Origin of the sequence: Oleiagrimonas citrea, assembly GCF_012395255.1 — a bacterium.
Classification (GTDB): Bacteria; Pseudomonadota; Gammaproteobacteria; order Xanthomonadales; family Rhodanobacteraceae; genus Oleiagrimonas; species Oleiagrimonas citrea.
Map to the genome: position 1 here is coordinate 288,358 of NZ_JAAZQD010000001.1, position 57,671 is coordinate 346,028.

46 protein-coding genes (2 of these 46 only partly in view) are annotated in these 57,671 nt (G+C 60.5%); 22 read left to right on the forward strand and 24 right to left on the reverse strand.

Going from position 1 to position 57,671, the window contains the following annotated elements; genetic code table 11:
• From HF690_RS01265 to HF690_RS01280, 4 genes are all read right to left on the reverse strand, one after another.
• Window positions 1-1,715: the 5' portion of a M61 family metallopeptidase gene (locus HF690_RS01265; protein WP_168608171.1), read on the reverse strand. The gene continues 235 nt to the left of window position 1, outside the view; 1,715 of the gene's 1,950 nt are visible here — the first part of the coding sequence; the start codon lies at window positions 1,713-1,715; its stop codon lies beyond the left edge, outside the window.
• Window positions 1,716-1,930: 215 nt separating this feature from the next.
• Window positions 1,931-2,695, reverse strand: a complete 765-nt coding sequence (locus HF690_RS01270) for a hypothetical protein (RefSeq protein WP_146742365.1) — start codon at window positions 2,693-2,695, stop codon at window positions 1,931-1,933.
• Window positions 2,696-2,874: 179 nt separating this feature from the next.
• Entirely contained in the window at window positions 2,875-4,458 is a 1,584-nt protein-coding gene (locus tag HF690_RS01275) for a serine hydrolase (RefSeq protein WP_168608172.1), read from the reverse strand.
• A 314-nt stretch (window positions 4,459-4,772) separates the two neighbouring features.
• Window positions 4,773-5,525, reverse strand: a complete 753-nt coding sequence (locus HF690_RS01280) for a DUF2189 domain-containing protein (protein ID WP_168608173.1) — start codon at window positions 5,523-5,525, stop codon at window positions 4,773-4,775.
• Between the two features lie 338 nt (window positions 5,526-5,863).
• Between HF690_RS01280 and HF690_RS01285 the strand changes: the two genes are divergently transcribed.
• The 3 genes from HF690_RS01285 to trxC all read left to right on the forward strand — a co-directional run bounded on the left by HF690_RS01285 (window position 5,864) and on the right by trxC (window position 10,381).
• Window positions 5,864-7,402, forward strand: a complete 1,539-nt coding sequence (locus HF690_RS01285; RefSeq protein ID WP_168608174.1) for a peptide MFS transporter — start codon at window positions 5,864-5,866, stop codon at window positions 7,400-7,402.
• Window positions 7,403-7,517: 115 nt separating this feature from the next.
• Window positions 7,518-9,830, forward strand: coding sequence for a Tex family protein (locus HF690_RS01290; RefSeq protein WP_168608175.1), 2,313 nt, complete (start codon window positions 7,518-7,520; stop codon window positions 9,828-9,830).
• 113 nt (window positions 9,831-9,943) lie between these two features.
• Window positions 9,944-10,381: a thioredoxin TrxC gene (trxC, locus tag HF690_RS01295; protein WP_168608176.1), complete on the forward strand. Its 438-nt coding sequence runs from the start codon at window positions 9,944-9,946 to the stop codon at window positions 10,379-10,381.
• Between the two features lie 296 nt (window positions 10,382-10,677).
• On the opposite strand, the gene HF690_RS01300 is transcribed toward trxC, so the two are convergent.
• Window positions 10,678-10,992: a YrhK family protein gene (locus HF690_RS01300; RefSeq protein WP_168608177.1), complete on the reverse strand. Its 315-nt coding sequence runs from the start codon at window positions 10,990-10,992 to the stop codon at window positions 10,678-10,680.
• 254 nt (window positions 10,993-11,246) lie between these two features.
• On the opposite strand from HF690_RS01300, the gene HF690_RS01305 reads away from it, so the two are divergent.
• Window positions 11,247-11,975, forward strand: coding sequence for a hypothetical protein (locus HF690_RS01305; RefSeq protein ID WP_168608178.1), 729 nt, complete (start codon window positions 11,247-11,249; stop codon window positions 11,973-11,975).
• A 91-nt stretch (window positions 11,976-12,066) separates the two neighbouring features.
• Here the strand turns inward: HF690_RS01305 and HF690_RS01310 are convergent, their stop codons facing one another.
• Window positions 12,067-13,518 (reverse strand): multinuclear nonheme iron-dependent oxidase, encoded by a 1,452-nt coding sequence (locus tag HF690_RS01310; RefSeq protein WP_168608179.1) that lies wholly within the window; start codon window positions 13,516-13,518, stop codon window positions 12,067-12,069.
• On the reverse strand, window positions 13,515-13,868 hold the full coding sequence (locus HF690_RS01315; RefSeq protein WP_205300771.1) for a hypothetical protein: 354 nt from the start codon (window positions 13,866-13,868) through the stop codon (window positions 13,515-13,517). Before HF690_RS01315 ends, HF690_RS01310 begins: the two co-directional genes overlap by 4 nt.
• 264 nt (window positions 13,869-14,132) lie before the next feature.
• Here HF690_RS01315 and HF690_RS01320 point away from each other — a divergent pair, with 264 nt between their 5' ends.
• The 4 genes from HF690_RS01320 to HF690_RS01335 all read left to right on the forward strand — a co-directional run bounded on the left by HF690_RS01320 (window position 14,133) and on the right by HF690_RS01335 (window position 17,794).
• On the forward strand, window positions 14,133-16,079 hold the full coding sequence (locus HF690_RS01320) for a CocE/NonD family hydrolase (protein WP_168608181.1): 1,947 nt from the start codon (window positions 14,133-14,135) through the stop codon (window positions 16,077-16,079).
• Between the two features lie 185 nt (window positions 16,080-16,264).
• The gene (locus tag HF690_RS01325) at window positions 16,265-17,020 is read left to right on the forward strand and encodes a M90 family metallopeptidase (protein WP_113066161.1); all 756 of its coding nucleotides are present in this window, start codon (window positions 16,265-16,267) and stop codon (window positions 17,018-17,020) included.
• A 212-nt stretch (window positions 17,021-17,232) separates the two neighbouring features.
• Entirely contained in the window at window positions 17,233-17,559 is a 327-nt protein-coding gene (locus HF690_RS01330) for a PadR family transcriptional regulator (protein WP_205300772.1), read from the forward strand.
• Window positions 17,560-17,623: 64 nt separating this feature from the next.
• The gene (locus tag HF690_RS01335) at window positions 17,624-17,794 is read left to right on the forward strand and encodes a hypothetical protein (RefSeq protein WP_168184767.1); all 171 of its coding nucleotides are present in this window, start codon (window positions 17,624-17,626) and stop codon (window positions 17,792-17,794) included.
• 77 nt (window positions 17,795-17,871) lie between these two features.
• Here the strand turns inward: HF690_RS01335 and HF690_RS01340 are convergent, their stop codons facing one another.
• Window positions 17,872-18,069 carry a hypothetical protein gene (locus HF690_RS01340; RefSeq protein WP_168608183.1) on the reverse strand — a complete coding sequence of 66 codons (198 nt, stop codon included), beginning with the start codon at window positions 18,067-18,069 and terminating at the stop codon, window positions 17,872-17,874.
• Entirely contained in the window at window positions 18,066-18,371 is a 306-nt protein-coding gene (locus HF690_RS01345; protein ID WP_168608184.1) for a hypothetical protein, read from the reverse strand. The genes HF690_RS01340 and HF690_RS01345 overlap by 4 nt, the downstream gene beginning before the upstream one ends.
• Before the next feature lie 457 nt (window positions 18,372-18,828).
• Here HF690_RS01345 and HF690_RS01350 point away from each other — a divergent pair, with 457 nt between their 5' ends.
• Entirely contained in the window at window positions 18,829-20,880 is a 2,052-nt protein-coding gene (locus HF690_RS01350; protein ID WP_168608185.1) for an ATPase, T2SS/T4P/T4SS family, read from the forward strand.
• A 224-nt stretch (window positions 20,881-21,104) separates the two neighbouring features.
• Here HF690_RS01350 and HF690_RS01355 read toward each other — a convergent pair whose 3' ends face one another.
• The 3 genes from HF690_RS01355 to HF690_RS01365 all read right to left on the reverse strand — a co-directional run bounded on the left by HF690_RS01355 (window position 21,105) and on the right by HF690_RS01365 (window position 24,220).
• Entirely contained in the window at window positions 21,105-21,674 is a 570-nt protein-coding gene (locus HF690_RS01355; RefSeq protein ID WP_168608186.1) for a hypothetical protein, read from the reverse strand.
• A gap of 189 nt (window positions 21,675-21,863) precedes the next feature.
• Window positions 21,864-22,229, reverse strand: a complete 366-nt coding sequence (locus HF690_RS01360) for a lysozyme inhibitor LprI family protein (RefSeq protein WP_168608187.1) — start codon at window positions 22,227-22,229, stop codon at window positions 21,864-21,866.
• A gap of 359 nt (window positions 22,230-22,588) precedes the next feature.
• Window positions 22,589-24,220: a Na/Pi cotransporter family protein gene (locus HF690_RS01365; RefSeq protein WP_168608188.1), complete on the reverse strand. Its 1,632-nt coding sequence runs from the start codon at window positions 24,218-24,220 to the stop codon at window positions 22,589-22,591.
• Between the two features lie 219 nt (window positions 24,221-24,439).
• Between HF690_RS01365 and HF690_RS01370 the strand changes: the two genes are divergently transcribed.
• From HF690_RS01370 to HF690_RS01380, 3 genes are all read left to right on the forward strand, one after another.
• Window positions 24,440-25,600: an autotransporter domain-containing protein gene (locus HF690_RS01370; protein ID WP_168608189.1), complete on the forward strand. Its 1,161-nt coding sequence runs from the start codon at window positions 24,440-24,442 to the stop codon at window positions 25,598-25,600.
• A 939-nt stretch (window positions 25,601-26,539) separates the two neighbouring features.
• Window positions 26,540-27,442: a tyrosine-type recombinase/integrase gene (locus HF690_RS01375; RefSeq protein WP_168608190.1), complete on the forward strand. Its 903-nt coding sequence runs from the start codon at window positions 26,540-26,542 to the stop codon at window positions 27,440-27,442.
• A 25-nt stretch (window positions 27,443-27,467) separates the two neighbouring features.
• Entirely contained in the window at window positions 27,468-28,196 is a 729-nt protein-coding gene (locus tag HF690_RS01380; RefSeq protein ID WP_168608191.1) for a class I SAM-dependent methyltransferase, read from the forward strand.
• Here HF690_RS01380 and HF690_RS01385 read toward each other — a convergent pair.
• Window positions 28,168-29,178 carry a hypothetical protein gene (locus HF690_RS01385; RefSeq protein WP_168608192.1) on the reverse strand — a complete coding sequence of 337 codons (1,011 nt, stop codon included), beginning with the start codon at window positions 29,176-29,178 and terminating at the stop codon, window positions 28,168-28,170. The genes HF690_RS01380 and HF690_RS01385 overlap by 29 nt on opposite strands.
• 284 nt (window positions 29,179-29,462) lie before the next feature.
• Between HF690_RS01385 and HF690_RS01390 the strand changes: the two genes are divergently transcribed.
• The 3 genes from HF690_RS01390 (at window position 29,463) to HF690_RS01400 (ending at window position 34,623) form a co-directional block, all read left to right on the forward strand.
• Window positions 29,463-30,155 (forward strand): transposase, encoded by a 693-nt coding sequence (locus HF690_RS01390; protein ID WP_168608193.1) that lies wholly within the window; start codon window positions 29,463-29,465, stop codon window positions 30,153-30,155.
• 337 nt (window positions 30,156-30,492) lie between these two features.
• On the forward strand, window positions 30,493-34,164 hold the full coding sequence (locus HF690_RS01395; RefSeq protein WP_168608194.1) for an EAL domain-containing protein: 3,672 nt from the start codon (window positions 30,493-30,495) through the stop codon (window positions 34,162-34,164).
• A gap of 309 nt (window positions 34,165-34,473) precedes the next feature.
• Window positions 34,474-34,623, forward strand: coding sequence for a hypothetical protein (locus HF690_RS01400; RefSeq protein ID WP_168608195.1), 150 nt, complete (start codon window positions 34,474-34,476; stop codon window positions 34,621-34,623).
• A gap of 1,079 nt (window positions 34,624-35,702) precedes the next feature.
• Here the strand turns inward: HF690_RS01400 and HF690_RS01405 are convergent.
• The 9 genes from HF690_RS01405 to HF690_RS01445 form a co-directional block, all read right to left on the reverse strand.
• Window positions 35,703-36,101 (reverse strand): hypothetical protein, encoded by a 399-nt coding sequence (locus HF690_RS01405; protein WP_168608196.1) that lies wholly within the window; start codon window positions 36,099-36,101, stop codon window positions 35,703-35,705.
• Window positions 36,102-36,246: 145 nt separating this feature from the next.
• Entirely contained in the window at window positions 36,247-37,398 is a 1,152-nt protein-coding gene (locus HF690_RS01410) for an NAD-binding protein (protein ID WP_205300773.1), read from the reverse strand.
• Window positions 37,399-37,541: 143 nt separating this feature from the next.
• Window positions 37,542-38,240 (reverse strand): transposase, encoded by a 699-nt coding sequence (locus HF690_RS01415; protein WP_168608198.1) that lies wholly within the window; start codon window positions 38,238-38,240, stop codon window positions 37,542-37,544.
• 106 nt (window positions 38,241-38,346) lie between these two features.
• Window positions 38,347-38,736 carry a tetratricopeptide repeat protein gene (locus HF690_RS01420; RefSeq protein WP_168608199.1) on the reverse strand — a complete coding sequence of 130 codons (390 nt, stop codon included), beginning with the start codon at window positions 38,734-38,736 and terminating at the stop codon, window positions 38,347-38,349.
• A gap of 362 nt (window positions 38,737-39,098) precedes the next feature.
• Window positions 39,099-39,317, reverse strand: coding sequence for a hypothetical protein (locus HF690_RS01425; RefSeq protein ID WP_168608200.1), 219 nt, complete (start codon window positions 39,315-39,317; stop codon window positions 39,099-39,101).
• A 236-nt stretch (window positions 39,318-39,553) separates the two neighbouring features.
• Window positions 39,554-40,021 (reverse strand): hypothetical protein, encoded by a 468-nt coding sequence (locus tag HF690_RS01430; protein WP_168608201.1) that lies wholly within the window; start codon window positions 40,019-40,021, stop codon window positions 39,554-39,556.
• A gap of 230 nt (window positions 40,022-40,251) precedes the next feature.
• Window positions 40,252-42,606: a DGQHR domain-containing protein gene (locus tag HF690_RS01435; protein ID WP_168608202.1), complete on the reverse strand. Its 2,355-nt coding sequence runs from the start codon at window positions 42,604-42,606 to the stop codon at window positions 40,252-40,254.
• Between the two features lie 46 nt (window positions 42,607-42,652).
• Window positions 42,653-43,495, reverse strand: a complete 843-nt coding sequence (locus HF690_RS01440; protein WP_205300774.1) for a DNA adenine methylase — start codon at window positions 43,493-43,495, stop codon at window positions 42,653-42,655.
• A 51-nt stretch (window positions 43,496-43,546) separates the two neighbouring features.
• Complete coding sequence (locus HF690_RS01445; protein ID WP_168608203.1) at window positions 43,547-47,095, reverse strand: methylmalonyl-CoA mutase family protein; 3,549 nt, start codon at window positions 47,093-47,095, stop codon at window positions 43,547-43,549.
• 181 nt (window positions 47,096-47,276) lie between these two features.
• Here HF690_RS01445 and HF690_RS01450 point away from each other — a divergent pair, with 181 nt between their 5' ends.
• From HF690_RS01450 to HF690_RS01460, 3 genes are all read left to right on the forward strand, one after another.
• Window positions 47,277-48,074 (forward strand): M48 family metallopeptidase, encoded by a 798-nt coding sequence (locus HF690_RS01450; RefSeq protein ID WP_168608204.1) that lies wholly within the window; start codon window positions 47,277-47,279, stop codon window positions 48,072-48,074.
• A gap of 204 nt (window positions 48,075-48,278) precedes the next feature.
• Window positions 48,279-48,773 (forward strand): YXWGXW repeat-containing protein, encoded by a 495-nt coding sequence (locus HF690_RS01455; protein WP_168608205.1) that lies wholly within the window; start codon window positions 48,279-48,281, stop codon window positions 48,771-48,773.
• 300 nt (window positions 48,774-49,073) lie between these two features.
• Complete coding sequence (locus HF690_RS01460; RefSeq protein ID WP_113065954.1) at window positions 49,074-50,177, forward strand: Glu/Leu/Phe/Val dehydrogenase dimerization domain-containing protein; 1,104 nt, start codon at window positions 49,074-49,076, stop codon at window positions 50,175-50,177.
• Window positions 50,178-50,315: 138 nt separating this feature from the next.
• Here HF690_RS01460 and HF690_RS01465 read toward each other — a convergent pair whose 3' ends face one another.
• The gene (locus HF690_RS01465; RefSeq protein WP_168608206.1) at window positions 50,316-50,900 is read right to left on the reverse strand and encodes a hypothetical protein; all 585 of its coding nucleotides are present in this window, start codon (window positions 50,898-50,900) and stop codon (window positions 50,316-50,318) included.
• Window positions 50,901-50,922: 22 nt separating this feature from the next.
• Complete coding sequence (locus tag HF690_RS01470; RefSeq protein ID WP_168608207.1) at window positions 50,923-51,651, reverse strand: hypothetical protein; 729 nt, start codon at window positions 51,649-51,651, stop codon at window positions 50,923-50,925.
• Between the two features lie 272 nt (window positions 51,652-51,923).
• Between HF690_RS01470 and yccS the strand changes: the two genes are divergently transcribed.
• The 4 genes from yccS to HF690_RS01490 form a co-directional block, all read left to right on the forward strand.
• Window positions 51,924-54,059, forward strand: coding sequence for a YccS family putative transporter (yccS, locus tag HF690_RS01475; protein WP_168608208.1), 2,136 nt, complete (start codon window positions 51,924-51,926; stop codon window positions 54,057-54,059).
• A gap of 77 nt (window positions 54,060-54,136) precedes the next feature.
• Entirely contained in the window at window positions 54,137-55,294 is a 1,158-nt protein-coding gene (locus HF690_RS01480) for an isovaleryl-CoA dehydrogenase (RefSeq protein ID WP_113065952.1), read from the forward strand.
• Between the two features lie 73 nt (window positions 55,295-55,367).
• Window positions 55,368-57,071: a molecular chaperone HscC gene (locus HF690_RS01485; protein WP_168608209.1), complete on the forward strand. Its 1,704-nt coding sequence runs from the start codon at window positions 55,368-55,370 to the stop codon at window positions 57,069-57,071.
• Between the two features lie 230 nt (window positions 57,072-57,301).
• A protein-coding gene (locus tag HF690_RS01490) for a hypothetical protein (protein WP_146742347.1) crosses the window boundary here: on the forward strand, window positions 57,302-57,671 show its 5' portion. It continues 278 nt past the right edge of the window; the window shows 370 of its 648 coding nt (coding positions 1-370); its start codon is at window positions 57,302-57,304; its stop codon lies off the right edge, out of view.

Below are 57,671 nucleotides of genomic sequence, written 5' to 3' on the forward strand. Positions count from 1 at the left end.
ACGCCGGCCTTGAAGGCGGGACCGTCCCACAGCACATCGTTGACGGTGCCGTCCTTGTTCATCGTCATGCCGATGGACCAGGCATAGTTGTACAGATGCCGTGCGGACTGTGAACTGTCGTCGTAACGCTGTTCGTACGGACTCTTCTTGTCGGTGTAGACCAGCTTCCAGCCGGCGGCACGCAGGCCGTCCAGCAACGGCGGATTGCGCGTATAGGCATGCGTGCGCAGGAACTTCGCCCAGTCGTACTTCGCCACGCCGTTGAGTGCGGCCACCACGTCATCGAAGGTATAGGTGTGCGTCACGTAGCTGCCGTTGTCGATGCCGAAGAACGCCCTGGCGAAATCGTCCAGCGACTTGCGGTCGTGCGTCAGCGCGCGCAGCTTGGCGTCGATGGCCAGCCAAACCATCTGACCGGCGCTGTAGTACTCCTCGCTCATCTGCCAGCTTCGATACGGCAGCGGCGCGCGGCGCGCGGCAGTCGGATCGTTGGTGGTGTCCTCCAGCGTGCGCCACTGGAAACCGGGCCGGTCGTGATCGTACTTGGCCGCGACGATGGCCAGCGCGTCGCGGAACTGCCGCGGCGACCACATCCCGCTACGCGCGGTCAGCACGAAGCCCCAGTACTGGGTCTGCCCCTCGTAGACCCACAGCAGCGAATCGCCCATCGGCACATTGAAGTTCGGCGTCCACAAATCGGCGGGACGACGGAACTTGCCGTTCCAGGAGTGCGTGTACTCGTGCGCCAGCAGATCGCGATCCGGCGCGCTGGCCTCCCAGTGGGTGAAGTAGTCGGCACCCAGACCATTCTCGCTGGACTGATGATGTTCGAGTCCGTTGCCGGCCAGATGATCGGACAGCGACAGCAGGAAGTCGTAATGGTCGTAGTGATGCGAACCGAACAGACGGGTCGCCTGCGTGACCAGTGAACGGTGCATCTTCAGCTGTTCGGGCGTGAGCGCGAGATCCTTCGGCGCGTCGGCCACCATGTCCAGATGCACCGACACCTTGGCACCCGGCGCCAGATCCACGCGCTTGAAGTACTTGCCTGCATAGATCGGCGAATCGACCAGGTTGTTGAAGGTCACCGGCTTGAATGTGGTGGTGCCGTCCGACGCCGAGGCGGCGCGCAGCGCGCTGCCGAATTTCCAGCCCTGCGGCAACGTCACGCTCGGTTTGAACGTGATGCGGCGGGTGTAGTGCCCGGCCGGATACAGCGCCATCTTGTTCCACTCCAGCATCAGCATGCGGTCGGTCATCTCGAAACCGCCGTGACGACTGGACAGGTACTGGAAATCCGCATCGATCTGCGAGACACCCGCCGGCACGTCGACATGGAAGGCGTAAACGTCGTATTCGTCGCGTGTCCACGTCAGGAGCTTTCCGTTCGCCCGGAGTTCCAGACCGGCCAGCATCGCAACCGGCCCGGTCGGCGAGTGATCGCCGGGAATCCAGGCCGGATACAGCAGCGTCATGCGCCCGGGGCGGACCGGAATCGTCTCGTGCACGCGGAAGATGCCCTGCGCGGTGTCGCGGGCGTCGACATGCAGCGCAATCGTGCCCGGATACGGCGTATCCACGGGCGCGGGAACCTTGGCGCTGTGCGCCGGCTGCGCCTGCACCGAAGCGGCGGCAACTGCCATGCCGGAAATCAGAGCCAGACGAACCAGCACGCGGTGCAGACCGGGCCGACCGGAACGGAAGAAGATGGACATGGAACCCCCAAGGAAAACGCTGCAAAGTGCTCACGTTACCACTGCGCCCGCGACGAGGGACCACGCGCCGAACGCTCTGCTCCGCGTGCCAGAAGGTGCAGTGGCGCGTTCAGGTCCGCAGGCGCTGGGAGCGCCCATAGCGGTGCGGCACACACCTCGCGCATGACAACGAGCGCAGATCGACCGACCCGCCCCGCGAACGATCCGGCGCTCGCTCAGAGCTCGAAATCCGGATCCACGTCCATGTCGCCACCCTGCTGAAGGTGGTGCTGGAACACGTTCTGCACGTTGCCGTGCGCTTGATGGATCTCGGGAAACGCCATCTGCACGATCTGCGCGCCACGCTGCGCCTGCTCCTGATGCATGACGTCGTGATTGGGCCGCCCGTCCGGCAGCGCGACGAAACCGGGGAAATGCGCATCCGGCGCATCTCCGCGTCGATTCGCGTCGTGCTGCGCCTCGACGCCACCGTGAAACGCCTCGGCGTCCATCAGACCGCGCATGTTGCGCTCGGCCTGCGGCTGGTTGAAGACACCACCGTTGTGAAGTTGCTGCTCCTGCTGGCGCAGGCCGTTGAGGCGATGTCCCTCGCCATGCCCGACACCGCCGAAGCGCACGGCCCCGATCGGGTTCTGCTGCTCGAACCCCTCGGCGGCCTGGAAGAATCCCTGCACGGCGTCGCGCCGCTGGCGCAGATTGGGCACATTCGGCAATCGCTGGATCGCCTGATTCATCTGTGCATCGAAGGGATTCGGGCCGCCCCGATTGTGTCCGGGCATGCCACGGATCTGGTTGCCCACGTGCTGAGCGGCCTGCCTCGGCGCCACACCGTTGTCGACCTGCCGCTGGAATTCGCCGCGTATGCCCTGGCGGATCAGACCATGAGCCAGGACATGATCGCCCTGGTCACCGCCGCCGCCGCCACCCTGGAACAGGCCCGGCTGACGCCCTCCGCCTCGACGACCACCGCCTCCGTGCATCGCGCTTCCTCCATGGACGCTCAGGATTCTTGACCGGAAGGCGACCGGCGCCGGGCTTGTCCGGACCAGCCGCGATACCGCCTGCGCACTGTACGTACATTCTCGACGCGATCGCAACACGACCGTGTCGTGCGCGATGGAACCCGTCGCCACAGCCTGTCCGAGGTCCTGCGCGGCAGTCACCGCGTCGCGGACGGCTTCACGCGATCGAAGCGGTATCCGTGATACGTCAGCGAATTCGCAAAGCGGGCGTGGTCCGCGAAATGGAAATGCACGACCTCGCCGCCTCCGGTCAACTCGACGCGCAAGGCGTTCCTGGCTGCGTCGTAGATGCCGGCCTTGCTGCGGGCCTCACCGATCGACACATCAAGGTGATCCCCGGATTCGGTCCATCGCATCGTGCCCAGCAGCGGATTGACATACCGCCCGGCGTACGCGCGCAGAGGGTGCGGAAGCGGATGCGCATCGCGAGACCGCTGCACGCGCTGATGGGCGCGCAACGCCCGATCGAATTTCGCCTTGCGCTGCTGCAACAGGCGGAACTGCGCGTCATGCTCCGCACGGGCCTGCTTGCGCGGGGCACCCAGCCGGTCGTAGATGTAGTCGGCCATTTCGTCGGCTGCATGCGGCACGCCCACGCCATTGGTCAGCACCACCACGCCGACGCCCGTGTCGGGCATGAACGACACGTGCGAGCGATATCCCGCGAACGCGCCGAAGCGGTGCACGAGCGTGTGGCCCGCGTAGGTGCCGAGATCCCAGCCGTATCCCCAGCCGAAGCGATGATACGGGCCGAAGTCGCGATCCTGGCGGGCGTGCTCGACATGCATGGATGCAATCATGCCGACCGGAAAGATGCGGCGGCCACCCAGACGACCATCCGCCGCGTTCACGGCAACAAACTTCGCCAGATCGCGTGCCGTCGTGAAATAGCCGCCCGCCGCATGCAGATTTGCGTCCGCCTTGGCCAGCCGAATGCGTCGGAAGCCGTGACCGTCGGCTTCGTGCGGCATCGCGACCTGCTCCGTCGGCAGCGTCGAGACCCGTGCCGTGGTTTCGCGCATACCCAAAGGCTTCAGCACGTCCGCGCGCACGACCGCCTTCCAGCCATGATTCACACCGGGCGCCAGCGCCATACCGAGCAGGTTGTACGGAAAATTGCGATAGACGAAGGCATGCCCCGCCTTGGAACGGCCACAATCACGCATCAGGCGCATCAGCTGTGCCTGCGTGAACACACCACTGAACGCCGTGCGAAACACCACCGGCATGCAGGCACCGAAACCGTCGGTCATGCTGAGCAGTGATCGAATCGTCACCGTGTCGGCCCGCAACGGCGGCTTGAAACGCAGGCCATGCAGATAATCGGTGATCGGCGCATCCAGACGCATCGCACCGCGCGCAACTTCCCGCATCACCGCCGTTGCGGTCAGCGCCTTGGTGGTGGAGGCGATGTAGAACCGTGTCCGGTTGTCGACTTTTCGTCCGCTGCGCGAGTCCGCCATACCGAAACTGGCCGCATACACGACCTTGTCGCCACGGGTCACAGCGATCTGTGTGCCGGGAAAGAATCCGGCATCGACCAGGCGTTGCGCATACGCACCGACATCCGTGCGCCAGTCGGCTCGGGCGGGGATCGACACAGCAACCGTATCGGAGGAACGATCAAAGTGCGGCGATGCATGCGGCGTGGACGCAAAAAGCGCTGGCGACGTCAGCAGGCCGAGCCATGCGCCGAACCATAAAGCGGTGCGTTGAATCATGGATGAAATCTCCCTTGCGTCTGCCGAAGGCCGTGCACTTCGATAGCGCCCGCCGAGGCTCAAGCGGCGCAGCATCCCGAACGCTGCGCTTCGCCCACCACAGATACCGTCGCGAGTGCGATGGTTGCAGACGCACCGGGCATGAACCGACGCGCAGAAAAGAATGCAAGCCTCGGGATGGGTTCATCCACATGCGGCATTTCAGCCTTCGATGCATGTCCAACGGGGACTTGCGCAGCGTATCCATCGCAGGGGCATCCGCTTGTCGCCTGGAGTGCACGAACGCGCCCCCACGCCCTCGCGCAGGAAGCCCCTCACGCCGCGGGCCAGTCCGAGGCATCCAGCGTGTCGCGCGCGGCATGCCAGGTGGCGTAGGCCAGCCACGGCATGACCAGTCCCAGTCCGACCACAGTGACAAAGCCCACAAGCGTCAATACCACGATCAGCAGCCCCCACAGCAGCATCACACGCTTGTTGCGCAACACGGCATTCAGGCTGGACACGCAAGCCGTGACCATGTCGACGGAACGATCCGCGATCAGCGGCAGCGACACCACGGAGACCGCGAAGGTGAACGCGGCGAACACCGCGCCGATCAGTGATCCGATCGCCAGATATTCCATCCAGCCTGCGGCAACGCCCTTCTGCACCGGCACGAAAGCGGTCAGCATCATGCCCGCCCGCGACCACACCAGCATGATGACGAGCTGCACCAGCGCGAAGATGCCGGCCTGCCCCATCACGCGCCGCGCCACGGTGAAGGAATCACGCAGTCGTGGCCGATGCCCCGCATGCAGCGCGCGGCTGACCGAATACAGTCCGACGCCGATCAGCGGCGCCACGTACACGAAGCCGGAAAGCAGCAGCGCCAGCAGTGCGAAACGACCCAGCCGCCAGGCCAGCAGCGACACGACGGCGCTGACCAGCACGATCACCATGCCGAAGCATGCGGTCAGTCCCGGCGCCCGCCGCACATCCCGCCAGCCGGCGCGCAGCCAGCGCCAAGGCGCGGACCACGTCAGACGCCGGCAAGGCACCACGAAGGGACGTTCGGCTTCTTCGCGCATGACGCATCCTCGACGGAATCGGCGAACAAACTATAGCCAAAGCCGAAGGAACCCGGACAACGTCTCGCCCACCCACTCCACCCAAAGCGTGACGGAGAAATCACGCCCCAGTCTGTCCCCGTACGCTCGCGGCATGCACCGCGTTCGGAGCAGGAATCACGGTGGACCACTCTGAACGTTCCTCGGTGAATGCGACATCTTCGCGCCGCGCCACCACCGATGAGACGACCATCCGCAGCGGGCCGCTCCCTGGCCGGCGCCAGGTAATGCGCTCGCGCCCTGAACACCCGCGAATCGGCAGTGGTTTATGCTTGAACGGATATGTCGATGCCTCAGCCATGGGGCGCTGCACCCTGCAACACATCCAGGACACCATCTTGCTATCGCTCAACCGCGCCTTCTCGAACCAGCCCAAGGGCACCGCAGCTCTGTTCTTCATCCAGACGACCTCGACCCTGAGCTTCGCCGTGCTGTACTCGACGCTGGTTCTGTACACCACCAAGCATCTGCACTTTCCGATCAAGGAAGCCACGGAGATCATGGGTGTGTTCGGCGCGTTCAACTACGGCCTGCACCTGTTCGGCGGGTACCTGAGCGGCCGCTTCCTGAGCAACCGCAATCTGTTTACCGGCGGCATGGTGCTGCAGGTCTTCGGCTGCGGTCTGATCGCGCTGGGCACCTCGGCGATGCTCTACTGGGGACTGGCGCTGTTCCTGACCGGCAGCGGCCTCAATGTCACCTGCATCAACATGATGCTGACGCAGCGCTTCACGCCCGACGACACGCGACGCGAAGGTGCGTTCCTGTGGAACTACGCCGGCATGAACCTGGGCTTCTTCATCGGCTTCACCGTGGCCGGTCACTACCAGCTGACCAGCAGCTACGCGAGCCTGTTCCTGTTCGCGACCCTCGGCAATCTTCTCGCCATCGCGCTGGTGGCGCTGAACTGGAAGACCCTCGCCGACCGCAACACGCCGCTGCTGGACGCATCGCGTCGCGCCTACGCGGGCCGTTTCCTGGTCGGTGCCGCCATCCTGGTCGGGCTGGTGCCCGTGGTCTGGGTCCTGCTGCTGCACCCCGGTTCGACCGAGACCCTGATCAAGGGCATCTGTGTCGCCGTGGCCGCCGGTCTGGTCTATCTCACGATCCGGCATCGCGACCGGCTCGAACGCAACAACATGTGGGCCTATCTGATCCTGGCGCTGGGTTCGCTGGTGTTCTGGGCGCTGTACCAGATGGCGCCGAGCGGCCTGCAACTGTTCGCGGTCAACAACGTCGACCTCCACGTGTGGGGCGTCACCATCGCGCCGCAGTGGATCCAGAACATCAACACAGTCGTGATCGTGGTCGGCGGACCGCTGATGGCCGCCTGGTTCCAGCGTCTTCGCGCGCGTGGATGGAACGTCGACATCCCGGCGCAGTTCTCGGTGTCGCTGCTGCTGATGGGACTGGGTTTTCTCGCTCTGCCCGCGGGCATCTTCTTCGCCGACGGACAGGGGCTGGTCGGATTCGGCTGGCTGTTCGGCAGCTATGTCCTGCAGAGCATTGGCGAGCTGCTGATCTCGCCGATCGGCTACGCGATGATCGGCAAGCTGGCGCCGCGCAAGTACCAGGGCATCATGATGGGCAGCTGGATGCTGGTCACGGGACTGGCTTCGCTGTACGCGGGCGATTTCTCCGGCATGATCCCCGAACCCGACGGCGCCACGGCGCTGGCGACCGACCCGGCCTACGCCAGCCTGTTCGCCAAGCTGGGCGGCGGCAGCCTCGCCGTCGGCATTGCCCTGGTCGTGCTGATCCCGTTCCTGCGCAAGCTGATCCGCACACGCAAGCGCGATGCCGCGGACATGTCGGCCGAGGCCGTGCCCGCCCACTAGCGCGTCGGACGCACACGCCACGCTATTGACGCCAGCAGCGAAAGAATGATTCCTTTCGCTGCTTCCCTGCCCGGCTTCGGGTTTCCACGACACCGCAAGGACTCTGCACGCCCCCATGCTCAGCATCGAACAACGCATTGCCGAAGACATCGCCGCACAGGCCGCCCAGGTGCGCGCCGCGGTGAACCTGCTCGATGACGGCGCCACCGTCCCCTTCATCGCCCGCTACCGCAAGGAAGCCACCGGCGGCCTGGACGACACCCAGCTGCGCCTGCTGGAAGAACGTCTGCGCTACCTGCGCGAACTGGAGGACCGGCGCACGGCGATCCTGAGCAGCGTCGACGAACAGGGCAAGCTGACCGACGCCCTGCGCGAGCAGATCGAGAGCGCCGAAACCAAGGCGCGACTGGAGGATCTGTACCTGCCCTACAAGCCGAAGCGCCGCACCAAGGCGCAGATCGCGCGCGAGGCGGGCCTGGAGCCGCTGGCGCAGGCGCTGCGCGAAGATCCGTCCGTGGCGCCGGAAGCGCGCGCCGAGGCCTTCGTCGACGAAGAAAAAGGCGTGGCCGACACCAAGGCCGCCCTCGATGGCGCGCGAGCGATCCTGATGGAGACCATCGCCGAAGACGCCGCCCTGGTCGGCGAACTGCGCGACTGGCTGTGGGACGGCGGCACGATCCGCGCCCGCGTGTTCGAGGGCAAGGAAGACGAAGGCGCCAAGTTCCGCGACTACTTCGATCACAGCGAGGCCATCGCGAAGATTCCCTCGCATCGCCTGCTGGCGCTGATGCGCGCGCGCAACGAGGGCATCCTCGAACTGGAACTGGTGCCACCGGGCGCGGACGCCGAGCAGGGCCACGCCGCCGGCGAGGCGCGTGTCGCCCTTCACGCCGGCATCGAAAACCAGGGCCGACCCGCCGACGCCTGGCTGGCCGACACCGTACACTTGGCCTGGCACGCGAAGCTGCATCTGCATCTGAAACTGGACCTGTTCGGCCGCGCCCGCGAGGCCGCCGAAGACGCTGCCATTTCGGTGTTCGGCGACAACCTCAAGGACCTGCTGCTGGCCGCGCCAGCCGGTCCCAAGGCCGTGATGGGCCTGGACCCGGGTATCCGCACCGGCGTCAAGGTGGCCGTGGTCGACGCCACCGGCAAGGTGCTGGACACGGCAACCATCTACCCGCACGAACCGCGCCGCCAGTGGGACCAGTCCATCGCCGAACTGGCGCGTCTGTGCGGCAGGCATCAAGTCGCCCTGATCGCCATCGGCAACGGCACCGCCTCGCGCGAGACCGACAAGCTGGCCGGCGAACTCATCAAGAAACACGCGGCATTGAACCTGGCCAAGATCGTGGTCAGCGAGGCCGGCGCCTCGGTCTACTCGGCCTCGGAGACCGCCGCCCGCGAATTTCCCGATCTGGACGTGTCCCTGCGCGGCGCGGTCTCCATCGCGCGCCGCCTGCAGGACCCGCTGGCCGAACTGGTCAAGATCGAACCCAAGGCCATCGGCGTCGGCCAGTATCAGCACGATGTCAACCAGGCCAAGCTGGCGCGCTCGCTGGACGCCTGCGTCGAGGACTGCGTGAACGGCGTCGGCGTGGACGTGAACACCGCCTCCGCGCCGCTGCTCTCGCGGGTCGCAGGCCTGTCGCCGAGCGTCGCCGAGAACGTCGTGCATCACCGCGACGGCCACGGCGCCTTCCGCACCCGCAAGGCGCTGCTGGACGTGCCGCGTCTGGGCGAGAAGGCCTTCGAGCAATGCGCCGGCTTCCTGCGCATCGGCAACGGCGACAACCCGCTCGACGCCAGCTCCGTGCATCCGGAAGCCTATCCGGTCGTCGAACGCATCGTCGCCCGCTGCGGCCGCGAAGTGCGCAACCTGATCGGCGATGCGCCCTTCCTGCGCAACCTGAAGCCCGAGGACTACACCGACGAACGCTTCGGCGTACCCACCGTGCGCGACATCCTGAAAGAACTGGAAAAGCCCGGCCGCGACCCGCGCCCCGAATTCGTCACGCCCTCCTTCGCCGAAGGCGTGGAAGAGATGAAGGATCTGACCGTGGGCATGGTGCTGGAGGGCCGCATCAGCAACGTCGCCGCCTTCGGCGCCTTCGTCGACATCGGCGTGCACCAGGACGGACTGGTCCATGTTTCGGCGCTGTCGCACCAGTACGTCAAGGACCCGCGCGATGTGGTCAAGGCCGGCGACATCGTCAAGGTGAAGGTGATGGAGGTCGACCTGGCGCGCAAGCGCATTGGTTTGTCCATGCGTCTGGACGACGTGCCCGGCGAGTCGCGCGGCAACCGTCCGACCCGCGAGGACCGCCCACGCGGCAAGGGCGCGGCACGCAAGGGTTCACCGAAACCCGCCGCCGCACCGGCCAACAACGCACTCGCGGCCGCCTTCGCCCGCGCGAAGAAGGACTGATCCGGCGCGCATGACCCGAAGTCGGGGGCGAGCGTCCCCGGCTTCGGCGCCGCCCTCTTCCCTCGGCGCATTTCGCCCCTATATCCGGTGAAACCCCACAGGGAATGGTCGTCATGAGCACCCCGCTACATATCGTTTGCCCGCATTGCGAAGCCATCAACCGCGTACCCGCCGACCGGCTGGACGCCGCGCCCACCTGCGGGCGATGCCATGAGGCGCTGTTCCAGGGCGCGCCGCTGGCGGTCAACGAAGCGGCGTTCCAGAAGCATCTGACGCGCAACGACATCCCCGTGCTGGTGGACTTCTGGGCCACCTGGTGCGGTCCCTGCCGCATGATGGCGCCGGAATTCGCCAAGGCCGCGTCGCAGCTCGAACCCCGGGTCCGCCTGCTCAAGGTCGACACCGATGCCGAGCAGAACCTCGGTGCCCGTCACGGCATCCGCAGCATCCCCACGCTGGCCCTGTTCCGGGGCGGCCGCGAAATCGCGCGCCAAGCCGGTGCGATGCAGGCCGCCGGCATCATGCAGTGGGTACGCAGCCAGAGCTTGTAGTCACACGGAAGCCTTCAGGGATCCGTTCGCCGGTTCGAGCGGCATGCACTGCCAACGGCATGATCCCGCCACGGCATGAACACCAGCCTCGCCGCTCGCCGTCACGCCCACATCACAGTCATCGCGTTCCAGCACAAGGCAGATCGCTCACCCCGGATGCTGTGCACCCGACGACCACGCCACGCGCCCCCGGCCCAATCCAGACACGCGCCGCGATTCCGCCAACGCGCAGAAACCAGCCTCGCGCGCCGGAAACCACGGGAGAGTTCGCTGACGCCCGTACACGCCCTTGCTGTCTAGAAATCACCGTCATCGTCGCCGACCGCACTGCTTTGTCCCGCGTTAAACCGTTGCAGATGCAGATGCCGCAGCAAGCGGATCGTCGGGCGAATCAGCATCTCGATGCTTCCGATCAAGAACAACCAAGTGCCGTAGTACACCGTGGCATCATCGAAGAACAGAATCGTGCCCACCAGAAACCAGAGGCCGATCAATATGTCGTTCGCGATGCTGATGACCTCGTAGCGTCGTCGGATAACCAGTTCGTCACGACCGATGCGTACAACCAGATCACGAGGCTCTTCACGGTCACATGGGGATAGGGTCGACATGGCGTGCTCCGGCTGCGATCAGCGAAACATCATACTCGCTGATCGCGACGGCCAATCTGGATTGCGAAGACGCCTGATGCCGGCAATCCCGTGAGTCAGTGCGCATGCGTCCATGCGACCCAGACGAACGCTTCATGCGCGACCATGAAGCGCCTGGCGCATTTGCAGCCGAGCTCGATAGAGCGTAATAAAACAGGATCGTCGGCGATATCGGCGCACGGAAACTTCCCAATGAACAAGGAGTGTTCATCGACATGGGCAAAATGAAGAAGTCGAAGGGACCGATCGGTCGGGTCAAGATCTCACGAACAAGCAGAGGCTACTTCCACGACCTGAACCCCTATTCGCTGCATGCCACGAAGGCCCTGGCGCGCGTCGATCGCAGCCGGCTGTCCAAGATGGGGTTGGGCGTGAAGAGTCGCCATCCCCGAGTCAGCACCTTCTACACCATCTTGCAGGACCGCCGGAAGAACCATCCCGTCAAGTTCGGCAATGTGCCACAGGGACCGCACACGTTCCCGCATCACGGCATCCACCACGGCATCGTCGAGGCCAAGCGAACCGGCCAACTGGAGACATTCGCTCCACTCATCCCAAGCCCCGATGACTATGGCAAACGCGTGGACAAGGAAATCCCCAGCGGCCATGGAAAGTACGACCGTGCAAAAATTGCGAAGAGCATCTTCAAGAAACGCCATTCACGATTCGTGAAACTCAAAAACATGAGCCCCCGCAGCGAAGTGCATTCCATCCGCTTCGCCCACGTCATCAACAAGCTGATCCAGATGGACCCGCTGGGTTCCTATGCCTACAAGGGCCGTGGTGCGGGGAAAAAAGCGCTCAAGGGCAAGGGCGAAAGCGCAACCAAGCCGCTCGCGCAACAGATCGATTTGCCCAAGAACAGTGGTTTCAGCGACATCGGGGACGTGCAAAAACGCAACACGCGCATTCTGACCACGCTGGGAAAATTCAAAATCAAATAGACGCTGTTCGCACCGGGAAAATGGCAACGGTGCTGCAAACTTCCACTTCTGCCGCGGTGCCTGTGGACTGGATGCCGAGCGATCCCATCGATCACTCCATCTCGACATGCGGCGTCACCTCGACCTCGACCTCAAGCTCCGGCAGCGCCTCCGGCAATCGGCCTGCTTTCAGCGCCTGAATGAACCGATTCGGATCGCAGGTGAAGTGCACGCGCTGTACCTTCCCGCTCATTTCTGCACGATGCGCGGCAAGCTCGAATGCGAGCAGTTCATCCAGATGCGGAAGTAGATCCTTCTCGGCCAGAAACTCGGCGAATGCCCGCGCCTCTTCGGACATGAACGCCTCGGGTGCATGCAGGCTCCAGTACGTCTGCAGCAACGCCTTGAAGAAGTCCTCGCCGCGCGCCAGCAGCAGATATCGCGTGGAAAGCGGCAGCGCATCGGCAATCGTGCCCATGCGCACTGCATCGACCAGATCCCGGTAGATGCCGACGGCCGGATCATCGATGGGTGCGTCGACCGATGGCGCACTGCGATCCACCGCGTGACGGATCTGCGTGCCCCACATTTCCGGAGACGGAAGCGCCGCATCCCCCACGGACAGTACATCGCATTCTTCACGTGTGATGGTCTCGGTCGAAGAAGCGACGCAAGCGCTGCCACGAAGCGACCAGATCTCATGCAGAACGCCGCCGCATCGGACCAGATCGCCCACATCGAGGCCGGCATGAACCAGATAGTCCGGCACGATCTCGAAGACCAGCGCATGAAGCGCGGGCAACTGCGGCACGACACGCCGGGCCAGCGCCAGAAGCTCGTCCGGCGGCAGGTCGGAATGTGCATCCAGCCAATACCCCTTGTAGGGCTGTCCACCGGCCAGATGCATCTCCCACACCCGCTCGAGCGGCAAACCCTCCACAACGGATGCCACGGATTGCCGACCGTTGCGCTCGTTGGCCCAGATGTTGTGCAGATCGAGCAGGATGCCGCAGCCGGCGCGTTCGGCGATCGATCCCCAGAACTCGCTGTCGGGCAGTTCTCCCGGTCGCGGGCGCAGATAGTTGACGCCCGTCTCGAAGGCGAACGGCAACCCGAAGTCATCCTGCAGACGTCGTATGTTGTCGACGATCGTGTCCACGGAAGACCGCGACTGGATGGGCGGCATCAGGAAACCCAGGGCACGCCGATCTTCGCCGCAGCCGGTCGTCTGCAGACTCGCATGCTCGCTCCACCAGGCCGGTTTCAGACGATCGAAGGTCGCCCGCAGCGCGGGGAGATTCCGTGCGTCGGACGGCGTACTCCCGCCCACGGCGTAACCCACGCTGTGAACAAGCACGGGACGACGCTGGGCGCACAACTGCTCGAAAGCGCCCTCGTTCAATCGGAACGGCTCGTTGCCGCGCCCGTCGTCCCGCGCTCCGGCTTTCGTCCAGAACGCCTGGGGCTCGACCTCGATCAGGTCCCAGGCGTCCAGACTCGACGCAATCGTCGCCTCGAGTCCCGGCAACCAGACGATGCCGACACCGAGATCCGGCAGGTTCACCAGCCGCGGGGAGCCGACTCGTGGATCTGACCCTTGATGTCGACCACGAAGTTGCGTGTGATGTCCCAGCGGATGTCATGCCCGGATGTGCAGGCTGCGCAGCCGAGGCGGCCGAGGATGTCCTTCTGGATCCCGGCGAACTTCTTGAAGTCGAAAAGGATTTCGGCGGGCACGCTCACCCGCACGACATTGTCTTTCTGCGTCGCAAGCGCATGTTTCATTTCGATACCCATGTTCGTGTCTCCTTGTGCTCGTTGCCTGTCCTGAGAACCTTGGCGAACTGCGCTGCCGTGACCATGGTCGACGCCGCATCGGCTTGCGACCGCGATCATGCAGGCAAGCAAAGACACTACGCTGATGACTCGCCACAACAACCCGCAGTTGGTCGTAGGAGGACTCCTACACGGAAACGGCTTGGACCGGCTCGCCGCCAGGTCGAACGAGGTCGGCCCGACATGTGCGGACACGCAAAGAAATCACTGTTTCCTTCACACCGGAAGTGCCCGCCCGGCTCCGGAAGTCCACGCCCACTTGCAAAAAGGCAGTGTGCGTTCCCATAGTGCAGAAACGCCGCCGCGAACATCGATGGCGCGCTCCGACCACGAGGACTCCCCATGAGCAAAGCGACCTTGCGCTCGGCCCTGCTTGCGCTGGCCTGCATCTATTCGGCAACCCTCCTTGCCGCACCACCCTCCGACATCCGTCACGGGAACGTCACGCCCGACATGATCCAGACCGGATCGGACATTCCCGGTCACTGGAAACAGCCGGAGGGCAACTTCGACTACGTCAAGCGCGAAGTGATGATTCCGATGCGCGACGGCGTGAAGTTGCACACCGTGATCCTGATGCCGAAGCACGCGAAGAATCTGCCGATCATCCTCAACCGCACGCCGTACCAGGCCGACGGCTGCGCGCCCAACAACAGTCCGCACATGGTCGACGCCGTGTGGTCGGGCCTGAAAGACTTTGCCAACGGCACCTTCATCCTGGTCTGCCAGGACATCCGCGGAAAGTACGGCTCGCAAGGCAAGTACGTGATGACGCGCCCGCCGCGCGGCCCGCTCAATCCGACCAAGACCGACGACACCACCGACGCCTGGGACACCATCGACTGGCTGGTGAAGAACCTGAAGCAGTCCAACGGAAAGGTCGGCATGATGGGTTCGTCCTACGACGGCTGGACCGTGGTCATGGCCCTGCTCCACCCGCATCCGGCACTGAAGGTCGCGGTGCCGGAGAGTCCGATGATCGACGGCTGGATGGGCGACGACTGGTATCACTACGGTGCGTTGCGCCAAATCAACCTGGACTACTTCACCGACCAGATGACCGCGCGCGGCTCCGGAAAATCCGTTCCGCGCGAGAATTACGACGACTACACCAACTTCCTCGATGCCGGTTCGGCCGGCGCCTATGCCGACGCCCACGGTTTCAAACAACTGCCATGGTGGAACCGCTTCGCCGCACACCCGGCCTATGACGCCTTCTGGCAGCTGCAAGCGCTGGACAAGCAGGTTGCCAAGCATCCGTCCAGCGTGCCCACCATGTGGCTGCAGGGCATGTGGGACCAGGAGGACATCTACGGCGCCGTGCATGCCTGGGAAGCACTGAAAAAGGCCGGTCACGGCGCCAACAATCACTTGGTGATCGGCCCGTGGTGGCACAGCCAGATCAACCGCGACGGCTGGCACATGGGTCCGCTGAAGTGGCCGGGAAACACCACCGCGCAGTTCCGGCGGAATGTCATGATCCCGTGGTTCAACCACTATCTGCGCGACACGCCGCTCAAGCACTCGCTGCCCGAAGCGATGATCTACAACCCGGTCGAGAAACGCTGGGACCGCTTCCGCGAATGGAAGGTGGCCAGCAACCAGAAGCTCACCCCGCTCTACCTGCAGAATCGCTTCGGCCTGGGCTTCGACAAGCCGGCCGGCGGCAGTGACAGCTACGTCTCCGATCCGGCCAAACCGGTACCGTATCTGCCGCGCCCGATTCCGGCCCACGACACCGACCGCTGGCGCACCTGGCTGGTGCACGACCAGCGCTTCGTCGAGACCCGCCCCGATGTGCTGTCCTATGTCACTCCGGTGCTGACCAAGACCGTAACCATCCAGGGCGCGCCGATCGCCGACCTCTACGCCAAGACCACCGGCACCGACGGCGACTTCGTGGTCAAGTTGATCGACGTCTATCCTGGCACCTATCCGTCCGACCCGAAGATGGGTGGCTACGAGTTGCCAGTGTCGATGGACATCTTCCGCGGCCGCTATCGCAAGAGCTTCTCGCACCCCTCCCCGATTCCGGCCAACGAGGTGCAGCAATACAAGTTCCGGCTGCCCACGGTGAACTACGAGTTCAAGCCGGGCCACCGCATCATGGTGCAGATCCAGTCGACGCTGTTCCCTCTCTACGACCGCAACCCGCAGACATATGTGCCCAACATCCTGTTCGCCAAGCCCTCGGACTACCGCAAGGCCACGGTGACGATCGAGCACGGTGAAAGCGGACACAGCGCGGTGCTGCTTCCCGTCGTGGAAAGCGCGAACACGGGCCGCTGAGCTAGACGCCGGGCCGCAATATGCGGTCCGGCTCTTTGCGGATATCGAGACGCGCGGAGGTCGTCCATTCATGCGCGCCCTCCGCGCTTCGCGACAGACTCTGCGTCACGCCCCGCGTGCACGGCTTGAGAACATGCGCGGGAGCCCTGATTTCCAGGATTCCATGAGCCGCTATCGTGCGTGACATGTTCGACAAGATCCGAAATTGGCGCGTACGGCGCACCGTCGCCCGGCACCCGATCGCCGAACCGCTTTGGCGAGATGCACTCCGGCGCTGTGCCCCGGCGCGGCGGCTGGGCGCATCCGACCAGGCATCGCTGCGCGTGCTGGCCACGTTGTTTCTGGATCGCAAATCACTGGAACCCGTCCAGGGCGTGCAACTGGACGACGCCGACCGCGTCCTGCTCGCCGCCCACGCTTGCCTGCCCATCCTGAAACTGGGTCTCGACTGGTACGACGGCTGGCACAGCGTCATCGTGTATCCGGACGCATTCATTCCGCGCCGCACGCAAACCGACGCCGCCGGCGTGGTGCACCAGACCCGCAATGTGCTGGCCGGTGAAGCCTGGGGCCGCGGACCGGTGATCCTGTCCTGGGCCGATGTGCTCAATGTCAGGAAGAAACCCGGGCACAACGTGGTCATCCACGAAATGGCGCACAAGCTCGACATGCTCAACGGCGACGCCAACGGCTTCCCGCCCCTGCACCGACGCATGGATCGCCGCGTATGGACCGAGGTCTTCTCCAGCGCCTGGGATCGCCTGCATGAAGCGCGGCGCGACGGCGAGGACCTGCCAATCGATCCGTACGCCCTGGAAAATCCCGCCGAATTCTTCGCCGTGACCAGCGAGCACTTCTTCGAGGAACCGGCGCGACTGCGTGAGCACCTGCCGGACGTCTACCGGCAACTCGCGTTGTTCTATCGGCAGCACCCGTTCTAAACGTTCCGACTTCAGGAACGGATTCGTCGGCGAGAGATCCAGGCACCTCCCCCGGAACGCTTCCGGAGAAGTTCGGACGGACTTGTCCTCGCATCCAGCCACGTCTGTGCGAACAAATCGCAACCTGTTAATCAGCCGGACGGCAAGCAGCAGCCTGCATGTGCGACGTCTGATGCATTGACATACATAGAACCTCAATGCATCATGCTGTCATGTTCGAGAAAGATCTCGTCGCAGCCACGTCACGCACCTTCATCCTCTCCATCCTCACGGAGGGAGATTCCTACGGCTACGAGATCATCCAGCACGTGGCTGCACTGACCCACGACGAACTGATCTGGACGGACGGGATGCTCTACCCGGTCCTGCATCGCCTGGAAGACAGTGGGTGCGTGCGTTCGTACTGGCAGCCGTCATCGACCGGACGAAAGCGCAAGTACTACGCACTCACCGACACCGGTCGGGCTGAACTCGAAGAAAGAAAGCGCCAGTGGCACCTGACTAACGACGCCCTGAGCGTCTTGTGGCGTAACCCATGAGCACCGACTCCCGGCGAATGCGACCGGGACTCAGGCGGCTTGACCCACCTTTCGGAGCAAAAGCATGGATACCTTCAGCATCATTGCCTTCACTTTCGCGCTCTCGGCGCTGGCCTTCAGCGTCAAGAATCACGAACGCATCAACAAGCTCGAGAACAAGCTGAAGGATTTCGACGTCATTCCCAGGGAATTCAGCTCGGAACCCACACCCGGAAAGCAGAAGCCCGAAGATTGAGTGAACGTGCGAAAAATACTTCCCGCGAAAAGGCCGGGCACAAGGGCCCGGCCGCTGTTCTGAAGAACGGCTAGCGCCTAGTTCAGATCAAGGCACTTCCAGTACACACCTACATCAGGGTCGGGTGAAATCACCAATATGGCGTTCTGGCATCCCGGAGGCGGTGGCGGGATGTCGTAGCCTGGCAATGCCGAACCCGATGCCGCGACGGCCGTCGACGCGAAGCCACCTGCAGTCAGCGCGGCAAACGCCGCCATGATCCATATCCTTTTCATGCAAAACTCTCCATTTTGATAACCCAGTCGATGATCCCAATGGTCAAGAAGGCCATGGGGAAGATCATTTCCAGCATGTCCAGATAAATGAAACATGCATGATTCATGCAACGCGCATGATGGGCAACAGTCAAGGTTCCGCCCATGAGAGGCGACAGACCCACTTCACGGTGAAGCCACCTGTCGATGCCTTTCAAGTGCCGAAAAGTCAGCATTTCGCCGCGCCCTTCCTGCCGTGAAAGGTTGACCGTCAGAGACCCGGCCATCGTCGTGTAGCACTGCTTCCACGACTTGATGACCACGACTCGAATTTCCCGACGCTCCGTTGCATGCAAGCCAGCATGAAAGATGTCTTCGCGCGCCCCTCATCGATCATGAAGACATGCCCGAATCAGCCGCGACGACCACAAGACAAGCTCGAAGAAAACCCGCTACGTCCACCCACACCGTTGTCAGCACATGAGCCCATTCCGGTTACTCATGGCTACAACCGTGAAATCGGCATCGGCAACCATCATGGCTCTCCTCGACGCAATACCGTGGAGCATAGATACTGCGTTGTAGTCCCGATCCGCCACATGGCATGCCAATTGCAGGATTCCATGGGTGCACGGCTGGATACGGCTCGACGGAGTCAAAAACATGCCTAAATCGTCACAAACGGCCCCCAAAGGGCAGAAGTTGTCCGCCCAGCGGGATGCGGCGTCACCGGAACGGCGCAGCAGTGACCGTTTCTGGACACCCGGATCGGATTATGTCGTGTATACCCGCGAAGCGGCGTGGTTGCGCGGCACGCTCGACAGCCTTCCGGGTCCGCGGGGGGCAACACTGATGCTCGGGGACGGAAGCAAGCAGCATCTGCCGAGCGGCAGTTTCCGTTTCGTGTTTCGTCCCGACCAGCGCAAGCTTCCCGACAGTCCTCCCGATGCGGTCTTCGATGCCCGCCTGCACGATGGTTCCAACGTGCGCGGCGAACTCTGGGCGCTGTCCACAAGCGGCGAAGGCGTGGCCATGATCGGCCGCATCGGCGAGCTGGAAGGACGCTTCCTGCTATCGCGGGATATGCTGGACACACTGCAGGTGAACTTCCCGTCGCAGCCCGTGCCCGCACCGAAGCAACCGGCAAAGCCGGACATGGATGTCGGTGCCGACGTGCTTCTCGTCGACGATCCGCGACAGTTGCAGAGCTGGCTCGACGTGCAGGTCGAACCCGGGAGTGATCCATCCACCGAGCCGGCTCACATTGACCTGGAGGCCTGGCGGCAGCGGGCCGGCGACGACGACGAAGCGCGCCTGCGTTTCGCCCAGGCCCAGCGCTTCGGCTTGCCGCTGGTGGACCTGACGCAGGTCGAGGCAGGCGAAGCGGCGACCCGCCTGATTCCGCCGGCGCTGGCGCGGCGACTGCGGGTCTTGCCGCTGGCCCTGCGCGATAGCGCTGTGGCGGTGGCGGTGCTGGACCCGGCTAATGCGGAGCTGAACACCACGCTGGAATTCCTCACCGGGCGTCGGGTGGTGCCACTGCTTGCGCTGCGCGAGCCGCTGGATGCGTGCGTCAGCGAATGCTATGACCGCGCCGAGGATGACTCCATCCTGCATTCGCTGGGGATGCGCGGCGACGGCGAAACCACCACCGATCATGCGGACATCGAGAGTCTCGCCGAACAACAGCCGATCGTGAAGCTGGTGTCCGGCCTGATGGCCGAGGCCATTCGCCGCCGGGCCTCGGACATTCACCTGCGACCGCACGAAAACGACGTCTCGATCCTGCTGCGCATCGACGGCCTGCTTCAGCCGGTACGGCGTCTGGCCAAGCCGCTGCTACGCGTGGTGGTCAGCCGCATCAAGGTGCTGGCCGGCATGGACGTGGCCGAACATCGTCTGCCGCAGGACGGCCGCGCCACCGTAGTCGAGGGCGACAACGTCGTCGATCTGCGCATCTCGGTGCTGCCCACGGTAGATGGCGAAAGCGTGGTGATCCGCCTGCTCAACACCCGCGAAGGCCTGCGCAACCTGGACCAACTGGGCTTGGCCGAACACGACGAGCGCCTGATGCGCGACCTGCTTTCGCGCAGCCACGGCCTGGTGCTGGTAACCGGCCCGACCGGCTCGGGCAAGTCGACCACGTTGTACGCGTCGCTGCTGGATGTGCGCCGACGCAACGTCAACATCATCACCGTCGAGGACCCGGTCGAATATCACGTACAAGACATCGAGCAGGTGCAGGTCAATCACAGCATCGGCTACGACTTCAACCGCACCCTGCGCAACATCCTGCGCCACGATCCGGACGTGATCATGATCGGCGAGATCCGCGATCGCGAGACCGCGGAAATCGCGGTGGAAAGCGCACTGACCGGGCACATCGTGCTCAGCACCCTGCATACCAACAGCGCCGCGACCACGGTCACCCGCATGCTCGACCTCGGCGTGGAGTCGTTCCTGCTTCGATCCACGCTGATCGCCGTGCTGGCACAGCGTCTGGCGCGACGCAACTGCCGCCACTGCCTGGTCGAGGAAACGGTCGACCCAATGATTCGCGAGTCGCTGGGCGTGCGTCCGGACGAACGCTTCTATCGCGGCGCAGGCTGTTCGCGCTGCGACGGCACCGGCATCCATGGTCGTCAGGCGGTCTACGAACTCATGCCGATCGATGCCGGCGTGCGTCGCCTGATCGTGCCCAACGCCGACGCCGACGCGATTCACGAAAAAGCGCTCGAGGACGGCATGACGCCACTTACGGCACGCGCGCTCCAGTTGGCGCGCGAAGGTGTGCTGTCCCTGGCGGAGGTTTACCGCATCCGCGTCGAGTAGGCGAACGGCTACTTATGTCGTAGATCTTCTCGTGCCCCCTAGCTTCACGACTCAAGGCCGTGAAGGCCAAGGGCGCCAACCTCAAAAGGATCCATTTCAGCTCTTCCCGGCAGACCGGGTCAGCCGGATGCACTCCTCACATTGCATCACGCACCTCCGGCACCGCTTTCCAAAAAGAAAAAAGCCCGGCTTCAAGCCGGGCTTTTTTACCATGAGATCCGGGCTTATCCAGCGCTCTTGGGTGCCGCCCGCTGAGCCGCCATGGCCGCCATGATCTTCGTGCGCAACGCCTGGACGTCCTTGAGAAGCTGACCGGTATGGCTGTCCTGCTTCTTCATCGCCGCCATCATGTCCGCCTCGAAAGCCTTGCGGTCCTTCTGGACCTTCGGATCCTGCATGGCCGCATTGCGCGCCTTCATCATCTTCTGGCGCTCGGCCTGGAAGGACTTCATGGTCAACATGCGCTCGGCCTTGCTCAGTTTCTTACCGGACTTGAGCTTGGCAATCATGGATTCCGCACGCTTGCTGCCCTTCTCCATGTCATACCCGTGGGCACGCATCGACGTGTTCACATCCGCCTGGAGCTGCTTCATCTCGGCGGCCAGCTTCGGATTGCTCTTGATGGCCTTCTGCTGGATGTCCCGAAGCTCCTGAGTCTTCTGCCGATAGCTCTGCATCAACTGCGTGGTGGTGTTGTCCGAGCTGGCCTTGGTCGGCCCCTGGGCATAAGCCGTGCCTGCGAAGACGAAGGCGGCCAGCGCCAGAATCGACAGATGGCGGGAAAATTTCATCATGCTTTTTGAACCTTTGCTGCGAGGATGTTGTGCGTGCAATGACCTTTCACCCTAACAGCGACCGCAGCGCAGGCAAAACGAGGCGTTGAAAAGCATTCAGGAACAGGCAGCGATTCCGGCAAGGCAAAGCACCGTGACGAGTCCGTACATGCAACGCCCCGATCAAGAGAGTGCGCTCTTCTCGTAGCATCATTTTTCCAGCGGAACAGCCAGCGGAGCCAGCTGATAAAGACACTGGGCCTTCTCATCCCAGATGCCGGAGGCAGACACTCGCCGAACACATCGAACTGCATCACGCATCCGGTGAAGACGCTGGCTCGTCAGATTCATCTCACACTCCACGGCCTTTGTGGACGGCCAACTGCCACCACCACCTGAAAGCTCCCCGATCACATCGCATTCGGCCACTTTGTATTGGGACCAGGCTTTCTCCTGCACCCGCAATGCGTGAACAAGTCGCCTGTCGACGACGAGCTTGAACAGCTTCCGCTGGGTATCCTGCAGCTCCGCCACAAGCGTTCGCTCCTTTTGTGCATAGATCAGGCCGGTATTCATCGCACTCCCATCCGGCCAGCATTCCGGCTTATCCGTACACTGCTCCGCGGCAGCTCCACGCGCTGCAGTCAGAACGAACAGCATGGAAAACAAGCACACCCTAGCGACTGATTTCATCAAGAGATCCCACTGAAATCTGCAACCCATATGCACCCGATCGACTGGAGATCGGGGACGGCAAGCCAAGCCTGCGGTCCAGGCAGGTCTGGAACATCCAACAACCAAGGCCCCACTCGGCTTCGCTCCTTGATATCCATTACCTCTGCCTGCTCGGGCAATGATGTAGCAGATTGGAGCAAAATCATGACGCGTTCAGGGAAAAACCGAGGCCGTTCGCCCGAGGTCGGGGATCGAAGAGTCTAATTCTCCCCGTCTCCTTTCTCTGATTTTTCTTCTTCTTCGTCACCATGCTCTTCGAGTGAAGCCAGAAGGTGGGCCGCCTTGTCCGCCTGCGCGATGATCCGGCGCAGTGAACTGAAGCTGCGCAGCAGCGCGTCCATGCGGCCGATTTCGAGTTGGCCGGCAGCGCCGGCCGCCAGCAGACCTGCCTTGAGAGCCTGGTAGTCCGCCTCGAAGGCTTCCGCCTGGACGCGATCCAGCGGCGCGAATTCGTTCCGCGCCGGATCGAGGCATCGCAGCAACTGCTCGCCCTGCTGCAGCAGGGCACGGGTGGCGGTCTGCAACGGCTCGTGAAGTTGTGGGGGAGCAATCACCAGCTCGCCGCTCAACTCATGGCAGGTATCGTAGTAGCGCTGTACACGCAGCAGAGTCGCCATGGCCTGCGCACTGCGCTCGGACATCGAGCCACGATTGACGCCGGTGACGAAATCGTGGATTCGCTGACTCAGCGAGATATAGGCTGCCGCTTCCTGGGGCCGGTGGTCATCGCCATGCCAGTGACCCAAACGTGCCCAGGCGGCCGTCAAGGCGATATCGCCCAGGCGCTGCAATTCCCGCCGCATGGCATCGGCCGCCAGCGACGGCACCGAGGCGACGTTGCTGTCGAGATAGCGCGGCTGTCCGGCATCTTCATCGCGAGTGCGGAAGCGTCGCTTCAGAAAGATCGTCAGTCGACGCGCCAGTGGCCACATCAGCGCCACGCCCAGCACATTGAACACGCTGTGGAAAATCGCCAGGCTCACCGCCGGCGAAGCCTTGAAACCCAGTAGACTGCGCACGCCTTCGACGCCATGGATCAGCAACGGCAGAAGAAGCAGCGCGACCGTGGCGGCCACCAGATTGAACGCTACGTGCGCACTGGCGGCCCGACGCGCATTGGGCGTGGCGCCGACCGCCGCCAGCAGTGCCGTCACTGTGGTGCCGATGTTGGAGCCGATCACCATCGCCGCAGCGGCGGTCAGCGACACCACCCCGCCCTGGGCCAGCGTCAGGGTGATGGCCAGCACGGCGCTCGACGACTGCATCAGCACGGTCAGCGCAAGGCCAACCAGCACAAAAGCAAGCAGCGCCAGCGGACCGCCGCCGAGCGCCCCCCAGGGCAGACCCGGACCATCGATCACGATCGCCTGCTGCATAAACCCGATACCCAGGAACAGCACGCCGAAACCGGCCAGCGCGCTGCCCAGCGCTCCGCGCCGGCTCTGCGGGCCCGACAAACGCAACCCCATGCCCACGCCGATCAGCGGCAGTGCGGCCAGCTCGATCTTGATCTTGAAACCGACCAGCGCCACCAGCCATCCGGTCGCGGTGGTGCCGACGTTGGCACCGAACAGCACCCAGAGCGACTGCCCCAGATCCAGCAGACCGGCATTGACGAAGCCGATGGTGGCCACCGTTACCGCGCTCGATGACTGCACCAGGCCGGTCAGCAGCATGCCCGCCAGCAGTCCCCGCCAGCGCGTCTCGGTCGACCAACCCAGCACACGCCCGAGCAGCGGGCCGGCGGCCTGCTTCAGACCATCGGTCATGAGCAGCATGCCGAGCAGGAACAAGCCGAGACCGCCCAACAACATTCCGATGCCGATACCCATCAGCGAGCACTCAATACGTTACCGGTGGCGTCCATCATCGCACCGTCCAACCGGTATTGGTCAGTGTGAAGGCGCCCTGCCCATTCCAAGGCATGTCCAGATCGAGCACAGCCTGTCGCACCACCGCCCAATCGAGGGGAAAGCCTGGCGCGCGGATCAGGGGGATCCGTGACGCCGCACCACTCTTTGCGCGCCCAGCACGGAGGACTCACCGTCGATGTGAACTCGGGCACTTACACCGTGGGCACCCACTACACCATCGTGAAGGCGGGCAGCCTGACCGGCACGTTCGGCTCGGTGGCTTACAACCCGCTGTTCGCCAGCTACATCACGCCGCAGACCACCTACTCCGGCACGGATGCCCAGCTGACGCTGACGCCGAGTTCGGGTTCCGGTTCGGGCGGTTCGTCGGGCGGCTCATCCGGCGGTTCATCCGGTGGCAACCTCGGCCCGGCGTTCACCACGGCCCAGGGTGTCACAATCTCCGACTGGGGCACCCAGCTGGGCCTGTTGAGCATCCAGCAGAGCATGCTAAACGCCCAAGGCGGCACGGCACAGAGCATCCTGCGGGTCGGGCAACGCCCCGATCCGGCGGTCTGGGTCCGCTATCTCGATGGCAGCGGCGCTTCGGACGGCGCCCACCTCGACAATCAGGCCCTTCTGCTCGGCTTCGGCTCGGAAGTGCGGGACGGTCTCGTCATCGGTGCCGCCGTCAACCGTGGCCGCGACCACACCCGGACCACGGTCCAGCGCGTCAAGACCACCACCACGGGCGTATCGGCCTACGGTCAGTACAACCGGGGGGCCTGGTTCCTCGATGCCAGCCTGAGCACGGGCCATCTGCGCATGGACAGCACCCGCCATCTGGACCCGACCGGTCTGGTCGCCAGCGGTCACGCCCGCGGCGACTACGTCGGCGCACTGGCCAAGGCGGGCTACCGATTCACCCACGGCCGGCTGTTCCTGACGCCCTATGCACTGCTGGGCTATCAGCAGACCCACCGGAAGGGTTTCGACGAGACCGGCGCCGGTCTGCTCAACCTGACGTACGCCAGCCAGACCTCCAAGCTGTCGATCTTCAGTGTCGGCGCACGCGTGGGAAGCGATATGCAGATCGAGGACACCCTCCCCCTGTCTCCCCGGATCGAACTGGGCGCGATGACCTACGGCGGCGACACGCGCCAGAACCAGCCCGTGACCCTGGGCACCTACAACGAGGTGCTGCATGCCAGCGGCGCACCCAGCGTGTCCGGCGTCGTGAATGCAGGTGTGGCGCTGATGAGCAGCAGGAACTGGTCCGCGCAACTGGCCTACCGCGGCCAGTTCGCCAGCCATACGCACATGAACAACGCCGACTTGAAAGTCGTCTATCGCTGGTGAGGGACAAACGGTGCCAGGTGCACATTTCGTAAATGTACCTGGCGCCGTTTCCCTACGCCCGAGCTTCTGTCAGAAAGCGCCCCTGACACCTTTTCGCTGACCGCGCATCGGGGATGCTGCTGACAGATCACCCAGTGTCGGCATGCGACGCTGGGCTCATGCCTCGCCGACCACGCCTAGAACTCCCCGGATCACGTTGCATGTCACGCAGCGAGGTGTAAATCGCTGCGTGATATTCATCGATGACGCCGACCGCAAGCAATTCCGCGATCTGCTGTGTGAACACATGCACGACAACGACGTGCCGTGCCATGCCGGTGCACGCCTATGTTCTGATGGGCAATCACGCCCACCTGCCGCTGACGCCATCGGAACACGGGCGCACTCGCACGTGCGATGCGAAACCTCGGACAATGCTACGTGCAGGCCTTCAACTAGCGCCATCGGCGGTCGGGCACGCTGTGGCAAATCCTGCCTGGCCGAGATCGAGCGGTATCTGATGACGGTCCACCGCTATATCGAACTCAATCAGGTTCGTGCCTCGATGGTCGAGCAACCGAAGCACTACCCTTGATCAAGCGTCCACGCAAACGTCGGTCTGCTCCAAGACGAACCCATGACCCGCATGCCACGTATCTTTCCATCGACGCCGACCCCGACGTCTATCGAGAGTGGTTGCATCAAGGCGTAAACGAGGACGAGTTGCAGCGAATCCGAAGCCATCTGCAACAGGAACGCGCGCTCGGCACCCCCACATTTCAGGCGATGGTCGCATAGGCTCTAGATCGCCCCGCCCGAGTCAGGCCCCGCGAATGACCGCGAACCTCAACCTCTCCAAACGAGAAGATTCGGTTACCTCCCCCTTTTAGCAGAGCCAAAGTCAAACGGACGTAAGTGAACCTGACTCATTATCCTCGCCATCCTAAAGAGAAACCGTTGATGCAGCAGCTTGACCCCACCATCGCAGACTTCATCGCCCACTGCAGACACGCCAAGGCCCTTTCGCCACATACCGTAAGGGCTTACACACAGGATCTCGCAGACTTCTCCTCATTCGCGACCCAAGAAAGAAGCATCAGTACGGTCAGTGGTTCAGATGTAGAGCAGTACCTTCAAGGGCTTAACCGCCGTGGACTCAGTCCAGCAACCATCAAACGACGGCTTGGATGTCTCAAGGTGTTCTTCCAGTGGCTGGCTTCAACCAAAGCCATTTCAGACAGTCCCCTTGAACAATTCAAATTGACCATCAAACAAGTCCGTCGACTCCCACGGGCTATCTCAAGAAAGGAGCTCCGGGAGCTCGTACGGGTTGCATCCAGCTCAACTACGGTAACGCCCAAGGGGGCAACGGACCTCGGCATCCTCTTAATGGCCACCACGGGCATTAGGGTTGCCGAACTCGTTGCACTGAAACTTGGTGATATCGACACGCTGGGTGGCCAGGTTCGAGTACACGGCAAGGGGAGCCGTGAACGCACGGTCTTCGTAACGAACACAGATCTCCTGAGAAAACTTAAGGCACATGCCTCCGCACGCCTCAAGGTATCGAACATTGATGGGCATCTGTTCGTCAACCAGCGGGGAGCTCCACTCACCACAGCTGCCTTCCGGGCCCGGGTGCGAAAGACCTGCGATGCGTCAAAAATAAAACGCCGTATCACACCCCATATGCTCCGACACACAGCAGCCACATTGCTCCTTGAGGAAGGGGTCGATATCCGCATCGTCCAACGCCTGCTTGGACACCAAAGCATCTCTACAACAGAGATCTATACCCACGTCGCTGACATGACGCTTCGCAAAGCTCTCGTACGAGCAGATTTGGCCAGACTCCTAAACTGAGTACTGATAACTAGGAATTATCAGCATGGAAGTGCGCCGAATTTCTGGGGAGAAAGTAAGGAGCCTTTACAATCAGTTAGACGATATGTGGGGTGCCGACTCCTGGCATGATCACACACGGAAAAGGCTTGCGCTCCACCTTCAAAAGTGTAGACATCTCGCCAAGGCTGCTAATGTCGTATTGCATCTTGGGTCGGCGGGAGAAAGCTATGGATTACAAGGTAACTGGACTTTTCATATCGATTTAGCAGAAAAACGGCTGAGGGAGACGGCTGGTGCAGTGATTGGAGATATCCATTCCCTCCCTATCCAGCCACACGCCGTCAATTTTTGCACCTGCGTCGGCTCTGTCTTGAACTATTGCGATGCAGTTGTAGTTCTTGGGCAGATTTCAAAAATCCTCAAGCCAGGAGCGCATTTTGTTCTGGAGTTTGAGACCAGTGATAGCTGGGAGTATGCAGGCAAGGCGGTTTATCGCCAAAGCGCAGCCCTTTCGGAAACCTTTTATGGCGGCGACCCGAATTGCAGATTATGGCTTTATTCGCTTTCGTACATCAAAGCGTTACTCCAAGCCAACGACTTAGCGATAAAAAAAATCGATCGAAGCCACGTCCTTTCAAGCTTGGTATACCGCTGGACACAGAACGACGTTCGCGCAGCACGGTATGGTCGAGTTGACCACATCGCCGGAAAGCTTCCCATTCTTTCCCGAGGAGCAGCGAACATTATTTTACTTTGCCAAAAGACGACTTGAATGCCTTGATCAGTTCTCTCAACACTGGACTTGCGCGTTTATCAACCATGCTCGACAAAGCAAAGTAGAGAATCATCGCTGCAATAAGGGCTGCGATTATCCAAACAAAACTAACCTTGAATAGTGCCTTCATGCATAAAAGCACAAGAAGACAGAAAAGAATCATTCCGATCGCCGGCCATAACACCTTCGTAGGTGGCGCCACCACAGCAGTTGGCTCATTTGGACGGTCTTCAGGAAAATGCCGCAGCCCATTGACTACGATCCTTTCCTTCTTCACATGCTGCGCGACTTCCGCGTAAAGACGGTCTGTGTTTGATTTGTAGACATGCTCATAGTCTTTGCCGTGGTATCCATACCAACGAACATAGTGGTCGTAGTAAATGGATCGTACGATGCGCAAGTAGCTCTGCTTTGGCAACACGCCTGCCGTCGGCTTCGGGTTTATCAAAAGCGCACCTTCCAACTCCGATTCGGAGTTGTTGTTTCCCAGGGATGGCTGGATATAAGTCGCATCGATTACACCAAAGCCCATCATCTTTACTAACCTCAAAAGAGGCAGCCCATATCTAATTTCTTCATTCTCTTTTAGTGGCGCAATCTCTACCACCACATAACTTACCGTGGGATATCGCTCGAGAATGAAAGAGCGCACCAATGTCGCAAAGTTGAAGAAGACTTCAAGCCCACCTCGATACCGTCGGTCTATAGCAATGTAATCAATGACAACGATGTTTGTTTCCTTGAGGTGCACTAGTTCACAAAAGCCTGCGACGTTCTTGTTGACAGAAAGTGAGAGGATATGCAGCCGGTCTTCAAACGTCTGGTTGTAATGGTCTAGCCAGTGCGTAATCTCCCCCGTGTTGGTACGCAAGTCTGGGGGCACATGGTCTGCGTAGATGGAGATCGCGCTTGCAAAAGCATGATCGGAGCTCGACTGAATCTCCTTAACTGAATAGTTAGTGGAATAGCTCGCAGACATGCGCTGATAATTCCTAGTTATCGTTCATCGACGATGATTTTGCTTCCAGGCTAAAAGTAGCGCAACCTGCCGCCCTTGGCTAAGAGCGGCAGGTTGCCACTATTCGTACTGCATCGCTGCCACGCCGCCGCTCTATCGCCGATGCTACCACCGCACGCAAGCGTCGTTGCACGGCATAAACGGTGTCAGACGCACTTTCCTACGCCGTACTGCGGAGCAAGCTGACGCACACAATGGATTGCCGGCGATATCCAGATAGAACGACATCGCTTCACCCTATCTGCATGGCGCGACATACCCTGCTTGACCTGCCCAGCATTCCACAGCACATCGTCCAGCGCGGAAACAACCGACCGCCCTGCTTCCTCGACGATGCCGACAGGCGCCGATATCTGGTCCTGCTGCGGGAAGCATTGCTGAGCAGTTACTGCGCCCTCCACGCCTGCGTGCCCGTGGACAACCACGTCCACATACTGGTCACACCGCCGCGCAAGGGCTACATCACCCGTATGATGCACAAGCTCGGGCGGAAATACGTGGGGCTGTTCAACGCCCGTCATGGACGGACCAGTTCGCTGTGGGAGGGTCGCTACAAATTATGCTTGGTCGGTAGCGAGGACTACGTGATTCGATGCCGCCGCTACATCGACCTCAACCCGATACGCGCACGGATAATCGATGATCCGGCCGCCTACCGCTGCTCCAACTGTTCGGCTCATTGCGGTACTAACGATGCCTTGCTGGCATCGCATCCCAGCTATCTCGCACTCGGCCGGTCACTCGCCGAACGTGCGCACGCCTATCGAAACCTTCTGGCCGAAGCCCTGTCCGGAGAAGACATCCGGGAAATTCGCATCGACCTGCAACAGCAACACGCTCTGGACCGAAGCGACTTCCAGGCCATGGTCGAAGCCAAGACTCAACACTTCGCCCGTGCACGCCCAGCTCACGGACCGTACAAGCCACCCGAATCCTGACCACGCCCCATCCAAACGGGCGTATGTATACCTGGAACAGGTTCCTCCGGATCGTTGAAATATCGCATTCATATGCACGATGCACTGATTTGCCCGGCATAAACCCGTGGTTACGTATCCTCATCAGGCACTCCGTGCCACTTGAACACCGCACATCCTCATACCGAACCGCAACCTATCTCTCGAAGTGGTGCGTTGCAGCACGGCGTGCCGGCACCCATTGCCGATCCGTCCGTTATCTCGCCACAAAATGAGACATTCCGCCCGTCCTCTTCGGCCATGAATCGCGGGGGGCGGCGATGCAGTGTGGCTAGCGGCATGCAGCAGAGCTGCGATCATGCCCACCGCCGATGCTCCACATCCCACGAAAAATCGCTATATTTCTGACTCAGAACATACGGAACTCGCTTATTCATCGCAGGGATTAGCCATGCAGTGGAAAGCAAAAGCACGAGTAGCCGCGAGTTTAGCTGCCGCAGGGATCATCCTTGCCGGCATCGTTATGACTCAAATCGCGACCGAATACTCTCGCAGCACGGTAAAGAAAAATGCTGCACAGACGTTCGAACGCATGGCCATGCAACTCGAGGAATCCGTGCATGACCACATTTCCATACCCCGCTACGGATTGAGTGGCTTCCGCAGCAGCATGGCCAGCGTGAACCAGATTCCGACGGCCCAGCAGTTCCATCAAGCCGTATCCGCACTCGATTTACGCAACGACTTCCCGGGTGTTGTGGGACTCGGGTTCATCCAGCCCGTCCACGACGATCATCTTGCCGATTTCATCGCGCAGGCCAGGGCCGAGTACCAGAACGATTTTGCGACGGATGCTTCCCACAACGGCGCCACGCATTACATCGTTCGAGCCGTTGCGCCGCTCGCTTCCAACCGGCACGTGCTGGGTTCCGACCTGAGCGACGATCCCATGCAGTTGCATGCCATTGAACAGGCGATCAAGACGAACTCGTTGACGATCACCGCCCCGCTTCGTTTCAGAAGGTCCGGCACAAGTACGTGGGGCGCGCTCTACATCATGCCCGTCTACGCGCACCCGCGACATGCAGGTCACGCCGACCACGCCCCCGCCCCCGACTCCGACTCCGACTCCGATTCCGATTCCGATTCCGATTCCGGCAAGACCATGCTCGGCTTGATTTACGCGACCGTCAACTATTCGGACGCGCTGTCCGTACTTGACGAAAACACAGGTTTGGCCAGCTTCACGCTCTACGATACCTCCAGCGGGCATCCGATCAAGCTCTATAGCAACAGCTCAGCGACGCATGACAGCCATGGGCTGTTTACCGTCGAGCGACACTTCGAACTCGGCGGACGCACCTTCACGTTCCGAACGACAAGCCTGCCCGCCTTCGATTCCTCCGTGCTATCCACCCCCCGCACGCTGAACATGTATATCTTTGGCGCGCTCGTGACCATGCTGGCGGCGCTGCTGGCTGCGGAGCTCGTACTCCGCCGCTACCGCGCGAGAAGAATCGCCCAGAAGATGGTCATCGAACTCGATCGTCTCGCTGCCGTCGGCAAACTGACCAACGACGCCATCGCCATCACCGACAAAAAAGGTCGGATCAACTGGGTCAATCCCGCCTTCACTCGCCTGTACGGACAGACCGAACAGGAACTCGCCAAGAAGCCCATCGCAGACTTGATCGAAGTGGCTCGCGCCGGGCCGATGTCCGCATTCATCCATGCCCTGCTTACACGCAGGGACAGTTTTCACGGCGAAGGATCACTGCTCACGAGCAATGGCTGCCGACGATTGACCGAAATCGAGATTCAACCTTTCAGTGGCCATCTTGCCGCGACCACGGGCCTGGTGGTGATCCAATCCGACATCACCGAACGCAAGCGTGACGAAAAGGACCTGCGTGAACAGACGGTATTCCTCGACCGCACCGGCGCGGTCGCGGGTGTGGGCGGCTGGCAGCTCGACCTGCGCAACAATGAACTGACCTGGTCCAAACACACACGTCGTATCCACGAAGTTCCCGAGGACTACGAACCCACACTCGAGAAAGGCATCGCCTTCTATCCGCCCGAAGTACGCAAGCAGCTCGAGGCAGCCATACAGATGTCCATCAGCACGGGCAAAGGCTGGGATCTGGAAGTTCCGTTCGTCACGTATCGAGGCCGCAAGCTCTGGGTTCGTGCAATGGGAGCCGTCGAATATGAAGACGGTGCCCCCATACGCCTGACCGGCGCGTTTCAGGACATCACCAGCAAGAAGCAAGATGAGCTGGCGCTATCGGAAAGTCGGGAGCTGCTTAAGGTCACGTTGAATTCCATCGGCGACGGCGTCATCACTACCGACTTGAACGGCGACGTGACCTGGCTCAACCCCGTAGCCGAGGCCATGATCGGACTTCACCTTGCGGAGGTGATCGGTCAACCTGTGAACCACGTGCTTTCCCTGGTCGACCAGGACACGCGCAGCGTCGTGGAGAATCCCATCTTCGCCGCACTGCGCGAAGACGCCACGGTGGGACTGCCTGCCAACACGCTGCTTCTATCGCACAACGACTGCGAATTGGGCATCGCCGACTCGGCCGCCCCCATCCGCGACGGCAACGGTGAAATCATCGGCGGCGTGATGGTGTTCCACGACGTGACCGAGGCGCGTGCCCTGCAACGGGAGGTGTCCGAACGCGCCCGTCATGACGCCCTTACGGGCCTTTTCAATCGCCACGAATTCGAGGAGCGCCTCGGACAGTTCATGCGCAGTGTCGACAGCCACAAGAACTACGGCGCGGTGCTCTTGATCGATCTCGACCACTTCAAGATCGTCAACAATTCCGGAGGACAGGCCGCGGGCGATCAACTTCTCTGCCAGATTTCCGCACTGCTCACCGCACGCGTTCGGGCACACGACACGGTCGCCCGAGTCGGCGGCGACGAATTCGCCATTCTTCTCGAACGCTGCACTATCAAGCATGCTCGCGCCACCGCGCAAAGCATCTGCAAGACCATCGACGAATACCGCTTCATCGCTGGAGATGGCCACGTATTCCGCGTCGGCGCCAGCATCGGAATCGTCTCGACCGAATGGGACTGGGCCGACAAGGACGAGTTGATCCGCGCCGCGGACGATGCCTGCAGACTCGCAAAGGAGCTGGGACGCAACCGCTACAACGTCTGGAACAACCAGGACCAGACCATCCAGCTCCGCGCCGACGATACTGCCTGGGGCCTTCGACTCGAACAGGCGCTGGACACAGACGGCTTCGAATTGTTCGGACAACGGATCATTTCGCTCGCTCCCGGCGCATCCGAATGCGACGCACCGCACCTCGAAGTCCTGCTGCGCATGAAAGGACCGGACGGGGAGCGCATCAGCCCCGGCATGTTCCTTCCCGCAGCCGAGCGACTCCAGTTGATTAATCGCATCGATCGCTGGGTCGTACGGAAAATCTTCGATTTGCTGTCGCAGTTGTCCGAGCCGCTGCCTGCGCAATCCATGATCGCTATCAACCTTTCCGGCCAATCCGTCGGCGACCCAGCCTTCTGCCGCTTCATCCAGGGGCTCATGGAACGGGCCACGTTCGACGTTCGCACTCTGTGTTTCGAGATCACGGAGACCGCAGCCATCACCAACCTCAGCGCAGCCTCGACGTTCCTCAAGTGCCTGCGCAAACGCGACATTCGCATCGCGCTGGACGATTTCGGAGCCGGAGTAGCTTCCTTCGGCTATCTCCGCAACCTTCGCGTCGACATTCTCAAGATCGACGGCCAGTACACGCAGGGCATGAACCGCAATCCTCTGGACATGGTGTCCATCAAGAGCTTCTGCGAGGTCGCCAAGGTGCTCGGCCTGACCACCATCGCCGAATTCGTCGAAACTGAGGTCCAGCTGAAGACCGTACGCGAACTCGGCATCGATTTCGCGCAAGGCTATTCCCTGCACCGCCCGCAACCACTGGCCGAACTGCTCGAAGAGCCTCGTGCAGCAACGCATCAGGCAAGCGCTCGTCCCTCTAGCCCCGCGCTTTGAAAACGGAGCGAAAACGGTGCCAGGTGCACTTTTTATAAAAGTGCTTGCCTCCGTTTCTTTTGGTCGAAGCCAAGAACCCATGCTTCGCCCGTACATGTCCTGTACACAGACCGAGCAAGCACCCCAATCCTGACCGCGCCCGATTTACACGTTCGTATGTGTACCTGGAGCCGTTATACCCGTTTCGCTCCGCCCCCTTTTGCCTGAGCAACGGCGTAGACTGTACAAGCGACGTGTTTCCGGTGGCCGCGCGCGCAATCAACCCTAATCCAGACCGCTTGAGTGCACACACTCTCCAAGGTGAACAAAATGAGCAAGGGTTTGAATGCAAAGAAGAACACGATGAAGAAACCGGCACTGACGCTCAAGGAAAAACGCGCAGCCAAGCACGCCAAGAAGGCGGCACCACAAAGCACGGTGATCACGGGTCTGGCGGCAACAGGCAAGCGACACGTCTAGCGCCCGAATGGATAAAGGGCATTGCCCTCAACCCACTCTTGCCCGCCAACGGCAGGCTTAGGCAGAACAAAAAGCTCGGCTTCAAGCCGGGCTTTTTCCATCTCTGGATCCGTGCGTAACCACCCTTCTGCCTCGATTCCTGACCACGACCCATTCAAACGTGCGTATGTGTCCCTGGAACCGTTTTTTCTTCCTTTCTCAATTCCCGCGGGTGGTCTGTAATGGATAGACGGAACTCACTTTTCCGTCCGCTATGACGACTACCAACCCCGGGCAGCTCACCGGGCTATGCTGGCAGGTGAAGTCCCACTCCACGGTCATGAGGTTTTTGTGCAAGTCCATGGCAAAGGACTGCTTCGCTAGGGATGCACCGTAGGCTGCGTAGGCCATGCATTCGGGATCGCCAACCCGTATGTCATGGGCGATTACGCGTCTGCCTTGGGCTTGGGTTAGGACGCCCGAAGAGACTAGACCGGCGACACGGGCTCGCGTCTCGGTCTCTGCAAACTTCGGTCCGAGCCATATACCGCATTGCTTTTGCGCTATGGATGATTTCGTCATGTTCCAACCACTCGGGTAATAGCTTCGAGTCCTTTGAGAAGCACAGCTACACAGAAGGGTGGCGCAAGCCATGAAAGTTATAAGTCGACGCACTGGTGTGTCCTGCGTTTGTTGACAGGTGAATATCGGCACGTTGAGTGCCATGCAAGCTACATATTAAGCGTACCGTTCAGCCCGCGCCCGCCGAAGAAGCCGGAGAGCTCTGACGTCTGGCCCAGCGATGTTAGAAATTGTCCCCGACACCATTCTTCGCTGGGGGTCTTCATCATCCAGAAAGCACGGCAGGCGGTTGTTGCCGCGCTGCACGACGTGCTGTGGAATGCCGGAAATATCGAGACGTGGTGGTCGAGCCATGCAGTAAGCATGGCCTAACCTCATGACGACGCACCATCAGAACAAGCTGCTGCGCGATGTGCTCTATGCCCGCGAACACATGTCAAAAATTGTCCCTGGCACCATTTTCCTTTTCCCCTTTTCTGAGGAAACCAGCGCCCACCACTGGGCGCTGGTCAGAGGAATTAGCCTAGTGATGCGCAGATCGCATAGACGCTCACATTGGCTGAGCTAAGTATGCTCACTTGCCCATTCACTTGCCATCCATTACCTGTATCGGTTGGTCGACTGGCATAGATGGTGAAAACGGGGTTGATTATGTATCCAGTATAATTTTGTGGAGTCAAGTACTGAGTAGCGCCGCCACCTGAATTCGACGAACTATTTATCTCTGAAAATCCACCACCCGTGACCACATAGCCTGCCGGACAATAAGCAGTGACTGTCGTTGGCGATGAGGCCGCCGGGACAACCTGCAATTGAGTGACAGTCACATAATCGGCAGCAAACGCAGGAACGCTAAAGGCGACGACCATCATCGTGGCACAGATTGCCGAGCACTTCCTCAGAAGCTTTTGGTTCATTGCATGTATCTCCATATTCATTTAACGGCAACGCGACATACGAACATACTCCCCACCCTTGTCGCGGTCAGAGTTGGAAGCTTGATACCGAGAAATTGTCCCTGACACCATTTTCCGGTGCGCGGCGACCCTGCCTACGGCCGATTCATCCCAGTTTGAGCAGCTGTTCCAACAACGCGTCGGCCTTGAGTTCTTCGCCGCTGAGGGCCATCGCCAGCAATTCGCCGCCCAGCAGCGGCAGGGCCAGCACCACGTCGGGTCGCACGTGGCGCACCCTGCCCATGTTGTGGGCATCGCTGACGGCGAGTACCGTACGGACATCCGGGTTGGCATCGCGCGCGGCGAGTACGACGAACGCGTTGTCGGAATCGTTTTCGCCCAGGGCCAGCACGGCGCGTGCGTCGGCGACGCCGGCATCACGCAACACGTCGGCATCGCCGCCATCGCCGACGACCAGATCCGCCGGCGTGTCGACGCCTTCCGGCGGCCGGGACTTCAAGACGGTCGTGACGGTGATGCCGCGCTGGCTCAATGCGGAAATGGCGTTGCGGGCCAGAGGATTGTCGCCCACGACGATGACGTGGTTCTTGCGTTTCATGGGTCTTTGTCCCGGTTGCAGCAGACGCATCATGCGTTGATTGAACAGTGGCCCGGCAATCATGGTCAGCGACGAGGCGAACACCATCAGGCCCATGACGATCAAGGACACCGTGAACATCCGGGCATGCCCGGTGTGCGGTGTGATGTCGCCGTAACCGACGGTGGACATCGTTTCGACTGTGAAATAAATGGCGGAACCGAAATCGCGGATCGGCGGATCGAACTGGCCGCCTATCGCATAGCTGCCGAAGACGCCGTATCCCATGGTGAGCAGGACGCCGACCAGAGCGAACAGCGTGCCGGTGGCCAGGCTGACACGCACGAACTGACGCCGAGCCAGGTACAGCACGACGAGCAATGTACCGCTGTAGATCAGCAGGCCCGAATGGATGCCGTCCGGCGATACCAACTGCAAGGCGAGTGTGATGGCCGTCATCAGGAAGGTCAGCACCCAAGCCAGCCGCGAGCGCCACAGCAGGCCAACACCGAGCAGGACCAGCAGGCCGCCGATGATGCCCTGGGATAAGCCGTGGATGGCGAGCGAGCCGAAGCCTTGCGAGAGGCTGCTCAGATCCTGCGCGGACATGTGAACGAAGAAATTCAGCCGCCGCAGCGATTTCAGCGAGGGAATGAGCTCTGCAATGCCGGCCAGACCCACCGCCAGCGCCAACGGGATGTGCGGGAACCAGTGCTCCATGCGCAACGAACGATAAAGGCGCGTCCAGGCAGCCTGGATTCGGAGTCGCTGAAGCGAGGGCAAACGCATGCGGCGCAACGGTCTTCCTTCATCGTCGTGGATGGCCGAAGCCAAGGCCAGCATTATCCAACATCAAAATGGTGTCAGGGACAATTTAAGCGATCACACGGTCTCCCCGGCTGCCGGACCGTGGCGAAACGTTGGGTTCGTGCTTCCACCCACGCTCGGAAACGATCCGTTCCGAGCGCCTTCTGTTGCTGAAGATACGCGCGAATTTCATGCACGATCTTATCCGGCAGCGCCTCGGCAAAAAGCGCCTTATACGCAACTGCACGCTCGGCCGCGTTGGCCCCGAGTTCCAAATAGCAGGCATGTGCGGTCAGCAACGGATTCTCGCGCCCGTCGGCATGCGCCCTGTAGCTCGACCAAGGATAATCGCCGGGTTCGGCCACCATCCATGCCCGCACGGGATTGAGCTCGATATAGCGTGAACAGGCCAGAAAATAGCCCTCCGAATCCACCAGGCATGACTTGTACCGCCCTTCCCACAACGTCCCGGTCCGGCCGTGTCGCCCATTGAACAAGCCTACATAGTTCCGCGAAAAGGCATGCATCAGTCGCGACACCGCACCCTTCTCCTGCGGAGTCATCAACAGATGCACGTGATTGCTCATCAGCACATAGGCATGCAGACGACACCCGTAGCGCAGCAACGCCTGACGCAGGCATTGCAGGTAGCGCTGGCGGTCTTCATCATCCAGAAAGCACGGAAGGCGGTTGTTACCGCGCTGCACGACGTGCTGTGGAATGCCGGGAATATCGAGACGTGGTGGTCGAGCCATGCAGTAAGCATCGCCTAACCCCATGACGACGCACCACCAGAACAAGCAGCTGTGCGATGTGCTCTATGCCCGTGAATGCATGTCAGAAATTGTCCCTGACACCTTTTTAGACACCTTTTTCCCGGTCCAGTGCTTGAATCGAGCCTGCCTTGATCATTTCGTCAGAGAGCACCTTTGCCGCGCGTACCTGATCGACCGTCATTTCCATCGAGATCAGGTTGTATCTGTATTCCTCATACTTCTTGTTCTGTCGAACGGCGAGGTTCATCAGTGCGCACGCCTTGACGTAATCGACCTGAAGACCGCCAAGACCACTTGCATACATCGTCCCCAGATTGAATTCGGCTTCCGCATTGCCTTGGGCGGCCGCTTTGCGGGTCCAGAAAACCGCCTTGGCATAATTCACGGGCACGCCTTGTCCGTATCCGTAAAGATTCCCGAGGGCTAGTTGTGCCTCCTCGCTACCGGAATTGGCCTCAGCCTCCAGCAGCTTCAACGACGCACCATCACCCTTTCGAGCCAACCCCGCCAGTGTATCTATCGAGACTATTGACCTCGGAACCGCTGACCTAACTGGCGTAGCCGTAACCATAAGGCCAAAAAGGATAGTCAATATTAAGAGAAATATTTTATATGTCATTGAGATCCCATAAATTTACCCAGATAACTCTTGATCAGCACGGGAAGAATGAATTAATTCCCTCCACCCCTATTCCGTCAGATTCAAACGGACGTATATGTATCTGGAACCGTTTATGTGTACCTACTAAGGGACTCCGACCCAGTTAGTTGAAAATTGTCCCTGACACCGTTTTTACCGACACCCTTTTTCTTTTTTTCGCCGTCGGGAGTGTTTGCTTACGGCTCACCAAAGCGTTTCCAAATACCGCGAATGGTGAAGAACACAGCCGGAAACCATATAAGACCAAATAGTCCGAAGTAGCTACTGCAACCAAAACCACCCACATGCCCGTAGTTACAAGGCACGTTATCGTTGCCCAGCATCGGTATCCCGTAGCGCACGAAGGTGACCGCCGCCACAATTAACACCAGTGCCAAGGACAGAAAAAATTTCAAGGGTCTACGGATTCGCCTGATCTTATGCATGCCAAAAAATCATCCAACATTGACCCGGAACACCAGAACGGGGCAACTTCATTCCGAAGAGAATTAATTCCCTCCGTCCCCTATTCGCTGAAATGCACATCCTCCGCGCGAGTAGAATTAATTCCCTCCGCCCCCTTTTTGCCCAGAAATTGTCCCTGACACCGTTTTTCACTTCCCTACACCCCCTTTTGCGTCCTTTTCACGATTTAGTCAGCATCAATTTCAATGCCCTCACGGCGCGCGAAATCTCGCATTTCACGATATTCACGGATGAATATTGATACAACCCCCCCCCTTTCCTCCTTGTCACATGCTTGAAGCATCTTATCGATGTTTTCGACTCGTTCTTTGATGCTCGAGAAAATCATCAAATCCCTGGATCTTAGAGCATTTGATTTCACTACAACAGCCGCCCCAAATAATGCACCAGCAAATGAATAAACAACTCCAGATATCATTCCGTTTACGATACCCACACCATCATTGAGATATGGAAAAGCAATTTTGACAACAACATCAAGTGCACCAATAGCCACAGATCCAAAGAACGCAACAAATACTCCGGCAGCAACAAATCGCCATGGCTTACCGAGCATACGACCACTAACCCCCGTATATGCTCCCAAAGCAAATAAAACCGCAACCAACAAGCCAAACAAAAAAAAAACAAACATATTAATCACCCCCAAGAAAAATAAATAACACATGCAAAGATTAAATTAATTAATACCAAACACATAAATTGTCCCTGACACCTTTTCTCCTGGCACCGATCTCCCCGGCAGCGGGGCGACGGGCGCTTATGGTTCTATTGACAGGCGACGGCGAAATGGTGACACCTTTTTCGGGCACATATGGTTCTATTGACAGGGGCGAAATGATGACCCCTTATTTCTTTTTTGTTTTACTCTAATCTAGAAACAAGTACCGAATGAACATTCCTTAGAAAAGTTACCTCTTCACGGTTTAGCCTCTTTTCTCGAGTGCCTTGGTGAGCCCACAAGTTTCTATGTGAATTGAACACAGACATCCACTTTAGCTTTTCTCCTTTGCTATTGAATTTACCGATACCAGCATCAATGGCGAATACCTCTTCCATTGTTGAGAAATTTTCGGCACCCTCGGGACGCTTATTCCAGTGCTTCTCGATTATCGTCTTATAATCTTTAATAAAGAACATATCGGTCCACGGAATCTCTTTTCGCCCCAAACCTTCCTTATAATTACGTTGAATTTCGTCTGAGGCCCGCTGCTCGCACTGGCTCTTTATTTCTCCTATTTCTAAATCCCAATTGTCACCATAGAGATTTTTGAGCTTTGAAATAACTTCTCGTTTTATCAAGGACTCAATATCAGTGCCTAGCCGCCTACCCTCATCCTGCAAAGCATCATCTTGCCGTTCGAGCCAATCTTTAAGTTCTTCAGGACAATAATCAGCGAACTTGATGTGGACTAGATTTTGGAATTCCCTCAACCATTTAGTCTCAACTTCACTACCACGCATCTGAAGGAGTCTATTTTCATCCTCCTCACTCATTTTCGTTATCCCATCACATAGAGCAGTTAAATACGTCTCCAGAGCCTTAAATCGAGCATCCGGAGATGACAACGGAGAGACCTCTCCCCGCTCCGAAAGAAACCGGTTTACGCTCCCAATTAAACTTATAAAAGCAAAAGATCCTCTATTCGAAAGAATAAGATATTTTTCTCTTTCAAATATCATAGGATAACGGTCTTCGACCAATTCATAGCATTTATTAATGAATGCTACCGCGCTCGCGCGGCACCGCCGCATTTCATGATCATTTTCGTGATTAGCGGTATCGTAGAGTCCACACTTTGACGCAGGCATCTGAAACTTATTCCCCTTAGCATGAGGAAGGAGATCAGACTTCCTAAGAGCGTCAGAAAATGGTTTAGAAGACAACAAAGCAGCATCTTCACCGATTTGAATACGTCGGTACAACGGCCCCTGCTCTGTCGAGAGACACCTAACTATAGATGAGCGAAGTGCTTTAATTCGCGAATCTGCTCTATCTGCCGACCAATATAAATCTTCTTCCAAAGTTAAGCGCAGCGTTGCGCTAACTGACTTTTGATTTTCATTGATATCCATGAAGATCTTGAGCTGCTCCGATGGATCAAGATCCTTGAACGCAACCACGGGAATCGTGTTTGATTCTTTTCGCAGAGAGTTGGCGTATCCGTATAAACGATGCTGCCCGTCAATAATATATGCTATGGCGTAAGCATTAGGTATCTTGAGATAACCAACTCTAGAACGAGTATCTTCTCCTCGGCTGTCAGCTTCGAACTTTAATTTGCTACGCCTCTGATTAAAATTAATAATTATAGAATTAGGAAAATAACCGCCACCATCGATGAATTTTGTGATTCCCTTTAGTCTACTCGGCACCAGAAGCCTTTGGTATGTTGGCATTTCTGATTCGTTGGCCTCGGTTCTATGTAAAATAAAACCCATTCGCAAGAGCAGGTTTGGCTCAAGCGAAAACATATAATAGACCCGATTTCCCATTTTACCCTCGACGGCGGGCACCTCAATTGGGCTTCTGCTTATCGAGTCACCTCGAAATAGAAGCCCATTCCACTGATAAAATGCTGCATTTTTATATTTTTTAAGTAGACTATCAACGTATGCATAGGTGTTGTCATTGTAATGAAATACATTATTCTTAACCAATCTCTTTATATCTTCGCTCTGACTATCCACTCTCAGATTTCTTGTCGCAAAGATAAACTTAAACCGAACCCCCCTATGAAAAATTTCATCCAATGATTTCCTGAATCCACCCATGCGTCGTACTAACGCATCAAACTCTTCTTTGTAAGATTTAGGACGTTTAGATTTAATAGATGACTTACACTCGACAAGAAGTACGGATTCTTCGTTCGCTGCCACTATGTCAATTTGTTTCGTGTCGGCGGGGTCCTTTCCATAGGGAAGTGCGAAAGTTCTATCATAGCTTAGGCACGTATACCCTAGATCGTAGAGCTGGCACCAAACGTCGTCTTCAAACTGCCGGTCATGCGTCTTTCTTTTTCGCAACTTTGTCTTCGTCTTAAGGGGTGTGGTGTACTCCTCCCACCCCTGCTGGACGTAGTCGCTAACCAAGGAGTGATCTACACTCTTGAATTGAAACTCGGATTTTTTTGCTCTGTAGATTTTTTTAAGAGCAGCCTTATCAGTGATGAGCTTGCCTTTGAGGTCCTCAAGACTCATTCCGTCAAGAAAACTCATTTAACCCCCTCCATGAGTTCATTGTTGCTGAATTTCAAATAGCCACTTACCAGCCGATCCGAATCAATAACTCAGACACACGCCCTCGACGTGAAGGCGAGCCCGCGAGCACGCTTGAGCGATTGACTCTCTCAAGTGACCCATACCCTTCATAAAGCTCTCGAATTGATACGTGATCAGCGTTTGTTACTGTTATCAGAGCCCCACGATTAGCGGCTGCCACCAAGCAATCTTTTAAGCGAACTTGATCCGACCAACTAAATATTTTTTCGTTATATTTTACGAAACCGTTCAAGTTATGTTTGACCGTGTAAGGCGGATCCACAAAAATGAAATCTCCCGCGACAGCCTGCTCAACAGATTTTTCGAAATCCTGACTAACGATACAAGCAGATTGAAGCAAACCAGCTACGCGCTCGAAGTTGTCGGTATCGAGAACGACAGTTTCTTTTGTTCCTTTTGGGACGTTAAATTGCCCCTGCCGGTTTACGCGATAAAGTCCATTCCAACAAGTACGATTTAGATAGAGAAACCTCAAAGCTCGACCGACATCACTTCTCGGCCGAGAGGACCTAACCTTATAATAATAATCTGAATTATGGAATTTTTGCATTCTCGCCAAACCGCGAGCTACCGCTCTCCAGTCGTCACGTATCACTTGGTAAGCATTTATTAGCTCTAAATTCACATCCGAAAGAAGTGCTTCAGAAGGGTTTTCGGAAAAAAATACCGCACCCCCACCCAAGAATGGCTCAATGTAGCGCTTATATTTCCGAGGCACCACGCTGCAGTGCCCCGTTGTTAGCCATCTTTTTCCACCAGCCCACTTTACAAAAGGTAAGCACGCCCGCTCGACGGCTACCGTGCACTCATCCATCATTTTGTCCATTAGAGATGCTAAGTCCAAATGAGTTGAGTTCTGCATCTTAGGCAGAAAGCTTCACATATTCCGCCGATACTCCCCACCCACCTCATAAAGCGCATGAGAAATCTGCCCCAAACTGTTGAACTTCACAGCCTCCATCAACTCCTCAAACACATTCTTCCTCTCCCGAGCCGCCTTCTGCAACCTAGCCAGACTCTCAGCCCGTAGCGGATTCCGCGCCTCACCATACCGCTTCACATTGGCAATCTGCTGCGCCTTTTCGGCAGCCGTCGACCGAATCAGCTCAATCTCAGTGGCAACCTCCCCAGCATGCTCCTTCGGCAAGAAGGTGTTAACCCCAATCAACGGCAACGAGCCATCATGCTTCTTGTGCTCGTAATACATCGATTCCTCCTGAATCTTGCCACGCTGGTACATCGTGTCCATCGCCCCCAGCACGCCCCCACGCTCGCTGATCGCCTCAAACTCCTTGTACACGGCCTCTTCCACCAGATCCGTCAGCGCATCGACAATGAAGCTCCCCTGCCACGGGTTCTCGTTGAAGTTCAGCCCCAGTTCCTTGTTGATGATCATCTGGATCGCCACCGCACGACGCACGCTTTCCTCAGTCGGCGTGGTGATGGCCTCGTCATACGCGTTCGTGTGCAGGCTGTTGCAGTTGTCGAACAGCGCGTACAGGGCCTGCAGCGTGGTGCGGATGTCGTTGAACTGGATCTCCTGGGCATGCAGCGAGCGGCCCGAGGTCTGGATGTGGTACTTGAGCATCTGGCTGCGCTTGTTGGCGCCGTAGCGCTCACGCATGGCGCGGGCCCAGATGCGGCGGGCGACGCGGCCGATGACGGTGTACTCCGGATCCATGCCGTTGCTGAAGAAGAAGCTCAGGTTGGGCGCGAAGTCGTCGATGTTCATGCCTCGGGCGAGGTAGTACTCGACGATGGTGAAGCCGTTGGACAGCGTGAAGGCCAGCTGGCTGATCGGGTTCGCGCCGGCTTCGGCGATGTGATAGCCGGAGATCGACACCGAGTAGAAGTTGCGCACGCCGTGGTCGACGAAGTACTGCTGGATGTCGCCCATCATGCGCAGGGCGAACTCGGTGCTGAAGATGCAGGTGTTCTGCGCCTGGTCTTCCTTGAGGATGTCGGCCTGCACGGTGCCGCGCACGACTTTCAGGGTGTCTTCCTTGATCCTGGCGTAGGTCTCGGCGTCGACGACTTCGTCGCCGGACACGCCCAGCAGGCCCAGGCCCAGGCCGTCGTTGCCGTCCGGCAGGTCGCCTGAATAATGCGGGCGGCCGTGCTCGGCGTAGATTTCCTCGACCTTGTTGCGCGCGGCTTCCCAGCGGGTGCTGTCCTCGCGCAGGTACTTCTCCACGTTCTGGTCGATGGCGGTGTTCATGAACATGGCCAGGATCATCGGCGCAGGACCGTTGATGGTCATGGACACGGAGGTGGTGGGCGCGGACAGGTCGAAGCCGGAGTACAGCTTCTTCATGTCGTCCAGCGTGGCGATGGAGACGCCGGAGTTGCCGATCTTGCCGTAGATGTCCGGGCGCTCGGCCGGGTCCTCGCCGTACAGGGTGACCGAGTCGAAGGCGGTGGACAGGCGCGCGGCGGGCTGGCCGACCGACAGGTAGTGGAAGCGGCGGTTGGTGCGCTCGGGCGTGCCCTCGCCGGCGAACATGCGGATCGGGTCCTCGCCGGTGCGGCGGTACGGGTAGACGCCGCCGGTGTACGGGTAGGAACCGGGCAGGTTCTCGCGCATCAGGAATTTCAGGGTGTCGCCCCAGTCGCGGTAGGTCGGCGGCGCGACCTTCGGGATTTTCTGGTGGCTGAGCGATTCCTTGTAGTTCTCGACGCGGATGGTCTTGTCGCGAACCTTGTATTCGGTGACGTCCTCGGTGACCGACTTGTAGCGTTCCGGCCACGCGCGCAGCAGATCGACGGCCTCACTGGACAGATCCTTCAGCGCCTCGTTGTAGCGCTGGCGCAGCACCAGCAGGCTGCGGTCGACGCCGCCCTGCCCGTTCTCCTCGGTTTCCCAGTAGCTGCTTTCGTCGTCGCTGTCGCGGTGAATGTGCGCACCGGCGTTGGCGCTGACTTCGGCGGCGGGATACAGCTCCAGCGCCTCGGGCAGCGCCGGATCGCCCACTTCAGACAGCGCCTGATGCATGTACTGCGCCTTGCTGGCGGCTTCGGCCTGACGCTCGATATCCGTGTTGATACCGCGGCCCTGCTCGGCGATTTCGGCCAGGTAGCGCACGCGCTGGCCCGGAATCAGCACGGTGGCGCGCGGTTCCTTGATGGAGGTGTCCAGCGTGGGCTGGAAGTCGCAGTGCTCGGAGCCGAGACCGGACTCGCCGAGCTTCTCGCGCAGCAGGCGGCACAGCTGGGTGAACATCCAGGTGACGCCCGGATCGTTGAACTGGCTGGCGATGGTCGGATAGACCGGCACCTGATCGTCGGTCAGGTCGAACTTGGTGCGGTTGCGCTTCCACTGCTTGCGCACGTCGCGCAGCGCGTCCTCGGCGCCGCGGCGGTCGTACTTGTTGAGCACGATCAGCTCGGCGAAGTCGATCATGTCGATCTTCTCCAGCTGGCTGGCCGCGCCGTAGTCGGAGGTCATCACGTACATCGGGAAATCGACCAGATCGACGATCTCCGAGTCGGACTGGCCGATGCCGGCGGTCTCGACGATGACCAGGTCGTAGGCCTGGGCTTTGAGGAACGCGATGCAGTCGGTCAGCACCGTGTTGGTGGCGGCATGCGCCCGGCGCGTGGCCATGGAGCGCATGAACACGCGGTCCGAGCGCAGGCTGTTCATGCGGATGCGGTCGCCCAGCAGCGCGCCACCGGAGCGGCGACGGGTCGGGTCCACCGCCAGCACGGCAATGCGCATCTCGGGGAAGGCGTGCAGGAAGCGCAGCAGCAGTTCGTCGACCACGGACGACTTGCCGGCGCCGCCGGTGCCGGTCAGACCCAGCACGGGGGTGTGCTGGCCGGCCATCTGCCATTCCTTGCGCAGATGCGACAGCTCGCCTTCGGACAGCGCGCCGTTCTCGATCGCGGACATGATCGCGCCGACGCCGATCTCGTTGCCGGAGTCCGGCTGCGCGGTCGGGGTTTCCTCGGTCAGACGCTTGTCGCGCGCGGCCTTGGTGCGACGCATGACGTCCTCGATCATGGCCGTCAGGCCCAGATGCATGCCGTCGTTGGGGTGGTAGATGCGCTCGACGCCGTAGTCCTGCAGTTCCTTGATCTCTTCCGGCGTGATGGTGCCGCCGCCGCCGCCGAACACGCGGATGTGCGAAGCGCCGCGCTCTTTCAGCATGTCCACCATGTACTTGAAGTATTCGACATGCCCGCCCTGGTAGGACGACAGCGCGATGGCGTCGGCGTCTTCCTGCAGCGCGGCGCGCACCACGTCCTCGACCGAGCGGTTGTGGCCCAGGTGGATCACCTCCGCGCCCTGCGCCTGGATGATGCGGCGCATGATGTTGATGGCGGCGTCGTGGCCGTCGAACAGGCTGGCGGCGGTGACGAAGCGCAGCGGGGCGGCATCGGCCTGGGCGGCGCTCGCGGGGATCTGCTGGGCGGGCGTGCTCATGGGAACTCCAAGGTCAGAAAAATGCAGACCGCCATTGTATCGTGCGCCACCGATACAGCCATTTGTGCAACGCAGCATGCGTTGCTGCGCCACGCATTCGGCCGGATGGCCAAAGGCCTGCGGCGTGCTGCTGCGATACAGTGTCGGCCTGCATGGAAGAAGCCACGGGGAGAACCGCCGCATGAAGATGTCCGCCTTGATCGTTTCGCTCGCCGCCGCGCTGGTGCTGGCCGGCTGCGCCACCTCGCCCACTGGACGCAAGCAGCTGATGATGGTCTCCGATCAGCAGATGAATCAGCTGGGCGTGCAGGCCTTCAACGAAATGGGCCGGAAGGGCAAGTTCGCCAACGCACCGCGTCAGCGCGCCTACGCAACCTGCGTGGCCAAGGCGCTGATCGCCGTGCTGCCACCGAAATGGCGCAGCCAGAACTGGCAGGTGCAGATCATCGACGAGGACTCCGCCAACGCCTTCGCGCTGCCCGGCGGCCGCATCGGCGTGAACAAGGGCATGTTCAAGATCGCCACCACGCAGGATCAGCTGGCCACCGTGCTGGGCCATGAGCTGGCGCATGTGGTCGCGCGTCACGGCGCGGAGCGCATGTCGGACAACATGGCGGTTCAGGGCGCGGTGCTGGCGGGCACGCTGTACGGCGCCTCGCGCGGCAACGACGCCGGACGGACCATGGCCGCTCTGGGTCTGGGCGCGGAGGTCGGCATTCTGCTGCCGTTTTCGCGCACGCAGGAATCGGAAGCCGACATCCTGGGGCAGCGCTACATGGCGCAGGCCGGTTTCGATCCGCGCGCCGCGGTGACGCTGTGGCAGAAGATGGGCAAGCAGGGTGGCAAGGTGCCGGCCTTCCTGTCCACGCATCCCGCGCCGAGCCAGCGGGCCGGCAAGTTGGCCCAACAGGCGCAGCAGTTGATGCCGGTGTACAAGCAGGCGCGCGCCAGCGGGCATGCACCCAAGTGCCGGATGTAGTCGCCTCGGCAGGACACATCGCTTCCGACGGTGACGCGCGTTCCGTCCGCGACACCGTCGGCCATTCCGGACCACCCGGTCCGGCTGAACGCCGCTTCATGTAGCTTGCGCGTTTCTGAACGATCCCGCGCGGATCGTCAACGAGGGCAACCGTCGATTCGTTTTCTGCACTGCGGCCACCCGCCGCCCACGACGGAGCCAATCATGAAGACATTCGGAAAATTCTCGCTGCTGACCGCCCTCGCCCTGGGTCTGGGGACCGTGGCCTCGATTCCGCAGGCGCAGGCCGAAACGCGTTTGTCGGTGGCGATCGGCATCGCGCCGCCGCCGGCGCGCTACGAGCGCATTCCGCCGGCGCGCGTCGGCTATTTCTGGGCGCCGGGCTACTGGCGCTGGAACCGCGTGCGCTATGTGTGGACGCCGGGTCGCTGGCATCGCCACCGAGCGGGCTACGTGTACAGTCATCCGCGCTGGGTGCACCGCGACGGCCGCTGGGTGTTCCATCGCGCGGCCTGGAACCGTCGCGTCGCGCACCGCGCTTACCGGCATGGTCGCTACGTGCAGTATCGCCGCGACATGCGTCACGAGCGTCGTGTCGAGCGGCGTGTGGAACGCCGTCACGAGCGTCGCTACGACCGCCGCTACGACCGTCGGCACGACCGCCGCTACGACCGCCGCTACGACCGCGACGACGACTGAGTCACGAACACGATTCCGGCCCGAAGGCCACGAACCGGACGCCCGCCGCTGCGCGGGCGTCTTTGATTTTGCCCCTGCGCAGGCGCGGTCGCGTATGCCACAACCCCGCCCTGGTCGCAAACTGTCGCTGGCGACGACGAGGTACTACACTACGCGCCCATACGCCGGCCCCGCCCTGTTGCGAGGCCCATCAATTCACGTCAAATCAAGTACCTAGCACCGAGAATTGACACCCCTTGCCAGAGCTGAAGCAGCCGCTCACGGCGCTGCCCTGCCTGCTCACACGGAGTCTTGAGTCCGATGATTTTCGAAACAATCGCCAAAACCGGTCACGAGGAAGTCGTTTTCTGCCACAACAAGGATGTCGGGCTGAAAGCCATCATCGCCATCCACAACACGGTGCTGGGTCCCGCCCTGGGCGGCCTGCGCATGTGGCCGTACAAGACCGAGGAAGAGGCGGTCAACGACGTGCTGCGCCTGTCGCGCGGCATGACCTACAAGAACGCGGTGGCTGGCCTGAACCTGGGCGGCGGCAAGGCCGTCATCATCGGCGATCCGGCCGTCGACAAGTCCGAGGGCCTGTTCCGCGCCTTCGGCCGCTTCGTCAACTCGCTCAACGGCCGCTACATCACGGCCGAGGACGTCGGCATCGACGTCAACGACATGGAGTGGGTGTTCCGCGAAACCGAATTCGTCACCGGTGTGCATCAGGTGCATGGCGGTTCGGGCGATCCGTCGCCGTTCACCGCCTACGGCACGCTGCAGGGCGTAATGGCGTCGCTGAACTACAAGCACGGCAACGAGGACGTCGGCAAGTACAGCTTCGCCGTGCAGGGCTGCGGCCACGTCGGCAGCGAGTACATCAAGCTGCTGCGCGAACAGGGCGCGAAGGTGTTCGTCACCGACATCAACAAGGATGCGGTGCAGCGCTGCGTCGACGAGCTGGGTTGCGAAGCGGTCGAGCTGGACGAGATCTACGACGTCGACGCCGACGTCTACAGCCCGTGCGCGCTGGGCGGCACGGTCAATGAAGAGACCATCGACCGCATCAAGGCGCCGATCATCTGCGGCGCGGCCAACAACCAGCTGGCCACCGACGAGATCGGCGACGAGCTGAAGAAGCGCGGCGTGGTGTACGCACCGGATTACGCGGTCAACGCCGGCGGCGTGATGAACGTGTCGCTGGAGATCGACGGCTACAACCGCGAGCGCGCGATGCGCATGATGCGCACCGTGTACCACAACGTCAGCCGTATCTTCGAGATCGCCGACCGCGACAACATCGCGACCTACAAGGCCGCCGATCGCATGGCCGAAGAGCGCATCGCGATCATCGGCAAGGTCAAGCTGCCGCTGATGGGCAACGGCGGTCCGCGCTTCCAGGGCCGCATGCGCGGTCAGTAAGCGACGGCATCATCAAGCCGCATCGAAGGGGCGCCGCGAGGCGCCCCTTTTTCTTGATGCCGGGAACCTACGAAAGACGGCTTAGGCGCAACGCAACGAGCGCAGCATCCACTCGATGCCCCAAACCGCCCCTCTGCATCAATGACGCCACAGGGCACGATAGGTCTTGTTCCCGTCGAAATACGGCCCTTTGCTTTCGTCATCGCGGAAACATGGGTGCTGCGTCCCATCCCGATCCTCGCATTGAGTGAACTCTGCTTTGGCCCGGGCGCTCAGCTGTTCGGCCTGCGCACGCAGGTTAGCCACTTCTGCGCGCCGCGCCGCCAACTGGTCCAGCGACGGCACGAACACCCAGACACTCACGAGTACAGCCAGCCACAGCGCGACTGATATCGCGCAGGCAAAAAGAAACCGCCCCCAACCAAGTCGCCGAAGCGCCCGCCGATACGAATCTGCGGCGCATTCCGCATCCTTCCGCGCCTGTTCCATCGCGTGGCGCGTCGGTTCAACGGAGGATTCGGCAACCTCGACGAATGTCTTTCGTAACGTCTGATCCCAATGACTCAGTTGCTTCGCATACGCTTTGGAAAGACTCAGACAAAGGACTTGCACCCGGTTCATCTCGACCCGCATCGCATCCTGATCGTCTCGCGCAAGCTCCATCAGTCGACCTGCAATGTCATAGAGCTCTTGCAGGCGCGCTTCGTTTTCGGCTTCGGTCATAACGCTTCCTTGTTCAGAACGATCACCGTTCCAACCCGTGCCCTCGATCCCGACTTATAGAACGTTCCCGGGACATGGATCTCGTCAGCTCATGCTGAAGTTTCTGTTCCAGCGCATGGCTCCACTCCCGCGTCGTCATGCGCAGCGCGGACAAATCCTCCAGATAGGCATAAGCGAGACGACCCTCTGCATCGGACATCAGCAGCATCCCGCCAGACCCAATCGAACCCTCGCCCTGGAGTTTGCGCACAAGCGTCAGGTAGAAGGCCTCCTCCTCTCGCTGAGCAGCACGTACGGCAGGATCCATGCGCGCACTTTCCGATACATCGGACGCGAATTTTTCGATGCAGCCGGCCATGGTCTGCGTCAACGCATCATCGCTTGAAAAAGCGTCGAGGTAACTGGTGACTTTGATGGAAGCCGCATCCGGTTCCGTTTCGGAGAACTCGAGATACAAGTGCATGCGTCGTGACACGCGCTGCAATGCCAAATTGTCTTCGAGCGCTTTCGTCAACGTGACGTGCCTCACCGTCTCCTTGTTGAGCGCAGCCCCCTTTCGCTTGAACTCGATGAGCCGACTCATCCCTGGGAACGTCATCAGGACATCACCGAGAAGCGTGTCGGCCGGCGTTTGCTGAAGCAGATTTATTGCGCCTTGGTGTCCAACGCCATCGGCATGCTGACGCATGGCAAAACCAAGACCATAAAGAAAGTTTCCAATGATCACATTCTCGTAGATTTTGGGATGCATACAACGAGAAACCTCCGTGTGTAGGAGCGCTCCAACCCTCAGAGCGCACGTTGCGAAAAAGACCGGCCACGAACAAACATCCAGGAACGCGAACTCCAGCCATGGTCTTGCCGTACTGGAAAAGATCCCACCTGCGCTCTGGCATGCGCGGCGCAGACAAAGCGGTCCAGAATCGTCGACGTCCTTATGCACGACGTACGAGCCGAGCAAACTCGACACGCACGCATTGCGCTACGCTGCAGCCGATCCGCCGTACCGAGCCAATCCTATCCATGCTGCGCTTGCTATCCCACTTTAGAACCTCGGACCGCTTTGCCGATGCACTGCGCGTCTTGCTGGCGATGCTCGGTGCGGCGCTATACGGCATGCAGACGCAACAGCCGCACCTGATGATCGGGCTGCTGCTCGGCGTGATCGCCGCGGCACTGGCAGAAACCGAGGATGCCTGGCTTCGCAGACTGCAAGCACTGCTCGGCACGCTGCTGTGCTTCCTGATTGCCGCGTTCGTGGTCGAAGCGCTGTTCACCCAACCCCTGGCGTTCGCCGCGGCGCTGACACTGGGCAGCTTCCTGCTGGTGATGCTGGGCGCGGCCAGCCCTCGCTACGCCACCATCGCCAGCGCCACGCTGCTGCTGGCGGTGTACACCATGATCGGCATGGACCAGCCCGGCGCGAACGCACTGCCGATCTGGCACGAGCCGCTGCTGCTGGTCGCCGGCGCCGCCTGGTACGGCCTGTTCGCCATGGCGTGGAGCGTGCTGTTCGTCCAGCACCCCGTGCGCCAGGCACTGGCGCGGCTGTACGCGACGCTCGGCGACTACCTCGACGCCAAGGCGCAGTTGTTCGAACCGGTGCGCGACCTGCCGGTGCCGACCCTGCGCGCGCGGCTGGCGCAGATCAACGGCGATGTGGTCGAGGCGCTCAACGGCTGCCGGCTGACACTGATCGACCGGCTGGATCGACGCCGCCCGCATGCCGCGCTGGAGCGTTCGCTGTCGCTGTATCTGGCCGCCCAGGACATCCATGAACGCGCGTCGTCGTCGCACTATCCGTACCAGGAACTGGCGCAAGCGTTCTTCCACAGCGATGTGATGTTCCGCGCCCAGCGCGTGATGCGCGGTCTGGCCCAGGCCTGTCGGCAGCGCGCCGCGGACGAGCGCGTGGGCGCAGCGTTCCGCTGGTCGGACGAACTCGACGAAAGCATCCGCGAACTGCGCGAGGCGGTGACGCGGCATCGCGCCGGTCCGGAATCCGCGCCACCGGAACTGCTGCAAGCACTCGACCGGTTGATCGACAACCTTCACCATTTGATGCGGCGCATCGCCTGCGCCGAGGCGCCCGATGCGGAAGACGCCGACCGCAGTCTGCACGACCCGACGCCTTCCGGCCCCATCGAAGCGCTGCGCCGCATCCGCACCCAGCTCACACCGACCTCGGCGCGCTTCCGTCACGCACTGCGCCTGAGTCTGGCCATGCTGATCGGCTACCTCGTGCTGCGCCTGATCCACCCCGGCCAGGGCTACTGGATTCTGCTGACGGTGATGCTGGTGTGCCAGCCCAGTCACGGCGCGACCCGGCAGCGCGTGCTGCAGCGCATCGGCGGCACCTTCGTCGGCCTCTTGGCAGGCTGGGCGCTGCTCACGCTGTTCCCGGACCCGCGCGCGCAACTGGCGTGGACGGTGGCGGGCGGCGTGCTGTTCTTCGTGACCCGCTATCGACGCTACCTGGTTGCCACGGCGGCCGTCACGGCATTCGTGCTGCTGGCTTTCAATCAGATCGGCAACGGCTTCGAGCTGATCGTGCCGCGCATGCTCGACACCCTGCTGGGCGGCGCCATCGCAGTGGCGGTAACGCTGCTGGTGCTGCCGGACTGGCGCGAACGCGAGCTGGGCACGCTGTATGCGGAACTGCTGCGCGCGCAGGCCGGCTACCTCGAAGCCATCGTCGCCCAGTACGCCAGCGGCAAGCGCGACGACCTGCCCTACCGACGCGCACGGCGGGATGCGCACGAAGCCGATGCCGAACTGAGCGCGCATCTCGGCCATGCGCGCAGTGACCCGGCCGGCCAGCGCGCCGATGCCGACCTGACACTGCGCCTGCTGGCCGCCAGCCAGGAACTGCTCGGCCATCTCTCGGCGCTGGGCGCGCACCGACCGACATCGCCGGTTCCCGACACCGCTCGCGCGATTCCGACGCAGGGCTCGGCGCTCGCCGCCCGCATGCACGCGCTTGCGGACGGCTCATCCATGAACGACCAGGACCGAAGCGACGCCGGACAGAGCGTTGTGTCGACAGACGAAACGATGCCCGCCGAACAGCGCGTCGCTCTGACGCAGCTTCGCCTTCTCCGCGAGCAACTGCCTGTTCTGGAAGAACTTTACAGACACACCCGCAGCAACGCGCGCTGAGCGGAGTCGTTTCCCCGGATGCCGCCGTGGAGCCGCTGCGGTACCATGGACGGCCCTTTCCAAGGAGTCGGTCCGTTATGCGTCCTTTTTCCCTCGGTGATGATCTGGACATGCTGCGCGAGAGCGTGGCCGCCTTCGCGGAGAAGGAGATCGCCCCGCGCGCGGACCGCATCGACCGCGAGAACGTCTTCCCCGAGGACCTGTGGCGCAAGCTCGGCGAGATGGGCCTGCTCGGCGTCACCGTCAGCAGTGAGTACGGCGGCTCGGACCTGGGCTACCTGGCGCACCTGATCGCGATGGAGGAAATCTCTCGCGCCTCCGGTTCGGTCGGCCTGTCCTACGGCGCGCATTCGAACCTGTGCGTCAACAACATCTTCCACAACGGCAACAAGGCACAGCTGGAGAAATACATTCCCAAGCTGTGCTCGGGCGAATACGTCGGCGCACTGGCGATGAGCGAGCCCGGTGCGGGTTCGGACGTGGTCGGCTCGATGACCTGCCGCGCCGAGAAGAAAGGCGATGTGTGGGTCGCCAACGGCTCGAAGATGTGGATCACCAACGGCCCCGACGCCGACGTGCTGCTGGTCTATATGCGCACCGCCGGCCGCGAGGCGGGCAGCCGCTGCATGACCGCCTTCATCATCGAGAAGGGCATGAAGGGCTTCAAGACCGCGCAGAAGCTGGACAAACTGGGCATGCGCGGATCCAACACCTGCGAACTGGTGTTCGAGGACTGCGAGATCCCCGAGGAGAACATCGTCGGCGAAGTCAACGAGGGCGTGCGCGTGCTGATGAGCGGCCTCGATACCGAACGCCTGGTGCTCTCGGGCGGCCCCATCGGCCTGATGCAGGCGGCGCTGGACATCACCCTGCCCTACGCCCGCGAGCGCAAGCAGTTCAACGCGCCCATCGGCACGTTCGGCATCATGCAGGCCAAGATTGCCGACATGTACACCGCGCTGCAGTCCTCGCGCGCCTACGCCTACATGGTCGCGCAGCAGTTCGACGACAACGTGAAATCGCGCATCGATCCGGCCTCGTGTCTGCTCAAGTGTTCGTCCGACGCGGTGCAGGTGGCGCTGGAGGCCATCCAGACGCTGGGCGGCAACGGCTACATCAACGAGTACCCGACCGGCCGCATCCTGCGCGACGCCAAGCTGTACGAGATCGGCGCGGGCACCAACGAGATCCGCCGCATGCTGATCGGCCGCGAGCTGTTCCACGGCAAGGCGTGAAAAATACTGCCTGACCACCAAAATAATGATCTGAAGGCGAAGCCTTCGACGACAATCAAGGGGGAAATCAAGGATGATCATTGGGGTCGACCTCGGCACTACACACTCGCTTGTCGGTGTGTGGAAAAACGGCAAACCCGAACTTGTTCCGAATGCCTTGGGATCACTCTTGACTCCATCTGTCGTCGGACTGGACGACCATGGCGAAATGATCGTCGGGGCACTGGCGCGCGAGCGTCTGGTGACTCACCCTGACCGCACCGTCGCTGCGTTCAAGCGTTTCATGGGCACCCCGCGAGCGACGAAGCTTGGCAAGCACACGCTCCGCCCCGAAGAACTGAGTTCTCTGGTACTCAAGTCCCTGATCGACGATGTCGAGAAGCAATGCGGCGAACGTCCGACGGAAGCGATCATCAGCGTTCCAGCTTATTTCAGTGATGCGCAACGCAAGGCGACGCGCGCTGCCGGTGAATTGGCCGGCATTCGTGTGGAAAGGCTCATCAATGAACCTACCGCCGCTGCACTGGCCTATGGGCTGAACCAGCGGGGCGCGGAGAACCGTTTTCTCGTGCTCGACCTGGGCGGAGGAACCTTCGACGTATCGATCCTCGAAATGTTCGACGGCGTCATGGAGGTACATGCCTCGGCCGGTGACAACTATCTCGGTGGCGAGGATTTCCTGGACCAGTTGTTCGACGCCGCGCTGCAAAAGTGTGGCATCACCGAACAGGATCTCGACCTGTGCACCAAGGCCACATGGCGAGAGCGCGTGGAAACGGCCAAGCGTCAACTGGGCACCCGAGCTTCCGTGGACATCGAAGTGCCGCACGGAACCAACAGCACAGAGGTACATTGCAGCTTCTCGCAGGAGGAATTCGAGAATCTATGCGCGCCCTTGCTCGAACGCATGCAGGCTCCCATCGAACGAGCACTCAACGATGCCAGTCTGACACCTGACGACCTCGACGAAGTCGTACTTGTCGGCGGTGCCTCGCGCATGCTCATGGTGTCTCGTCTGGTTTCGCGCATGTTCGGTCGCCTTCCGTTGCGGCACATCTATCCGGATGAAGCCATCGGCATAGGCGCCACCGTGATGGCGGCCCTGAAGAGCCGTCAGCAGGAACTCGACGAAGTCATCATGACGGACGTGTGTCCGTACACGATGGGAGTAGAAGTTTCCGAACGCTCTGCCTCCGGTCAGATCATGGAGGGTCTGTTTTCTCCAATCATCGAACGCAATATGGCCGTCCCGGTCAGTCGATCTGGATTGTATCGGCCGATGCGCAATGGACAGCGTTTGATTACGCTGAACGTCTATCAAGGTGAATCGCCCCGCGTATCGGACAACGTGTTGCTCGGTACGTTGAATGTCTATTTGCCCGTGAACGGATCGACAGAAACCGGAGCGGAAGTTCGCTTCACCTACGACGTCAACGGACTACTCGAAGTCGAAGCAGTCGTGATGGGCACGGATGAACGCTACCGCCTGGTGATTGAAAGCAACCCTGGCGTGCTCAGCAAAGATGAAATTCGCCAACGCCTGAAAGCATTGGAAAAAATCAAGATCCATCCTCGCGACCAACAAGCGAACCAGGCACTCATGACTCGTGCGAAGCGTCTGTATGCGGAATGTCTGGGCGATTACCGCAAAATGATCGGCGAGTGGTTGACGGCCTTCCAAGCCGAACTAGAAAGCCAGGATGAATCAAGAATTCGCAAGGCCAGAAAACGTATGGCGGAGATGCTCGAGCAGGTTGAAACCGGGGCTTTCCGATGACGCTTCCCCGGAATAACCCATGGCAAATCCTCGGCATCGCTCCGACGACCGACCGTAGAGCCATCAAACGTGCCTATGCGACGGCTTTACGACACTGTCGCCCGGAGGAGGATGCTGAAGGATTCCAACGCCTGCGCTTGGCCTACGAGTGGGCATTGAACCGTCTCGGCGAACCCCGGCGCCCACTGGCAACTCCGAAAAGTCTGCCCCAGACTCCCGCTGCAATGCCCATGAAACCCGCTTTTTCGTCCTCGGCACTCAGGACAAAGCGCACAGGGTTTCCTTCACAGCAAGATGTCGTACCCATCTCTACAGATCCAGTGAAGGCCGCGCAGAGTCTGTATGAAGGCATGCAGGAAATTCCCGAGAATGCGCTCTGTGGTTGGCTCAAGCGACACAACGCCCTGGTTTCATTGGTACATCGCGACAGAATCTCCGCACTACTGCTCGAACGCGTGATCCATGACCCAAATCTGAGTCACAACCATGCGCTCGCATTGTGGGAAGTTCTGCAATGGTCGGACGTCCATCAATTAAGACGCCTGATCGCACTGAGGCCGGGCTCTATCTCACTACCTGATGTATTGCAGCACTTCCGTC

What these genes read in the sequence shown, in the direction of transcription:
- HF690_RS01270 (WP_146742365.1), bottom strand. Translation starts at nt 2,695, where the DNA reads ATGCACGGAGGCGGTGGTCGTCGAGGCGGAGGGCGTCAGCCGGGCCTG.
- HF690_RS01275 (WP_168608172.1), bottom strand. Translation starts at nt 4,458, where the DNA reads ATGATTCAACGCACCGCTTTATGGTTCGGCGCATGGCTCGGCCTGCTG.
- HF690_RS01280 (WP_168608173.1), bottom strand. Translation starts at nt 5,525, where the DNA reads ATGCGCGAAGAAGCCGAACGTCCCTTCGTGGTGCCTTGCCGGCGTCTG.
- HF690_RS01285 (WP_168608174.1), top strand. Translation starts at nt 5,864, where the DNA reads ATGGGGCGCTGCACCCTGCAACACATCCAGGACACCATCTTGCTATCG.
- HF690_RS01290 (WP_168608175.1), top strand. Translation starts at nt 7,518, where the DNA reads ATGCTCAGCATCGAACAACGCATTGCCGAAGACATCGCCGCACAGGCC.
- trxC (WP_168608176.1), top strand. Translation starts at nt 9,944, where the DNA reads ATGAGCACCCCGCTACATATCGTTTGCCCGCATTGCGAAGCCATCAAC.
- HF690_RS01300 (WP_168608177.1), bottom strand. Translation starts at nt 10,992, where the DNA reads ATGTCGACCCTATCCCCATGTGACCGTGAAGAGCCTCGTGATCTGGTT.
- HF690_RS01305 (WP_168608178.1), top strand. Translation starts at nt 11,247, where the DNA reads ATGGGCAAAATGAAGAAGTCGAAGGGACCGATCGGTCGGGTCAAGATC.
- HF690_RS01320 (WP_168608181.1), top strand. Translation starts at nt 14,133, where the DNA reads ATGAGCAAAGCGACCTTGCGCTCGGCCCTGCTTGCGCTGGCCTGCATC.
- HF690_RS01325 (WP_113066161.1), top strand. Translation starts at nt 16,265, where the DNA reads ATGTTCGACAAGATCCGAAATTGGCGCGTACGGCGCACCGTCGCCCGG.
- HF690_RS01330 (WP_205300772.1), top strand. Translation starts at nt 17,233, where the DNA reads ATGTTCGAGAAAGATCTCGTCGCAGCCACGTCACGCACCTTCATCCTC.
- HF690_RS01335 (WP_168184767.1), top strand. Translation starts at nt 17,624, where the DNA reads ATGGATACCTTCAGCATCATTGCCTTCACTTTCGCGCTCTCGGCGCTG.
- HF690_RS01340 (WP_168608183.1), bottom strand. Translation starts at nt 18,069, where the DNA reads ATGAAAAGGATATGGATCATGGCGGCGTTTGCCGCGCTGACTGCAGGT.
- HF690_RS01355 (WP_168608186.1), bottom strand. Translation starts at nt 21,674, where the DNA reads ATGATGAAATTTTCCCGCCATCTGTCGATTCTGGCGCTGGCCGCCTTC.
- HF690_RS01360 (WP_168608187.1), bottom strand. Translation starts at nt 22,229, where the DNA reads ATGAATACCGGCCTGATCTATGCACAAAAGGAGCGAACGCTTGTGGCG.
- HF690_RS01365 (WP_168608188.1), bottom strand. Translation starts at nt 24,220, where the DNA reads ATGGGTATCGGCATCGGAATGTTGTTGGGCGGTCTCGGCTTGTTCCTG.
- HF690_RS01375 (WP_168608190.1), top strand. Translation starts at nt 26,540, where the DNA reads ATGCAGCAGCTTGACCCCACCATCGCAGACTTCATCGCCCACTGCAGA.
- HF690_RS01380 (WP_168608191.1), top strand. Translation starts at nt 27,468, where the DNA reads ATGGAAGTGCGCCGAATTTCTGGGGAGAAAGTAAGGAGCCTTTACAAT.
- HF690_RS01385 (WP_168608192.1), bottom strand. Translation starts at nt 29,178, where the DNA reads ATGTCTGCGAGCTATTCCACTAACTATTCAGTTAAGGAGATTCAGTCG.
- HF690_RS01390 (WP_168608193.1), top strand. Translation starts at nt 29,463, where the DNA reads ATGGCGCGACATACCCTGCTTGACCTGCCCAGCATTCCACAGCACATC.
- HF690_RS01395 (WP_168608194.1), top strand. Translation starts at nt 30,493, where the DNA reads ATGCCCACCGCCGATGCTCCACATCCCACGAAAAATCGCTATATTTCT.
- HF690_RS01400 (WP_168608195.1), top strand. Translation starts at nt 34,474, where the DNA reads ATGAGCAAGGGTTTGAATGCAAAGAAGAACACGATGAAGAAACCGGCA.
- HF690_RS01405 (WP_168608196.1), bottom strand. Translation starts at nt 36,101, where the DNA reads ATGAACCAAAAGCTTCTGAGGAAGTGCTCGGCAATCTGTGCCACGATG.
- HF690_RS01410 (WP_205300773.1), bottom strand. Translation starts at nt 37,398, where the DNA reads ATGGAGCACTGGTTCCCGCACATCCCGTTGGCGCTGGCGGTGGGTCTG.
- HF690_RS01415 (WP_168608198.1), bottom strand. Translation starts at nt 38,240, where the DNA reads ATGGCTCGACCACCACGTCTCGATATTCCCGGCATTCCACAGCACGTC.
- HF690_RS01430 (WP_168608201.1), bottom strand. Translation starts at nt 40,021, where the DNA reads ATGTTTGTTTTTTTTTTGTTTGGCTTGTTGGTTGCGGTTTTATTTGCT.
- HF690_RS01435 (WP_168608202.1), bottom strand. Translation starts at nt 42,606, where the DNA reads ATGAGTTTTCTTGACGGAATGAGTCTTGAGGACCTCAAAGGCAAGCTC.
- HF690_RS01440 (WP_205300774.1), bottom strand. Translation starts at nt 43,495, where the DNA reads ATGGACAAAATGATGGATGAGTGCACGGTAGCCGTCGAGCGGGCGTGC.
- HF690_RS01445 (WP_168608203.1), bottom strand. Translation starts at nt 47,095, where the DNA reads ATGAGCACGCCCGCCCAGCAGATCCCCGCGAGCGCCGCCCAGGCCGAT.
- HF690_RS01450 (WP_168608204.1), top strand. Translation starts at nt 47,277, where the DNA reads ATGAAGATGTCCGCCTTGATCGTTTCGCTCGCCGCCGCGCTGGTGCTG.
- HF690_RS01455 (WP_168608205.1), top strand. Translation starts at nt 48,279, where the DNA reads ATGAAGACATTCGGAAAATTCTCGCTGCTGACCGCCCTCGCCCTGGGT.
- HF690_RS01460 (WP_113065954.1), top strand. Translation starts at nt 49,074, where the DNA reads ATGATTTTCGAAACAATCGCCAAAACCGGTCACGAGGAAGTCGTTTTC.
- HF690_RS01465 (WP_168608206.1), bottom strand. Translation starts at nt 50,900, where the DNA reads ATGACCGAAGCCGAAAACGAAGCGCGCCTGCAAGAGCTCTATGACATT.
- HF690_RS01470 (WP_168608207.1), bottom strand. Translation starts at nt 51,651, where the DNA reads ATGCATCCCAAAATCTACGAGAATGTGATCATTGGAAACTTTCTTTAT.
- yccS (WP_168608208.1), top strand. Translation starts at nt 51,924, where the DNA reads ATGCTGCGCTTGCTATCCCACTTTAGAACCTCGGACCGCTTTGCCGAT.
- HF690_RS01480 (WP_113065952.1), top strand. Translation starts at nt 54,137, where the DNA reads ATGCGTCCTTTTTCCCTCGGTGATGATCTGGACATGCTGCGCGAGAGC.
- HF690_RS01485 (WP_168608209.1), top strand. Translation starts at nt 55,368, where the DNA reads ATGATCATTGGGGTCGACCTCGGCACTACACACTCGCTTGTCGGTGTG.